The sequence below is a fragment of the Curtobacterium sp. WHRI 8282 genome (assembly GCF_040223925.2).
Classification (GTDB): domain Bacteria; phylum Actinomycetota; class Actinomycetes; order Actinomycetales; family Microbacteriaceae; genus Curtobacterium; species Curtobacterium flaccumfaciens.
In genome coordinates, this window is sequence record NZ_JBEHCD020000001.1 from 1 (window position 1) to 57,671 (window position 57,671).

Below are 57,671 nucleotides of genomic sequence, written 5' to 3' on the forward strand. Positions count from 1 at the left end.
GCGCGCGCTCGATCGACTCGCGGTCCAGCGGGTCGCCGAGCATCGGCGCGGTGTCGTCCGTGCCCGGCAGGACGCCCTGGATCAGGAGTTCCGCGTAGCGGCGCCAGGCGTCCGGGTCGTGTTCGCGGGTGGCGTCGGCGACCGCACCGACCATCGCGGTGAGCATCGGCAGGTCCCGGTAGTCGAAGCCGGGGCGGACGACGCCGGCGGTCTCGGCACGGCCGATGATCGCGGCGACCTGGCGTTCGAGCCGGTCGCGCTCCTGCACGATGGACGGACGGGCCTTGCCGGCACGGACGATGGCGTCGGCGAGGGCTCGGTCGCGGGCACGGAACGCGAAGACGCCCATCAGGTACACCCGGAGCGCCTCACGCGGGTCGGACACGTCCGCGGCGCGCGCTGCGGCGTCGTTCATGGCCTCGAACTTGGTGGCGAGCAGCGCCTCGATCAGGGAGTCCTTGTCGGCGAACCGTCGGTAGACGGTGCCGACCCCGACGCCGGCCTCGTGCGCGATGTCGTTCAACGTGACGGAGAGCCCGCGCTCCGCGAAGCACTTGCGCGCCGTCTGCAGGATCAGCTCACGGTTGCGCGCAGCGTCGGCGCGCAGCGGTCGCTCGAGGTCGGACACGGAGTCGGTGGTGCTCACGATCCGACCGTAGTTGCACTTTCTGGGAACAAGTGGATGCCCTCCTTCCGTTTCGGTCTACACTGACCACAAACGGATGCCTCGCATCCGGTTTCGTCACCACCACATCTCGGGAGTGCCCGACGGCGCGCACCTCCACCCCACCCTCCAACCTTCTCGAAGGAGGCTGCCGTGACGGCAGAACACACCGTGCCGACCCCCACCGGGACCGCACCCACGACTCCGGGCACCACCCCCGCCAAGAGCAACCACCGCTGGATCGCCCTGGCGGTCATCGCCCTCGCACAGCTGATGGTCGTGCTCGACGCGACCATCGTGAACATCGCCCTGCCCTCGGCCCAGGCCGACCTGGACTTCGGCACCGACCAGCGACAGTGGATCGTCACCGCGTACTCGCTGGCGTTCGGCTCGCTGCTGCTGCTCGGCGGTCGTCTCGGCGACCTGTTCGGCCGCAAGAACACCTTCATCATCGGGCTGGTCGGCTTCGCCGTCGCCTCGGTCCTCGGTGGCCTGGCCGACTCGTTCGGCCTGCTCGTCGCGGCCCGCGCGCTGCAGGGTGTCTTCGGCGCACTGCTCGCCCCGTCCGCACTCGGCATGCTGACCACCACGTTCCGCGACCCCAAGGAACGCGGTCGCGCGTTCGGCATCTTCGGGTCCATCGCCGGCTCGGGTGCGGCCATCGGCCTGCTGCTCGGCGGCGTGCTGACCGAGTACGCCTCGTGGCGCTGGTGCCTCTACGTCAACGTCGTCTTCGCCGTGCTCGGCGTGATCGGCGCCCTCGTCTTCATGGAGAAGCCGCCGAAGGTCGAGCGTCCGCGCATCGACGTCCTCGGGGTCATCACCATCACGCTCGGGCTGGTCGGCGTCGTCTACGGATTCTCGAACGCCGAGACGAACGGCTGGGACTCCCCCGTCACGATCGCCATGCTCGCCGGCGGTGTCGTGCTGATCGCCGCGTTCGTGTTCATCGAGACCCGCGTCGCCCACCCGCTGCTGCCCCTGCGCGTCGTGCTCGACCGTGACCGCGGCGGCTCGTTCATCGCGATCGGCCTGGTCGCGATCGGCATGTTCGGCATCTTCCTGTTCCTCACCTACTACCTGGAGCAGACCCTCGGCTTCAGCTCGCTGCAGACCGGTCTCGCGTTCCTGCCGATGCCGCTGTCGATCATGATCTCGGCGACGCAGATCGGTGGCCGCCTGCTGCCGCGCGTCGGGCCGAAGGTGCTCATCTTCGCCGGCGGCCTGGTCGCCGCGACCGGGCTCCTCCTGCTGCTCCGCACCGACCTGGACAGCTCCTACGCGGGCACCGTCCTGCCGGCGCTGATCGTGATCGGCCTCGGCATGGGCACGATCTTCTCGTCCGCGATGAACACCGCCACGACCGGGGTCGCTCGGGCCGATGCCGGTGTGGCCTCGGCGACGGTGAACACCATGCAGCAGATCGGTGGCTCGATCGGCACGGCGCTGCTGTCGACGATCTTCGCCGACGTGGTGTCGAACAGCCTGTCCGGGCTGTCCGCCGCCCCGACGAAGCTGCAGCAGGCCCAGGCCACGCTCGACGGCTACCACGTGGCGTTCGGCATCTCGGCCGGCGTGCTCGTGCTCGTCGCCCTGGCCGGCGGACTGCTCATCAACCGGCAGTCGGTGCGGGTCGAGCGGCTCGCACGTGCCGGGTCCGCCACGACGGGGAGCATCCCCGCCGCGGCACACTGACGCTGGCGGTTCGCTCCGCACCTTCGGCCCGTTCCGGTTCTGCCGGGGCGGGCCGTCGTGCGTGCCGGGGGGCGTCGGCGGGGCGGAGCGTCGGCGGGGGCGAGCGTCGGCGGGGGTGCCGACGCCGAACGACATCGTCGACGTCGTACGACGACGACATCGTCGCTCCGTGCACGCGCCGACAGTTGCACACGCGCGGGTGCGACAGAGTCGATGTCGTACGACGACGACACCGTCGTTCCGCGTCAGCAGCGCCACCCCGCCCGCACCCCGCCCCCACCCCCGGTTGCGCCGTGTGTCCACGACTCTGGCCCACGTCAGGGGTGCGGTTTATGGTGTGCGGCATGGCCCCCGTCCTGACCTCACCACTCGTGTCGACGCAGTGGCTCGCAGACCACCTCGGTGCTGACGAGCTCGTCGTGCTCGACGCCTCGGTGCACACGGTCGGGGCCGGGTTCGACACCACCTGGCTCCCCGGGCGGGACGCCCACGAGCAGCGCGGCCACGTGCCCGGTGCCCGCTTCGCCGACCTGATCGACGACTTCTCCGCCGCCGACGCCGACGTCCCGTTCACCCGCCCCGGCGCCGAGCGCTTCGAGGTCGCCGCGGCGCAGCTCGGCGTGACGAACACCTCGACCGTCGTGGTCTACGACGACAGCGTCGGTGAGTGGTCGGCACGCCTGTGGTGGATCTTCCGATCGTTCGGCTTCGACTCGGTCGCGGTGCTCGACGGTGGCTTCACGAAGTGGCGCGACGAGGGCCGCCCGGTCCGCGTGGGCGCACTCCGCACCCCCGCGGCACCGTCCGACCCCGATGCCGGCGCGTTCCTGGCCGGCGAGCAACGTGCGCTCTGGGCCGACCACGACCGTGTCACCCGAGCGGTCTCCGGCGAAGAGCCGGCGTCCCTGGTGTTCGCCGCGCCCTGGGCCGCCCTCGGCGACGACCACCCGCCGATCGTGCCGGGCAGCACCCCGATCACGGCGGACAACCTGGTGGACCCCGAGACGAACGCGTACCTGCGCGGTGCCGAACTCGAGCGGGCCTTCGCCGCGGTGATCGGTGCCGACGAGATCGTCACGTACTGCGGGGTGGGCAGCGCCGCGTGCGTCGACGCCCTCGCCCTGACGGTGCTCGGGCACGACCGGGTGAAGGTCTACGACGGTTCGCTCGCCGACTGGTGGCGGCACGAGCAGCTCGCCTCCTGACGGAACCGATCGCGGAACGACGGCCGCGCCTGCCGCACTACCGTTGCACCATGAGCACCAGACGCGCGGTCATCCTCGGCGGCACCGGCGGGATCGGCTCGGCCGTCGCACGTGCGCTCCTCGACGCCTCCGGCCGCGGCGGTGACGACTGGCAGGTGGACGTCCTCGCACGCCGAGGCGGCCCCGCAGCGGATGCGCTGACCGCTTCCGGCGCCACGTTCACGTCCGGTGACCGCCGCGACCGGTCCGTCCTGCGCGACCTGCTCCGCCCCGGAGCCGACCTGCTCGTCGACACCGTCGGCGCGACGCGCGACGACGCCCAGCAGCTCCTGCCGTTCCTCGACGACGTCGGCTCGACGGTCTTCGTCTCGTCGAAGGCCGTCTACGCCGACGAGCAGGGCCGGCACGCGAACTCGCTCGACAAGCCGGTGTTCGGCGGCGCGGTCACCGAGATCCAGCCCACGGTCGCCGCCGGGGACGGCGACCCGACGAGTCGTGACGGGTACGGCGCCGCGAAGGTGGCAGCCGAACAGGTCCTGCTCGACCACGGCGCCCCGGTCACCGTGCTCCGCCCGTCGAAGGTGTACGGCGTCGGCATCGGCCGCCCGCGGGAGTGGTTCGTCGTCCGCCGTGTGCTCGACGGCCGGGAGCGCATCCTGCTCGCCGACCACGGCCGCGGCGTCGACCACACGACGGCGGCGAGCGGCATCGGTTCGCTCGTCCGACTCGTGGCGGACGCACCGGACCGCCGGATCCTCAACGTCGCGGACGCCGCTGCCCCGACCGTGCTCGAGATCGTCCGCACGATCGCCGGACACCTGGACCACCGGTTCGACGAGGTCCTGCTCGACGAGGACGCGCCCGCCTTCGTGGGCGGCACGCCCTGGTCGTCGCCGTCGCCGTTCGTCCTCGACACCACGGCAGCACGAGCCCTGGGTTGGGAACCTCCGGAATTCCGGACCGCCGTCGCCCCGGAGCTGGCATGGCTCGTCGAGACCGCCCACGCCACCCCTGCCGACGGCGACGTCCCGTGGGCCGACGACCCGTTCTGGGAGCACCTGTTCGACTACGGCCCCGAGGATGCCGCACTCGCGCTCCTCTCCCTCAACCTGGGCTGACCCGGTGCTCCGGTCCGAGGTCCTGTTCATCGGCGGACGTTCCGGCGTGGGCAAGTCCACGGCGGCCGAGGCACTGCACGACCTGCTCGTCGCGGCGGACGTCCGCCACGCGGTGATCGAGGGCGACGTGCTCGACCTCGCCCACCCGGCACCGCACGTCGAACACCCCGAGGCGCACCTGGCCGAGCGGAACCTGGCCATGATCTGGGCCGGCTACCGGGCGATCGGTCACCACCGGCTCGTCTACACGAACACCGTGTCCGTGCTCGAGCACGAGCGCCTCGCTGCGGCGATGGGCGACGATCCGCTGGTGCGCGTCGTCCTGCTCCGCGCATCCGACGGCGCGACCGCTGACCGGCTCGCACGACGAGCGGGTGGTGCGGTCCCGCAGTCGCAGCTCGCGCACAGCACGCGGACGGCCGGGAGGCTCGACTCGGCCACCGCGGAGACGGTCACCCGGGTGGACACCGACGGCCAGGGCCCCGCCCAGGTGGCCGCACGGCTCGCGTCGATCACGGGGTGGCTCGAGCGCTGATCTCCCCGCTCGGCCTGTGCAGAGCGGGCGTCCCGTCCACAGATGTCCCGGGGCGGTGGTCCCCCCAGTCGCAGGCGGGCACGCTGGAGCCATGAACGACAACCGCCTCGGCACCTCGGTCAGCCCGTACCTGCGTCTGCACGCCGACAACCCCGTCGACTGGCGCGAGTGGGGTCCCGAGGCGTTCGCCGAAGCGCGCGAGCGCGGGGTCCCGGTGCTGGTGTCCGTCGGGTACGCCACGTGCCACTGGTGCCACGTCATGGCACGCGAGAGCTTCGCCGACCCGGAGATCGGCGAGCTGCTCCGGCGGGACTTCGTGTCGGTGAAGGTCGACCGCGAAGAACGGCCGGACGTCGACGCGAGCCTGATGGCCTCGGCCAGTGCGTTCACGCAACAGCTCGGCTGGCCGCTGACGACGTTCCTGACGCCCGACGGCCACGTCTTCTTCGCGGGGACGTACTTCCCACCCACTCCGGTCGGGCAGGTCCCGGCGTTCCGGCAGATCCTGGCCGCGGTGCTCGACGCCTGGACCGAGCGTCGGCACGAGGTCGACGCGAACGCCTCGGCCATCGCGACGGCGATCCGGCAGGGCGCCGCGGCGGACGCAGCCACCCGCTCGGGCGAGGGCGGTGCCGGAGCCGACCCGGGCCTCCCGTCCGACGACGCCATCCGGGCCGTCACGGACCAGCTGTCCCAGGCAGAGGACACCACCTACGGCGGTTTCGGCGGCGCGCCGAAGTTCCCGAGCACACCGCTGCTCGAGTTCCTCGCCGACGCGGCGGCCGACGGCGACGCCGACGCCGACGGGCTGCTCGACCGGTCGTTGCACGCGATCCGCGCGTCCGAGCTGACCGACGCCGACGGCGGCGTCTTCCGGTACGCCACCAAACGCGACTGGAGCGTGCCGCACTACGAACGGATGCTCTACGACAACGCGGGGCTGCTCGCCGTCGCGGGGGCCGAGCAGGCCCGCGGCATCGCCGACTTCCTCCGGGACACCCTGCGCCGTGCCGACGGGGCTTTCGTCGCCGCGCAGGACAGCGAGTCGACCATCGACGGCCGTCGGGTCGAGGGCGAGTGGTACCGCCGACCGGTCGCCGAGCGCGCCCAGCTCGACCCGCCACCGCTGGACGACCAGGTCCTCACGGGCTGGAACGGCCTGGCGATCCGGGGGCTGGCGATCGCCGGCGCACGGCACGGTGACCCGGAACTCGTCGCGCTCGCGCGGGGAGCGGCGGACGCGGTCCTCGCCGCCCACGTGCAGGACGGCCACGTGGCGGTGCGGTCGAGCACACCGCGCGGGGCGTCCTCTGCTCCGGCAACCGTCGAGGACGTCGGACTGCTCGCCGAAGGGCTGCTCGAACTGGCCCTGGTGACGGGCGAGGTCTCCTACGCGGCCGTCGCACGCTCGCTGGTCGACGACGGCCTGGCCGAACGCTTCGACGTCGACCCGGTGCTCGCCGCCGCGGGGACGGCCACGGGCGAACAGCCGCAGACCGCGATGCGGTCCGGCACCGTGGCGCTGGCGTCGGCCGCCGCGACGCTCGGGGCGCTGACGGGCGACGGGGCGCTGCGGGTCGCCGCGGCACGACTCGTCGCCGACCGCGCCCGCACCGGGACGGAGCGACCCCTCGGTCACGCGGACGCCCTCGGTGTCGCCCTCGCCCTGCAACGGCCGTCGCGCGAGATCGTCGTCGTCACGAGCGGCACCGACGACCCGATGCGGGCCGTGGCACACCGTGCTCGGCGCCCCGGTACGGTCGTCGCCACCACCACGCCGGAGCAGGCACGCGACTGGGCCGAGGCCGGGTTCTCGTTGTTCGAGGGTCGCGACGTGCTCGACCCTGCCGCGTACGTCTGCCACGACCGGGTGTGCGAACTGCCGTCCCGGTCGGCGGACGCCCTGGCCCAGCAGATCGCCTGACGAACCAGCCGCTCGGCGCGCCTGTATCCTGAAATGCTCATGTCTTCTCCGCTGCCCGTCATCACGTACCCGCCCGAACTGCCGGTCTCGCAGCGGCGGGACGACATCGCGGCTGCCATCCGTGACAACCAGGTGGTCATCGTCGCCGGGGCCACCGGTTCGGGCAAGACCACGCAGCTGCCGAAGATCTGCCTCGAGCTCGGTCGTGAGCACATCGGGCACACCCAGCCCCGCCGGATCGCGGCGCGGACCATCGCCGAGCGCGTGGCGGAAGAACTGGGCGGCGGGGAGCTCGGCGGGCTCGTCGGCTACCAGGTCCGGTTCACCGACAAGGTCAGCTCCGAGACCCGCGTGAAGCTGATGACCGACGGCATCCTGCTGAACGAGATCCACTTCGACCGCGACCTGAAGCGGTACGACACGATCATCATCGACGAGGCACACGAGCGGTCCCTGACGATCGACTTCCTGCTGGGCTACCTGAAGCGACTGCTCCCCCGTCGCCCCGACCTGAAGCTCATCATCACGAGTGCGACGATCGACCCGGAGTCGTTCTCGAAGCACTTCGACGACGCCCCCATCATCGAGGTGTCCGGCCGCACCTACCCGGTCGAGATCCGGTACCGCCCCCTCGTCGCCGAAGACCAGGACGACGACGCCGACGACGAGTCGGACTCCCGCACCGGTGACAGCGGCAACGCAGCCGACGACCGCGACACCCTGCAGGGCATCACCGACGCCCTCGACGAGCTGGCGCAGGAGGACCCGGGCGACGTGCTCGTGTTCCTGTCCGGCGAGAACGAGATCCGCGACGCGCAGGACGCGATCGAGGGCAAGCGCTACCCGGGCACCGAGGTCCTGCCGCTGTACGGCCGCCTGTCCGCGGCCGACCAGCACCGGGTCTTCGAGCGCCGGCACACCCCGGGCATCCGCCGTCGTGTCGTCCTCGCCACGAACGTCGCCGAGACCTCACTGACCGTGCCCGGCATCAAGTACGTGATCGACACCGGGACGGCGCGCATCTCGCGGTACTCCCCGCGGGCCAAGGTGCAGCGCCTGCCGATCGAGGCGATCTCGCAGGCCAGCGCCAGCCAGCGTTCCGGTCGAGCGGGCCGCACCAGTGCCGGCATCGCGATCCGGCTCTACTCCGAGGACGACTTCGGCCGACGCCCCGAGTACACCGACCCCGAGATCCTCCGCACGAACCTCGCCGCGGTGATCCTGCAGATGATCTCGCTCGGCTTCGGGGACATCGAGTCGTTCCCGTTCCTGCAGCCGCCGGACAGCCGGGGCGTGAAGGACGGCCTCGACCTGCTCCGCGAGCTCCGTGCCGTCGACAAGGACGGCCGCATCACGAAGTCCGGGCGACAGCTGACCCGGCTGCCGATCGACCCCCGGCTCGGTCGGATGGTGCTCGAGGCCGGACGGCAGGGCGTCGGACGCGAGGTCATCGCGATCGTCAGCGCCCTGAGCATCCAGGACCCCCGCGAGCGCCCGCTCGAGAAGCGCGCGCACGCCGACCAGCTGCACGCCCGCTTCGCCGACCCGACGAGCGACTTCCTGACCCTGCTGAACCTCTGGAACCACATCGAGGACCAGCAGGAGGAACTCTCGTCGAGCGCGTTCCGCCGACTGTGCAAGGCCGAGTTCCTGAACTACCTGCGCATCCGCGAGTGGCAGGACCTGTACCGGCAGCTCTCCCGTGCCGCGAAGCAGGTCGACGTCCGAGTCGGGCAGTCCCGCTCCGACGACGGCGACGCCGTGCACCGCGCGCTGCTCGCCGGACTCCTCAGCCAGATCGGGCTGCGGGACCGCGAGAAGCGCGACTACCTCGGCTCCCGGAACACCCGGTTCGTGGTGTTCCCGGGCAGCGTGCTCGCGAAGAAGCAGCCGGACGCTGTCATGGCCGCCGAGCTCGTCGAGACCAGCCGGCTGTTCGCCCGGACCGTCGGCCGGATCGACCCCGCCTGGGTGGAGCCACTCGCCGGTGACCTGCTCAAGCGCACCTACGGCGAGCCGCACTGGGAGAAGAAGCAGGGCGCGGTCGTCGCCTACGAGCGGGTGACCCTGTTCGGTGTCCCGATCGTGCAGCGCCGACGCGTGCAGTACTCGCGGATCGACCCGGAACACTCCCGCGAGCTCTTCATCCGGCACGCCCTGGTCGAGGGCGAGTGGGAATCGCAGCAGGCCTTCGACCGCGCCAACCGGAAGCTCCGCAAGGAACTCGAGCAGCTCGAGGAACGCACCCGCCGCCGGGACATCCTGCTCGACGACGAGAACGTCTACGAGTTCTACGACGCCCGCATCCCGGCCGACGTCGCCACGACCCGCGACTTCGAGGGGTGGTGGCGGACCACCCGCCGTGAGCAGCCGGACCTGCTCACGATGCGCCGGTCCGACCTGCTGGACGAATCAGCGGCCGAGGCCGCCGAGGACGACGTCGAGTACCCCACCCAGTGGCGGAGCGGCGACCAGCGTCTCGCCATCCAGTACCGCTTCGAGCCCGGTGCACAGGACGACGGCGTCAGCGTGCAGGTCCCCCTCGCGCTCCTGCCACGGATGCGTGAAGAGGGCTTCGACTGGCAGGTGCGCGGCCTCCGCAAGGAACTCGTCACCGCGCTCATCAAGTCGCTGCCGAAGCAGATCCGCAAGAACGTCGTGCCCGCTGCCGACTGGGCCGAGAAGATCGTCGCCGAGCTGCCCGACGACGCCCCGACCGAGCCGACGGAGTCGTTCCGCGCCACCCTCGCCAAGGCGATCCAGCGCATGACCTACGTGCCGGTCTCCGAGTCCGACTTCGACCTGTCCCGTGTCCCCGCGCACCTGCTGCCGACGTGGGCCGTGGTCGACGAGCGTGGTCGCCGGGTCGAGACCGGCAAGGACCTGTCGGCCCTGCAGACCAAGCTCAAGGACCGGACCCAGCAGAGCGTCGCCTCCGCCACGGCGAAGGGCGCGGGACGGACCGGAGGCGCGGCTCGCGTCGCCTCCGCCGGCGCCGGTCGCCCGCTGGAACAGTCCGGACTCACCGCCTGGCCCGACCAGGACCTGCCGCAGACCCTCGACACCAAGCAAGCCGGCGGCGTCATCCGCGCGTACCCGTCCCTGGTCGAGGAAGGCGCCGGTCCGAAGGCGACCGTCGGCGTGCAGCTGCTCGCCACCCCGTCCGACCGCGTCGTCCGGATGCCCGCCGGGGTCCGCCGCCTGGTGATGCACGCGGTGCCGTCGCCCGTGTCGTACATCCAGTCGCACCTGACCGCGCAGGAGAAGCTCGCGCTCGCCGCCAGCCCCTACCCGTCGACCGCCGCGCTGTTCGACGACGTGCTGGCCGCCGTGGTCGACGCCGGCATCCGTCGGGCCCACCCGGACGGCCTCGTCTTCACGAAGGCCGAGTTCGAGGCCGTCCGCGATGCCGTGTCGGGCTCCGTCGTCGACACGATGTTCACCGCGGTGTCCGAGGTCGCGGCCGTCCTGGCCGCACAGCGCTCCGCCGAACGAGCACTCAAGCAGGCGAACTCGATGTCGCTGCTCGCCGCCCTCAGCGACATGCGGCAGCAGATGGAGCGCCTGGTGTTCCCGGGGTTCGTCGCCGTCGCGGGGCTCGGCCGACTGCGCCGCATCCGCGTGTACCTGCAGGGCATCGAGGCGCGCGTGCAGAAGCTGCTGCAGAACCCCGGACGCGACGCGACCTGGATGCGCGAGGTGACCGTGGCGACCGACCGCTACACCGATGCCGGCGGCACCTTCCCGCCCGCGGTCGGGGCGCACCCGGAACTCGTGCACGCTCGGTGGATGCTCGAGGAGTTCCGGCTCAGCCTGTTCGCGCAGGAACTCGGGACCGCCGAGACCGTCTCGTTGCAGCGGATCACGAAGGCGCTGACCGCCGCACGCTGATGGGTCTACCGTGTCGGCCATGATCGGCACACTCGACGTCGTCGTCCTGGACTGCCCGGACACCCGCGCCCTCGCCCGCTTCTACGCCGAGCTGCTCGGCGGGGAGATCGTCGGCTTCGACGAGGACTGGGCGGAGCTCGCCCTCCCGTTCACCGACCACCGTCCGATCCTGGCGTTCCAGCAGGTCCACGACTACCGGGCGCCGGAGTGGCCCGGGCAGGCGGTGCCGCAGCAGAGCCACCTCGACGTGAAGGTCGACGACCTGGACGACGGCGAGGCCGCGGTGCTCGCGATCGGTGCGACGGCGACGGGGTCGGGTACGGAGACGTTCCGCGTCTACCTCGACCCCGCGGGGCACCCGTTCTGCCTCATCCGGCCGTCGGACTGACCGGTTCGGTCGCCAGACCCTCGACCACGGTCACGTTCGGCAGCGCGGTGAGTGCGGCGCCGGGCAGGAACAGCTTGGCGGCGCGACGACCGGCACCGATGACGACCTCGGGGGCGTCGAGGACGCGCGCGTCGATGTAGAGCGGCCACGAGGACGGCAGCCCGATCGGGGTGATGCCGCCGTACTCCATGCCGGTCAGCTCGACCGCTTCGTCCATCGGGGCGAAGCTCGCCTTGCGGACGTCGAGCAGCTGCTTCACGACGCGGTTGACGTCGAGCTTGGTCGATGCGAGGACGACGCAGGCGGCGTAGCGGACCTCGTCGCCGCGCTTCCCCGCGACGACGATGCAGTTGGCGCCGCCGGCCAGCGGGTAGCCGTACGCCTCCGAGAACGCGGCGGTGTCGGCCAGGTCGGCGTCGATCGGGGCCCCCTCGATCTTCATGACGACCTCGGTCGGCAACGCGACCAGGGCTTCGGCGACGGGGATCGCGAGGAATCCGGTGGCGACCAGGGCGGGAACACGTTCGAGCGTCGGCATGGCTCCACCGTAGGGAAGCGATCCCGCACGAGGGTGGAGCCATGACCGAACTCCGGGCGATCGACGTCGACCAGTGGCCCCGCCGGGAGCACTTCGAGCACTACCGGCACCGCGTGCCCTGCGCGTACGAGGTGACCGTCGAACTCGACGTCACCGCCTTCGTCGAGCGCATCCGAGCAACCGGCCGTCGGACCTACGCGTCGCAGCTCTGGGCGATCGCGACCGTGGTGAACCGGCACGACGAGTTCCGGATGCAGCTGCTCGACGACGGCTCCCCCGCCGTGTGGGACCGTGTCCACCCGATGTTCACCGTGTTCCACCCGGACACCGAGACGTTCTCCGCTCTCGTCGTGCCGTACGACGACGACTTCGGCACCTTCCACGACGCTGTGGTGTCGACGATGGCGCAGTACCGGGACGACACCCGGATGTTCCCGCAGGACGACCGGCCCGGCAACGTCTTCGACGTCTCGACGCTGCCGGGAGCATCGTTCACCGGCTTCTCGTTGCAGGTGCGCGACGGCTGGGACCACCTGCTGCCGATCATCACGCTCGGCGGGTACCGGACCACTGGTGACCGGACGCTGCTGCCGCTGGCGTTGCACGTCGACCACGCCGCTGCCGACGGCTTCCACACGACCCGACTGCTGCGTGAGCTCGAGGAGCTCTTCGCCGCCCCTGGCTGGCTCGGCTGACCGTGCCCGTCCTCCCACCGCATCTCCTACGCTGACCCCATGACGTCGCAGTCGGAGACCCCCGCCCGCAAACGCATCGGGCTCGTCGGCGCGGGCGGCATCTCGGTCGCCCACCTGCCCGGGCTGCTCCGCCTGGGCGACGTGGTGGTGCACGCTCGCGAGGGCGCCCACGAACTCGTCGCCGCGTTCACCGACACCGCCCGGGCCGAGGGCAGCACGATCACCGTCGCCGACAGCCTCGACGAACTCCTCGCCGCGGTCGACGTCGTCGACGTGGTGGTCCCGACGCACGCCCACGCCGAGGTCGTCCGTGCGGCGATCGCGGCCGGCAAGGACGTCGTCTCCGAGAAGCCGCTGGCCCGGACCGACGCGGACGCGGCGGACCTGGCGGCGCGCGCTGCGGACGCAGGCGTGCAGCTCTACCCGGCCCAGGTGGTGCGCTGGTTCCCCGCGTACGCGCGCCTGCACGAAGCCGCGACCACGGGCCTCCTGGGCGACCTGGCGGTGTTGCGGTTCTCGCGGTCCGGTGCCTTCCCCACCCACGTTCCCTGGTTCGGCGACCGCGCGCTGTCGGGCGGGATCGTGATGGACCAGATGATCCACGACCTCGACATCGCACGCTGGGTGGCGGGCGAGGTGACCCGGGTGTCGGCGGTGAGCGTCCGCGCGGGTTCCGAGGCCGAGCCGGTCGAGGCGGCGCACGTCCTGCTCACGCACGAGTCGGGCGCGATCAGCCACGTCGCCGGGCTGTGGGGGCCGCAGCACCTCGCCTTCACGACCGAGTACTCGGTGACGGGGACGCTCGGCAGCCTGTCGCACTCGTCCCGGGCCGAGGAGGACACCCGCAGTGACCTCGCGGCACCGGCCTCCGTGGACGGTTTCCTGCCGACGGTCGACCCGGCGGAGGACCCGTACGCGCTGGAGCTCGCCGACTTCCTCGCCGCGTTCGACGGTGGTGCACCGCCCCGGGTGACCGTGGACGACGGCGTCGCTGCGGTGCGGATCGCGAACGCGGCGATCGCCTCGATCGAGTCCGGCCAGCCGGTGGAGGTGTCGCGGTGACGCTCCGGGTCGGGGTGCTCTCCTTCGCCCACACGCACGCCATCAGCTACCTCGGTGCCCTGGCGGCGATGCCCGACGTCGAGGTGCGCGGCACGGATCCGGACGGCACCTCGACGGGGACGGAGCTCGGCGACCTGCGCGGAGCCGAACTGGCACGCGCGCTCGGCGTCGGGTACGCGGACTCCGTCGACGAGCTGCTCGCCTGGGGTCCGGACGCGGTGATCGTCACGAGCGAGAACGCCCGGCACCGCGAGCACGTCGAGCTCGCGGCGGCAGCGGGGGCACACGTGCTCTGCGAGAAGCCGCTCGCGACCTCGTGGCAGGACGGCCTCGCCATCCGCGATGCGGTGGACCGCGCCGGGGTGCTGCTCATGATGGCGTTCCCGGTGCGCTTCGCCTCGGCGTTCGACCGGCTGCGCGCGACGCGGGACTCGGGCGCACTCGGCAGGGTGTTCTCGGTGCGGGGCGCGAACAACGGCATGCTGCCCCCCGCCCGGGACTGGTTCACCGATGTCCGGTCGAGCGGAGGCGGCGCCCTCGTCGACCACGTCGTGCACGTCGCCGACCTGATCGACGGGCTGACCGGCGCGGCGCCGGTGTCCGTCACCGCCGTCGCCAACCGGGTGCTGCACGCGGACCGAGCGAACGCCGAGACCGCGGGCCTGGTGACCATCACGTACGACGACGGCACGATCGCGGCGATCGACTGCTCGTGGAGCCGACCGGACACGTCGCCGGTGTGGGGCGGACTGACGCTCGACGTCGCCGGGACCGGTGGCACGGTGTCGGTGGACTTCTTCGGGGCGGCTGCTCGCGGACTCGACGCGGTCGGGGGCCGGCCGATCGAACTCCGGTACGGACCCGACCACGACCTGCCGATGCTCCGGACGTTCCTGGCGGCCGTGGCATCGGGCGAGCAGCCGCAGCCGGACGTCGCGGTCGGGCTGCGGACGCTGTCGATCGTGCTCGCGGCGCAGGAGTCGGTGCGGACGGGCAGGACGGTGGCGGTCACCCCGGCGTGATGCGGGAGCGCCGCAGCGCGAGTCCGATGTGACCGTCCAGGTCGACGTCGCGCAGCCGCGGCCTCGTCCGCGTGCTCGTCCGCGTCTTCGTCGTCGTCGTCGTCGTCTTCGTCTTCGTCGTCGTCTTCGTCGTCGTCTTCGGAGGCGAGGCGGATTCGCGTCGTGCCGTCCCCGGCGGTATGTTCGGGGCGCGCGGTAGGGACCGCGCATCGTGAGGCAAGGGGTAGCTCGTGACGGTCGCGCCGGCGCGCGCAGCGCGACACGCTCCTGTCGCGCGCCACCGTGCTCGTCACAACGCTCGCCGTCCGGGTGGTGCGGCCGACACCAGGAAGCTGCGACTCGAGATCCAGGCCGTCCGTGCCATCGCCATCGGGGCGGTGGTGCTCTACCACCTGTTCCCCGAGGTGCTGCCCGGTGGCTACGTCGGCGTCGACGTCTTCTTCGTGATCTCGGGCTTCCTCATCACCGCGCACATCGCGAAACCGCTGGCCACCGGCCGGTTCAGCTTCCGGGCCTTCTACGCTCGACGTGCCTGGCGACTCCTGCCGGCGTCGATGGCGACGCTCTTCGTGACCGTGATCCTGACCGCGGTGTTCGTCCCCCGGACGCTCTGGAAGGACTTCACCGAGCAGATCATCGCCAGCGCGCTCTACGTCGAGAACTGGGCGCTCGCGGGCAACGCCGTCGACTACTCCGCCCTGGCGTCCGACGCGAGCATCGTGCAGCACTTCTGGTCGCTGTCGACCGAGGAGCAGTTCTACGCCGTCTGGCCGCTCGTCCTCTGGTTCTGCGCCTTCGTGCGGTACCGGCGCCGACGCCGGAACGGTGTGTCCCTCGCTCCGGCGATCGCCGTCGCGCTGGGCATCGTGTTCGTGCTGTCGTTGGCGTACTCGATCTGGGCGACGGCGCACACCCCGGCGTCCTACTTCCTCACCACGACCAGGGCGTGGGAGTTCGCCGCGGGCGGCCTGCTCTGGCTCGGCCTGCAGCGCGTCCGGATCCCCGCGGCGCTGGCGGCAGCGATGAGCTGGACCGGCCTCATCCTGGTCGCGACGACCGCGCTCCGGTTCGACGCGTCGACGCCGTTCCCGAGCTGGACGGCGCTCATCCCCATCATCGGGGTCTCGCTCGTCATCGCGGGCGGGATGCCCGAGCCCGCGTGGAGCCCGGCGTTCCTGTACCGGCTGCGCCCCGTGCAGTGGCTCGGGGACGTGTCGTACTCGCTCTACCTCTGGCACTGGCCGCTGCTGATCGTGATGCCCTTCGTGATCGGGACCCCCACGGGCGAAGCGACCCCGCTCTGGGCGAAGGGCATCGTGCTCGGCGTCGCGCTCGTCCTCGCCCACTTCTCGCGCCGGTTGATCGAGCAGCCCGTGATCGCGTTCTCCAGCGAGCGCATGCGCGCGCGGCACCCGCGGCACCGCGGCGTCCTGGTGCTCGCGATCGCCGGCATGCTCGTCGTCGCCGTGCCCGCCGCCAGCATGTACTGGTCGGTGGTGCGGGAGGAGACCGCGGGCGCCGCAACCGGGGTCACCGTCACCGCGGACGGCACGCTGACCAGCCGAGCCTGTCACGGTGCCGCAGCGATGCAGCCCGGGGCGGACTGCCCGCAGGTGGACGCGGCCGACATCACGCCCAGCCCGGTGCAGGCGGGGTCCGACGCGTTCGCCGACCAGTCCGGCGCCGGGTGCCAGGTCGCGGGCGACGACACCACGGTCCGGGGCTGCGAGGTCGGCGACCCCGACGGCACCGTGCGGCTGGCGATCGTCGGCGACTCCCACGCCGCCAACTACGTGCCGTCCCTCGAGCTCATCGCGAAGGCGAAGCACTGGAGCCTCACCACCTACCTGCACTCCGGCTGCCCGATGACCCGGGCACTCGTGACCCCGTCGTGCAACACCTGGAAGGCCGACACCCTCGAGCGGCTGCAGCAGGAGCGGTACGACGTCGTGTTCGTCGCCGCGATGTCCCGCACGCCGTGGCCGCACGGCATCATCCGGCACGCCGACGAGATGACGCCCCAGGTCCGCGACGACGCGGCTGGCCAGTACGCGAAGACCTGGGTGCGCCTGCAGCAGGCCGGGTCGAGCATCGTGGCCCTGCGCGACAACCCCGACCCGGGCATCGGCGGCGTGTCCGACGTGCCGAGCTGCGTCGAACAGCACGGTGACGGCGCCGCCTGCGACGTCTCCGAGGCCGACGCGCTGATCGACGACCCGGTTGCGCAGGCCGCGCGGACCACGCCGGGCGTCACGCTGATCGACTCCACAGCGATGTTCTGCGCCGACGGCACCTGCCCCTCGGTCATCGGCGGCGTCGTCGTCTACCGACAGGTGCAACACGTCACGCAGACCTACGCACGATCCATGGCGCCGTTCCTCGAGCCGAAGGTGACCGCTGCGGTCGAGGCCGCCGTCGCCGGCTGAGGTAGCTGCAACGGCCGCGACGGCCGCGACGGCCTCTGCGGCCAGCCGGGTACCGCCAGGTACCGCCAGGTACCGCCAGGTACCGCCAGGTACCGCCCGCGCTACGCTCGTCCCGATGCGCGCAACCGTGCGGGACGTGGCCGCCCTCGCCGGGGTGTCCCCGAAGACCGTCTCCAACGTCGTCAACGGCGGCGTGGTCGTGCGCCCGGAAACCCGGGAACGCGTCGAGCGTGCGGTCGCCGAGCTCGACTACGTACCGAACCTGTCCGCGCGTGGCCTGCGGAACGGCCGCTCCGGAGCCATCGCGCTGACACTGCCGGAGATGGGCAGCGCCTACTCCGCCGAACTCGCGCAGTCCTTCGTGGAACTCGCCCGCGAACGCGGCTGGGTCGTGCAGCTCGAGCAGACGGGCAACGACCCGGCCCGCGAACGCGAACTGGTCTCCCGTGCCCGCGCACACCTGGTGGACGGGCTGATCCTCAACCCGGTGTCGCTCAGCGCGAGCGTCCTGGCCTCGACCGAGGGACTGCCGCCGACCGTCGTCATCGGCGAGGTCGAGCCCGAGCACGTCGACCAGGTGCACGTCGACAGCCGTGCGGCGGCCGAGCAGGTCACCGAACACCTCATCGCCCACGGGCACCGGCGCATCGCGATCGTCGGGGCGTCGCCCGAGGGTGCGGCGACGGCGACCAGCGAGCTCCGCGAACGCGGGTACGCCGCCGCGATCGCCGCCGCCGGCATCACGCCCGACCCGTCGCTCCGTGTCCCGCTGCCGGCGTGGACCACGAGTTCCGCGGCGACGACCTTCGCGGCCTGGCTCGACGAGCACCCCCTGCCCGACGCCGTCTTCGCGTTCACCGACTCGATCGCGTTCGGGGTGCTGCACGTGCTCGCCGCCCGCGGTGTCCGGGTGCCGGACCAGGTCAGCGTCATCGGGTTCGACGACGTCGACGGCGCCGCGTACGCGATCCCGTCGCTCAGCACGGTGTCGTTCGACCGTCGGGCGTTCGCAACGGCTGCGCTCGACCTGCTGACCCGTCGGATCGCGGACCGCGGGGCAGCGCCGGAGACCGTCGTCGTGCCGCACCGGATCGTCGAGCGCGCGAGCGTCGCCGACCGCCCGCGCTGACGCCGCCGCGGACGCCGCCGTCGCCGCCGCCGTTTCGCGCTGACCGACACCTCACGCCGTCGTGCGCCCGTGACGTGTCGCTCAGCGCGAAAGACCGCCGGACCCGGAGCCGGCGCCGGACCCGGAGCCGGAGCCGCCGCCGCCCCCACCCGGGTCCGCCGCCGCCAGCACCGCCGACCGCGTCCGCGCATCGCCGAGGATCCGGAAGTGCCCACCCACCGGCAGCCGCACGTTCGTCGCGCCCTGGAGCTCGCTGCCCTCGGGGATGAGCGTGTCGAACACCCCGTACACCGAGGTGATCCGCGCGTTCGCGTCGAGTTCCCGTGCCAGCCCCGCCAGCACCGGGTCGGCCGCCCGGAACGCCCGCAGGTGCGGCACCGGCGCGAGCCGCGCGTAGACCGAGCCCGCGAAGGGCGTCGACACCGCGACCATCCGGTCGATCCGCTCGTGCTGGTCGAGCTGCGTCATCGCGTACTTGCCGATCAGCCCGCCCTTGCTGTGTGCGAGCACGAGCACGTTCCGCAGGTCCTGTTCCTCCAGGGTCGCGATCACCTCGCGCGCCGAGTCGGGCACGGGCCGCAGGTTGTGCCGCAGGACGGGCAGCACGTGCACCGGGTGCCCCCGGTCGTGGAGCGCGTCCATCAGCGGCCGCATGAAGTGCCAGGTCTCGTAGACGCCGGGCACCACGACGACGGGCTGCCCGGCGCCGGTCCGGTAGTCGTCCGCGGTGGTCGGGCCGAGGCTCCGGACCTGCCACCTGGCGGCGTACCCCCAGTCGAGTGCGGCCCACCACGCGCGTCGCACCAGCGGGACACGGCCTGGAGGCCCGGATCGCGCCGTCCGCGCCGCCTCCGTCCCCGACGTGACCGGCCGGGTCATCGCAGTCCCTCCAGGCGCTCGGCGTTGCGGAACGTCTCGAGGAGGCGCGCGAAGGCGTCCGGCTGCCGTTCCTGCACGTGGTGCGGGCCGGCCAGTTCCACGAAGGTGCCGTTCGGCGCAGCGGCCGCGACCCGCGCCGACCAATCGTGGCGCGCGATCGGGTCCTGGGTGCCGCGGACGACGAGGACGGGCTGCGTCACCTCGGTGATCGTCTGCTCGGTCGGGTAGCGGAGCATCGGTCCGAGCTCTCGCGTGTACTGCCGCATGCTCCGCAGGTAGTCGGTGACCAGGACGCCGTTCATCCGGACCCCCTCGACGAACCCGTCGCGGCCCAGGTCGAGCGCCTGCAGCGGGAGCGATCGCCGCTCGGAGTCGATCACCGGACCGACGAGCACGATCGCCGCGACGGTCTCCGGGTGGTGCCGGGCGGACTCGACCACGACCTGGGCACCCATCGACTGCCCGACGAGCACCAGGTCGCCGTCGACCAGGTGGCGGACCGCCCGAACGACGACGTCGCCGAGCTCCTCGATCGACAGCCGCCGACCGGCCGCGGGCAGCCAGCCGAACCCCGGCAGGTCGACGCTGACCGTGCGGTGCTCGACGGCGACGGCGCGCTGCGACCGAGCGAAGGACCGGTGCGACATCCCGATGCCGTGGACGAACACGACGGTGGGGTCGGTGTCGTCGCGGACCGGTTGCCGCGACGCCATCGCGTGCAGGCGCACGGGCAACCCGTCGATCCGGACGGTCTCCACAGCAGCGCGCACGAGCCGAGGCTACGCGGCGGTTCGCAGCACCGGGTCAGCCTCGTCATCGGCTGCACACAGCCGCGCCGTGTGCACTCCTGACATGAGCGACACCACTCCCACCAACGGCCACGAACCGGACGGCTCCGACCCGGCGAACCGGGCGACGACGCCGACCGGCTGGGGCGCCGCCCCGACCCCGGCGTCGACCTCCACGCTCGACGCCCCCGCGCCGCAACAGCAGCAGCAGCAGCAGCAGCCGTACCGCGCGGACGCCGGCGCCACGACCCCGGGCGCCTGGGACTCCACCGCCCCGAACGGCACCACCCCCTGGTACGGAGCCGCAGCCGGCGCCGCGAGCCCGACCGACCGCCGCAGCGCAGGCCCGAAGCCCCCGTGGTTCTGGCCGCTCCTCGCCGCGATCGTCGGGCTCGCCGCGCTGCTCGTCGGCGGAGGCGTCGGGTTCGCCATCGGCCACGCGATCGGCGCGGACCGGACGCAGTCGACGACGCAGGTGCCCGGCACGAACCGGTTCCCGGGCAACGGCACCGGCCAGGCCCCCGGGTACGGCACCGGGAGCTGAACGGCGGGTACGATCCGTCCCATGCGGAAGACCACTGCCGGTCTGTTCACGTCGGTCGACGGCGTCGTGCAGGACCCCTACGAGTTCCAGTACGACAGCTTCGACGACGAGCTCGGTGCAGCAATGGGTGCCTTCATGGCCCGGACCGACACCGTGCTGCTCGGCCGGAACAGCTACCTGGAGTGGTCCGAGTGGTGGCCAGCCCACCCGGAGGACCCCTTCGGCCAGTGGATCAACCCGATCGAGAAGCACGTGGCCTCCACCACGCTCGGCGACGACCTGACCTGGCAGAACAGCACGAGGATCCCGGGCGACGTCCCCGCGTTCGTGCGCGATCTGCAGCAGCGCGAGGGGGCGGACATCGCCGTGTGCGGCAGTGTCACGCTCGTCCGCAGCCTGCTGTTCGCCGGGGTCCTCGACGAACTGCAGCTCATGATCCACCCGGCGATCGCCGGCCGTGGCCGGCGACTGTTCGAACCGACCGATCCGCCCACGCGCCTGCGTCTGGTCGACAGCACCGTGACGAGCAAGGGGAACGTGCTGAACACCTACGGTCGGTTCGACGCCTGACGGACGCACCACGGGCCTCCCGGCCCCACCCGTCATGCGCCCCGGCAAACCGCGCGTACCCTCGATGGTGACCATCCGCACCCGAGGAACACCGGAGCAAGCATGACCCAGGACACCCGCCCGCACGTCGTCATCGTCGGCGGTGGATTCGCCGGTGTGGCCGCCATGCGCGAGCTCGCCGATGCGCCGGTCCGGGTGACCCTGGTCGACCGCCACGTCTACAACATGTTCCAGCCCCTGATGTACCAGGTGGCGACGGGCGGCCTGAACGCCGGCGACGTGACGTACTTCCTGCGCTCGCTCCGGGCCCGCCAGTCGAACGCCGAGTTCCGTCACGGCCTGCTCACCGGCATCCGCACCGACGAGCGCATCGCCGAGATGTCCGACGGCGAGCACCTGCACTACGACTACCTGATCCTCGCCAACGGCGTGAACACGAGCTACTTCGGCACCCCCGGTGCGTACGAGTACGCGTACTCGATGTACTCCCGCTCGCAGGCACTCCGCATCCGCGACGAGCTGTTCACCCGGCTGGAAGAAGCGGCGGCCAACCAGGGCCCCGACGAGATCCGCATCGTGATCGTCGGTGGCGGTGCGACCGGCGTCGAGATGGCCGGCGCGCTCGCCGAGCTCCGCGACCAGGCGCTCGTCGGCGCGTACCCGGAGATCGAACGCGGCAACATCTCGATCACCCTCGTGCACCGCAGCGGCGAGCTGCTCAAGCCGTTCGCCCCGCGCCTGCGCCGGTACGCCGCGAAGGTGCTGCGCAAGCGCGGTGTCGTGCTGCGGCTGAACACCGGCGTCTCCGAGGTCAAGCGCGACGGCGTGATGACCGCGGACGGCGAGTTCATCCCCGCGTCGCAGGTGATCTGGGCGACCGGCGTGGCCGCCCACAAGGAGGTCTCCGGCTGGGGCCTGCCGCAGACCCACGGTGGCCGCATCCAGGTGAACGACGACCTGAGCGTGAAGGGCGCCGAGCGGATCTTCTCCGCCGGCGACATCGCGGCGCAGGACGACGCCCTCGCCCAGCTCGCCCAGCCCGCGCTGCAGGGCGGACGGCACTCGGCGCGGCAGATCGTGCGCCTGCTCGAGGGCAAGGCCACCGAGCGCTTCAAGTACTTCGACAAGGGCACCATGGCGACGATCGGCACGAACGCCGCGGTCGCCCAGCTGCGCGGCGGGATCACGATGGTCGGCCCGATCGCCTGGCTGGCCTGGGTGTTCGTGCACATCACGAGCCTGCTCGGCGCCGGCAACCGGATGTCGACCCTGACGCACTTCTTCGTCCGCTACGTGTGGTTCATGCGGAAGCGCTCGATCCCGATCGTCGGCGACGTGCGTCCGGTGCGCCCGAACGGCGACCGCGAGCCGGACCCCTGGCAGCTGCAGAAGGCCGAGTAGCCGCGCGCGTTTCCACTTGGTGAGCAGGAACGGTCGGGTCCGCACGTCGGACCCGACCGTTCCTGCTCACGGTGTGCGTGCGGTGGACGCGGGGCGCGACGGCCTGGAGGCGCGGTGCGGGCCGGTCACGGGCCTCCCGGCCGGCGCGTGGTGCGCGGGGCTGGCGCCGACGCGTGGCCGGGACAGTGGGGCCGGCCGACGCGGAACGACGATGTCGCTGTCGTGCGACAGCGACATGGTCGCTGCGCGCGCTTCGCAACATTGCGCGCGTGCAACGAACGACGATGTCGCTGTCGTGCGACGTCGACACTGTCGTTCGACGTCAGCCCTGACGAGCCTGGTGCACCCCGCTCGTTGAGACTCCTCTTACCCGCGAGGAGGACCCTGGTCGGCGAAACGCAACCGAGCAGCGCGGGGAGGGACCATGGCGACGACCACGCTGACCCACGCGCCGACGCAGGCGCAGCCACAGCACCGCACGGCCACCCCGGCGCACTCCGAGGCCGGGTCGGCGAAGGCTCCACCACCTCCGCTGACGCACCGCGCACCCGCGCTCGACGGACTCCGGACCCTCGCCATCCTGGTCGTCGTCCTGTACCACCTGCACGTGCCGCAGTTCGAGGGCGGCTTCATCGGCGTGACCGTGTTCTTCGTGCTGTCGGGCTTCCTCATCACGACGCTGCTGCTCGGCGAACGGCGTCGCACCGGGCGGGTGCGCCTCGGCTCGTTCTGGGTGAAGCGGCTGCTCCGCCTCTACCCGGCACTGCTCGCGCTCGTCGTCGTCGGGCTGCTGCTCTGGAACTGGGTCGGTGACTACAAGGGCGCCTCGCTGTCGTCCGGCGAAGCGGCGTTCATCGCGCTGACCTACACGGGCAACCTGTTCCGCGCCTTCTGGGACACCTCGCAGGGCGTCTTCGCGCACACGTGGAGCCTGTCGATGGAGGAGCAGTTCTACCTGGTCTGGCCGCCGGTGCTGGTCCTGCTCGCCGCGCTCCGGGTCCGCCGTCGCTGGCTCCTGGCGGGGCTCGGGATCCTGGTCGTCGGAGCGTCGGCGGCGTCGTGGGCGAGCTACCGCAGCCCGAGCGGCGGTGCCACGCCCGACGTCTACTTCTCGCCCGTGCTCGGGGTCGTGCCGCTCGCGATCGGCTGCGCGCTGGCCCTGGTGCTCGACGACGAACGGGTGCGCGTGCGGGCCGCCGGCGTCCTCGGGCACGTGGCGACCTGGCTCGGTCTCGTGCTGCTGGTCGGGGTGCTGCTCCGGATCGACGACGACTGGACGCAGCACGCGTCGACGTTCGGCATCGTGCTGCCGCTGACCGGGCTGATCGCGGCGGTGACGATCGGCGGGCTGGTCTCGGTCCGCTCCCCCGTGTCCGCCGCCCTGGCCTGGACGCCGGTGTCGTGGTTCGGCCGCCGCGTCTCGTACTCGGCGTACCTCTGGCACCCGCTGGTGATCGCGCTGCTCGGCACCTTCGCGATCGGCCCCTGGGGCACGGTCGGCCTGGTCGGCGCGGTGGTGATCGTGTCGATCGGCGCCGCCTACGCCGTCGAGGTCCCCGTCGAGCGCTTCCGCGCACGGGTCCGAGCGGGTCGCAGTGCGGCAGCCCACGCCGCGCCGGCGACCACGCCCGCGCCCGCGCAGCGCATCGAGTGAGCAGAAGACGTCGAGTACGGCCCCCTGACCCGACGCCTTCTGCTCACTGAACGCGGCGGCGAACGGTCACCGTAGGCTCGCGGACGTGCCCATCGAACGCGTCGACGTCCTCGTCGTCGGCGGCGGCCCCGTCGGACTGTTCCTGGCGGCACTCCTCGCGGTGCGGGGCGTCGACGTCCGGGTGTGGGAACGCCGGGCCGAGCCGCCGACCGGTTCGCGCGCCATCGGCATCCACCCACCGTCCCTCGACGCGTTCGCCGCGATCGGCCTGGACACCGCGGTGCTCGCCGAGGCGTCGCTGGTGCACGCCGGCGTGGCCCGCAGCCGAGGCCGGACCCTCGGCACCCTGCGCTTCGACCGCGCGTCGCCGACCCACCCGTACGTGGCCACCCTCGACCAGCACCGCACCGAGTCCCTGCTCCGGGACCGGCTCCGGGCCAGCGCACCGAACGCCCTGCGGACCGGCACCACCCTGACCGCCCTGTCCCGGCACACCGACCACGTCGACGCCACCGGGACCGGACCGGACGGCGGCACCGTGACGGTCCGTGCCGCCTTCGTCGTCGGGGCCGACGGTGCCCGGAGCGCCGTCCGTGACCTGCTCGGCATCGGCACGACCGGGCGCGAGTACCCGGAACGCTACGTGATGGGTGACTTCGCCGATCCCGAGGCCCCGTCGGCTCGGTCCTCCGCGCTGGTCGACGTCGGCCCGGACGGCGTCGTCGAGTCCTTCCCGCTGCCGGGTGCGCGGCGCCGGTACGTCGCCCTGGTGCCGGACGACGACGCGTTCGCCTCGGCCGAGGGCAGCTGGACGGGCACGCCGGACCCCGCGGTCGTCACACGCCTGGCCGCACTCGTCGCGGCGCGCACCGGCGTCGTGCCGGACCCCGCGAGCTGCTCGATGACCAGCGGCTTCCGGGTGCGCCGCCGCACCGCCGACCGCGTGGGCGTCGGCCGAGCTGTGCTCGTCGGGGATGCCGCCCACGAGATCAGCCCGATCGGCGGGCAGGGCATGAACCTCGGGTGGCTCGACGCCGCCGAGCTGGCGCCCCTGCTGGTGGGTGCGGTCCGCACCGGCATCGCCGGTCCGTGGCCGGGCTACGCCGCCCGCCGCCAGGCGGCCGCCCGACGCGCGGCCCGGCAGGCCGAGGTGAACATGGCACTGGGCCGTCCGCTCGGCCCCGTCACGGCGACCGGCCGGGAGGCGCTGCTCCGGACCGCCCTGTCCCTGCCGACCGCGCACGGCCTGGCCCGGCTCTACGCGATGCGCTGGGCCTGACGGCTCGCGTCCGGCCCGCAGCGCGCAGTCGTGCAGACGCGCGCCTGCGCAGAGGCGCAGCGTGCTCCGCGTCGTCAGGCGACGAGTCGCGCGCCCGCGAAGCCGAGCTCGATCACGAGCACGAGGGAGGACGCGATGACCAGCCGGAACAGGGTGCGTGATGCGCGCCCCGCGAGCACCAACCGGACGCCGACGACGGCGAGCACGGCCACCACGACGGCACCGAGGACCGCGAGCACGACGCCGAGACCCCGGACGGGGTCGTCGCCGAGCACCTGTCCGCCGAGCACCAGCGCGGCCGCGACGACGAGCGAGGCGAACGCGACGATCCCCGCACCGCGGAGCCCGAACCGGTGCGGGAAGCCCCGGACCCCGGTCGCGGCGTCGTCGACCAGGTCGGGCAGCACGTTGGTGCAGTGGATCGCGATGCCGAAGACGGCCCCCGTGGCGATCGCCCACCACGCCGGCCACTGCCCCTCGGGCCCGGCCGCGACGGCCACCACGGGCAGCAGTCCGAAGGCGACGACGAACGGCGCCACCGACCACACCGAACGCTTCAGGCCGGCGTCGTAGGCCCACCCCGCGGCGACCAGCACGAGGTGCGCGAGGGCGGCGACCGGCCCCAGGAACAGCGAGAGCACCACGGCGATCCCGGCGGTGACGTACGCGGCGGCACGGACGGTGCCGACGGCGATGAGTCCGCGGGCCACGGGCTTGTCGCTCCGTCCGACGGCTCGGTCGCGGTCCGCGTCGATCCAGTCGTTCGCGAGCCCGATGGACAGCTGCCCGGCGACGACCGTCAGCGCCACCAGCACCACGAGCCACACGGGGTGTCCCACGGCTGCGGCGATCACCGCGGCGAGGACGGTCACGGTGACCGTGGGGCCGGGGTGCGACGACGCGAACAGCAGGCGCGCGGTCGACGGGGTACGGCTGGCGGTCACCCGGTCAGCGTACGGATCGCGCCTGCACGGTCGTGGCAGGGGTCACGGGACGACCGTCACCTCGACGCCGAACCGGTCGACGAGCTCGCGCTTGAGCACCTTGCCGCTCGGACCGAGCGGCAGCGCCTCGAGGACGTGCACCACCCGCGGGTACTTGTACGCGGCGATCTCAGCGGCGACGAAGTCGACCAGGACCTGCGGCTCGACGGACGCGCCGGCGTGCAGGACCACCGCGGCCTCGACCTCCTGCCCGTGCACGGCGTGCGGCACGCCGAAGACCGCGGCCATCGCGACGTCGGGGTGGGTGGCGAGCACTTCCTCGACCTGCCGCGGGTACACGTTGTAGCCGTTGCGGATGATCATGTCCTTGGTGCGGTCGACGATCGTCAGGTACCCGTCGTCGTCCTTCGTGCCGAGGTCACCGGTGCGGAACCACCCGTCGACGATGGCCTCGGCGGTGTCCTCGGGCCGGTCGAGGTACCCGTTCATCAGGTTGTGGCCGCGGATCACGAGCTCGCCGATCTCGCCGTGCGGCAGCATGACGATCGCGTCGCGGACCTCGGGGTCGGCGATCTCGACGTCGATGCCCCACACCGCTGTGCCGATGGTGCCGGGGCGCGGCGGTTGCCCGACGTGGTTGAAGGTGGCGACCGGCGAGGTCTCGGTCAGCCCGTACCCCTCGTGGATCGGCGCGTCGAAGACCTGCTGGAACCGCTCGAGCACCGCGAGCGGCAGCGAGGCCCCGCCGGAGATCGCGTACCGGAGCGTCGGACGGGCCTCGGACCGGGTCGCGGCGTCGAGCAGCGCCATGTACATCGTCGGGACGCCCATGAAGATGCCGCAGCCGTGCTCGACCATCGCGGCGAGCGCCGTGTCACCGTCGAACTTCGGCAGCATGACGAGCGTCGCGCCGGTCCGGAACCCGGTGTTCATCGTGCAGGTCTGCCCGAACGTGTGGAACAGCGGCAGGGCGCCGAGCAGGACGTCCCCGCGGTGCATGTCGAACGTCGTCATCAGGTTGGTGTTGACCTGTTCGAGCAGCGAGAAGTGCGACCCTTCGGCACCCTTGGGCTGGCCGGTGGTGCCGCTCGTGTACAGGATCGTGGCGGTGTCGAACGGGTGCCGCGGCACGTAGGTGTCGAGCGGTTCGCTCTGCGCGGCCAGGGCCTCGAGCCGGTCCGGGCCGGCCGCGGACCCGTCGTCGGTCGTCGCCGGTGCGAGCACGGTCACGACGTCGACCCCGGCGAGCTCGGCTCCGGCGGCGCCCTCGCCGAGCAGCGGGGCGGCACAGACGAGCAGCGTCGCGCCGCTGTCGCGCAGGACGTACTCGATCTCGCGGCGCTTCAGCAGCGCGTGCACGGGCACGGCCACCGCGCCGAGGGCGAGCGTGGCGTAATAGACGCGGGGGAAGTCCGCGACGTTCGGCACGAGCATCGCCACCTTCGACCCCTCGGTCACGCCCCGCGCGCGGAGCGCCCCGGCGTAGGCCAGGGTCTGTGCCCACAGCTCGGCGTAGGTCGTGCGGACGTCGCCCACGATGACGGCGACGTCGTCCGGGTAGCGTGCCGCCGACTCGGCGAGGATGGCTGCGACCGACGCGGTCGCGCGGGTGGTGTGGGTGTCGTGCATGCCGGTCTCCGTCTTCGTCGACGACCTCGTCGTCGTCACCGCCGATCCTACGGCTCGACCCGGCGGACCGGTCAGGCAGGCTCGACCCGGCGGACCGGTCAGGCAGGCTCGACCCGGCGGACCGGTCAGGCGGCGGACGCCGCAGGTTCCCGCCGACGGAGGAGCACCCCGGACGCCAGGGCGATCCCGAGCAGGACGACGAGTCCGCCGACGGGCTCGTTCCACCGCACCCGCTCCCCCAGCACGAGCACACCGAGCGCCACCCCGACCACCGGCGTCAGGTACGTGACGGTGGAGGCGCGGCCGGCGCCCCACGCCTGCACGAGCCGGGTGTTCCAGGCGTAGGCCAGCCCCGTGCCGACGCAACCGAGCGCGATCATCGCGGCCACGATCCTCCCGTCCAGCTGTACCGGACCGGTCGCGATGACGGGCGCGACCAGCAGGAGCATCCCGGAGGCCAGCGTCAGCTGGACCGTCGCCAGCGTGACGGGGTCGTACGCGCTCGCCACGGCCACCCGGCGCAGGTAGGCGAGCCCGATGCCGTAGGACGCCGTCATGCCGAGCAGCGCGACCTGCCCCGGCACGCTCGCCAGGACCTCCGGGTCGGTCAGGACGTCCCACGGGCCGACCAGCACGAGCACCCCGACGATGCCGAGCACGATCCCGAGCACCTGCCGTCCGCACAGCCGTTCGGACGGCACGAGCACCGCGAGCGCGGCCAGCGTCATGATCGGCGTCGTCGCGTTGTAGATGCTCGCGAGCCCGGAGGGCACCGTCTGCTCGGCCCACGCCATCAGTGACGACGGCACCGCGTTGAGGAACACCGCGACGACCGCCAGGTGCGCCCAGGTCCGTGGTTCCCGGGGCCACCGGCGACGGGTCGCGAGGAGCACCACGACGAGCGTCACCCCACCGAGCACGGTCCGCACGGTGGCGACCTGCTGCGGGGCGAGTCCGTCGAGTCCGATCTTCGCGAAGAGGAAGCTCGAGCCCCAGGTCAGTGCGACGAGGGCGTAGAGGAGGGCGTTCACGTGGCCTAGTGTCGGACCAGCGAGTGACATGCGGCAAACGCATGGGGCTCATGCCGACATGAGGAGGACGCATGACCGTCTCGGTCCAGCAACTGCGCGCGTTCGTCGCCACGCTCGACGCCGGGTCCTTCACCGCGGCGGCCGCCGCGCTGGGCGTCGGGCAGTCCGCGGTGTCCCACGCCGTCGCCGGGCTCGAACGCGAGGTCGGTGGCCCCGTGGTGCGCCGCGGCACGGTCGCCGCCGCCACACCGCTGGGCGACCGCCTGCTGGCCCACGCCCGCAGCGTGCTCGCCTCGGTCGAAGCCCTGGAGGCGGTGGTCCGGCCCGCCACGGCGCGCGGCACCGTGCGCCTCGCCGCCGTCCCCACCGTCTGCCAGGGCCTGCTGCCGCGGCTCCGGGAGCTGTGGGCGGTGACCCTGCCGGACGTCGACGTGCAGGTCTACGAGGGCGACGACGACGAGATGCCGGAGTGGCTCGAGGCGGGCACCGTCGACGCCGCCGTGCTCGTCGACCCGTCGCCGGCACCAGCGGGTGGCGTGGTCGTGGCGCGGGACGAGATGGCCGCCGTGATCCGCCGCGACCACCCCCTCGCCGAACTGCCCGCACTCACCCTCGACGATCTGCACGAGGACGGCCTGGTGGCGGGCGGCGGCGGCTGCGAGTACCAGATCCAGAAGCTGCACGAGCTCGACGGCCGCCCGTTCCGGTACGCCCACCGGGTGCGGGAGATGAGCACGATGTTCGGGATGATCCAGCGGGGCGAGGGCGTGTCGATCGTGCCGACCCTGGGCCGCGGGATGCTGCCGCCCGACCTCGTGATGATCCCGATGGCCCGGCGGCTCGAACGGACCCTGGTGCTGAGCGGGCCGTCGTCCCGAGCGTGGCACCCGTTGGCGCGGGCCCTGGTCGACGCGGTCTGAGACGGACGGTCCCCTGGTCAGGCAGCTCCGGCAGCTCCGACCTTCGGCGGATCCGCTCGTCCCGACGGCTCCCTAGGCTCGGGGCATGACCTCGACCGCGCTCCCCGCCGTGCCGCTCGGGCAGCGTGTGTGGTCCCAGACCTGGCGGGTCGCCGTCGCGGCCCTGACCGGGCTGCTCACCGCGGGGCTCGTGTGGCCGTCGACGGACACCCGCGGGTGGAGCGACCTGCACGTCGGCGCACTGATCCTCGGCGATGTGGGAGCCGGCCTGATCGCCCTCGTCCTCCTGCCGTTCCGGCACCGGGCACCGCTGGTGATCACCGTCGTCATCGGTGCCCTCAGCTCGGTGTCGACACTGGCCGTCGGCGCAGCCGGACTCTCCCTCGTGTCACTCGCCACCCGGCGTCGAGCCGTGGAACTCGCCGTCGCCGGCGCGGTGCTGCTCGGCGCCACACTGCTCTACGACGTCGTCCTGGCACCCCCCGTGGATGACATGCCGCTCTGGCAGATCATGCTCGTGGGCCTCGTCGGCATCGCCCTGCTCGTCGCGATCGGCATCGGGATCGGACAGCGCCGGGCGCTCCTGCTGTCCCTGCGCGAGCGCGCGGCCCTGCTCGAACGCGACCAACAGCTGCGCGAGGACCGTGCCCGCGAGCAGGAGCGCGCCCACATCGCCCGCGAGATGCACGACGTCCTCGGCCACCGGCTGTCCCTGGTCGCGCTGCACGCCGGTGCGCTCGAGTACCGCGGTCCGGGGCTCACCCCCGACGAGACCGCCGCGGCGGCCGGGGTCGTGCGGGCCGAGGCGCACTCCGCGCTCACCGACCTGCGCGACGTCCTCGGGGTGTTGCGCGACCCCGCGGCGAACGGCGGCGACGAGGTGACCGGCACCGCGCCTCCGCAGCCGACGCTCGTCGACCTGCCCGGCCTGCTCGACCAGGCGCGTTCCGGCGGTGCGACCGTCCGCGCGCGCGTCGACACCGACAGCGCGGCGGTACCGACGGCCGTGGGGCGACACGCCTACCGGATCGTGCAGGAGTCGCTGACGAACGCCCGCAGGCACGCCCCCGGAGAGCTCGTCGACGTCGTCGTCGAGACCGTCCCCGGCCCGGCGATCCGAGTGGTGGTCTCGAACACGCTGGCCGCCGGACCTGCGCCCGCGGACGCCTCCGGGCACACCGCCGGGCACGGCCTGCGCGGGCTCGCCGAACGCGCCCGTCTCGTCGGTGGGAGCTTCCGCGCCGGCAGCGACGACGGGCGCGTGCACGTGGTCGAGGCGGTGCTGCCGTGGACCCCGTGACCGCTCCCGTCCGCGTCGTCCTGGTCGACGACGACCAGCTCGTGCGCGTCGGGCTCCGCATGCTGCTCAGCGGCGACGACGGGCTGGTGGTGGTGGGCGAAGCGGGCGACGGGCTCGAGGCCGAGGGCGTCATCGCGTCGACCGCGCCCGACGTCGTGCTCATGGACATCCGGATGCCCCGGTGCGACGGACTCGTCGCCACCGGACGCGAACTGCGCCGACGACCCGACCTGGCCGTCCTGGTGCTGACGACCTTCGAGGGCGACGACCTCGTGCTCGGAGCGCTGCAGGCCGGCGCCCGTGGGTTCCTGCTGAAGGACACCCCGCCGCACGAACTCGTGCAGGCCGTGCGGACCGTCGCGGCCGGGCGCTCGATCCTGTCCCCGTCCGTGCTCGACCGGGTCATCGCGTTCGCGGCCGGGCCCCGCTCGGGCCAGACGGCCGCTGGCCGGGGCGGCGGACCGGCCGGGCCTGGGGTCGGCACCGCTCCGGACGGAGCCGAGGAGCGCCGGCTGCTCGCCCTGCTGACCGAGCGGGAGCGGGAGGTCGCGCTCGCCGTGGCGAACGGGGCGTCCAACGCGCAGATCGCCGCCGACCTGTACGTGGGCCTGGCCACCGTGAAGACGCACGTCGGGCACGTGTACGAGAAGTTCGGCGTCGAGAACCGGGTGCAGCTCGCACTCGTCGTGCACGCGGCCCGGCGGGGAGAGCCGAGCGCGTGACCGGGTCGCCGGGTGACCGGGCGATCGGGTCGCCGGGTGACCGGGCGATCGGGTGATCGGGTGACCGTCGGCTGAACGGTCGACGGTTCCCCCTCGGCAGGATGGACCGATGGCCGAGACGCACGTGAAGACCTTCACCACCGCGGACGAAGCGGCAGCCGAAGCCGCCGGACTCGCCTGGCTCGCCGAGGCCGAGGACACCGGAGGCACCCGCATCGCCCGCGTGCTCGGGCGTCCGGGCCCGACCGTGCTCGACCTCGAGCTGATCTCCGACGGCGCCCCCACCGCCGCCCAGGCGGAGCGGTTCGGCCGCTCCCTCGCGCACACGCACGCCGCCGGTGCCGACCACTGGGGTGCGCCGCCCTCCGGATGGACCCGCGGTGCTGCGCTGCGGATGGGCCGCTCCCGCACGCCGTTCGTCGCGGCCGGGCAGGCACCGGCGACCTGGGGCGAGTTCTTCGCCGAGTACCGCATCCGCGACTTCGTCCGGCGCATCGTCGACGCCGGCGGGTTCGACCACGCCGAGGCCGCGGTCTTCGAACGGGTCGCCTCGCGCGTGCAGGACGGCACGCTCGGGTCGCCGCAGCCCGCGCTCGTCGGGGACCGACCCGCTCGCCTGCACGGTGACCTGTGGGCCGGCAACGTCCTCTGGCCGACGGACTCGTCCGAACCGACCGGCGCCGTGCTCATCGACCCGATCGCCCACGGCGGGCACGCGGAGACCGACCTGGCACTGCTCGGGCTGTTCGGGCTCCCCCGGCTCGAGACGGTGCTCGCCGCCTACGACCGGGCGTCACGGCTGGCCGACGGCTGGCAGGAGCGCGTCGAGCTCCACCAGCTCGCGCCGCTGCTGCTGCACGTGTTCCTGTTCGGCGGCTCGTACACCGGCGCCGCACTCCGAGCAGCCCAGCGGTACGCCTGACCCCTCTCACCGTGCGAGGGGCGCCGCACGAACGGTGCGAGGTTCCACACTCCGTGCGACCCCGCGTGCCTCGCACCGAGTGCGGAACCTCGCACCACGGCAGACCGCACCCTCGCACCGTGTGAGGGGGCGCACCGAGCGTCCTTAGCCCGCACATAGCCGGCGCAGTGCAGCAGTCGGGGAACGCCCCGGATGCTCATCGACATGACCACGTACCCGATACCCGTGACCGACCGACGCGACCCCGCGCGCAGTGCCGCCCGGGATCGGCGCCGCCCGCCCCTCGCCCGGCTGTTCCTCGGCGAGCGCGAGGACGCCCGCTGGCTCCGACCGGCGTTCTGGGCGCTCCTGGCCGTGACCGCCGTGGTGTACCTGTGGGACCTCAGCGTCTCCGGGTACGCCAACAGCTTCTACGCGGCCGCCGTGCAGGCCGGCACGAAGTCGTGGGAGGCGTTCTTCTTCGGCTCCCTCGACTCGTCGAACTTCATCACGGTCGACAAACCGCCCGCCTCGCTATGGGTGATGGTGCTGTCGGCCCGACTGTTCGGCTTCTCGAGCTTCAGCCTGCTGCTCCCCCAGGCACTGATGGCCGTTGTTTCCGTCGCCCTGGTCTGGGGCACGGTCCGCCGCACCCTGGCCCGACTCGGCGCCACCACCGCGAACGTCGGTGCCCTGCTCGCGGGCTTCGTCGTCGCAGCGACCCCGGCAGCGGCGCTGATGTTCCGCTTCGACAACCCGGACGCCCTGCTCGTCCTGCTCATGACCGCCGGGGCGTACTGCACGGTGCGGGCGCTGCCGAGGGGCAGCTGGAAGTGGATCGCGCTCGCCGGGGTCGCCCTCGGCTTCGCGTTCCTGACGAAGATGCTGCAGGGCCTGCTCGTCCTGCCCGCCTTCGGCCTCGTCTACCTGTTCGCCGCCCGCACCGGATGGGGCCGGCGTGTGGTCGGTCTGCTCGTCGCCGCCGGCTCCCTCGTGGTGGCCGCCGGCTGGTGGGTCGTCGCCGTGTGGCTCTGGCCCGCCGAGTCCCGTCCGTACATCGGCGGCTCGACGAACAACACCGTCCTCGACCTGGTGTTCGGCTACAACGGCCTCGGCCGGATCTTCGGGGGCTCGGGCAACGGCGGCGGAGGCGGCGGCATGACCGGCGGCACCGCTGGAGGCTCGTTCGGCGGCTCGACGGGCCTGAACCGCCTGTTCTCGTCCGAGATGGGGCTCGAGATCTCGTGGCTCCTGCCTGCGGCGCTCATCGCCCTGGTCGTCGGGCTGGTCGTCGTCGGCCGTCGGCACCTGGCCGATCCCGCACGCGCCGGGCTGGTCCTGTGGGGCGGCTGGCTCCTGGTCACCGGCCTCGTGTTCTCGTACATGTCCGGCACGATCCACCCGTACTACACGGTCGCCCTCGCCCCGGCCATCGCCGGACTCGTCGGCACCGGTGGCGCCCTGCTCTGGCACGGACGAGCCCGGTTCGTCGGCCGCCTCGGCCTCGCTGCGATGATCGGCGTGACGGCGTTCTGGGGCTGGTGCCTCCTCAACGAGAACCCGACCTGGCTGCCGTGGCTGCGCTGGGTGATGCTCGCCGGGGGGCTGCTGTCCGCGGCTCTGATCGTCATCGGCAGCGTGCCGTCGCTGCGCAGGCTCGTCACGGTCGGTGTCCTCGCCGGCACCCTGTTCGGGCTGTCCGGCACCACCGCCTACGCCCTCGCCACGACGACCGTCGCGCACTCCGGTTCGATCCCGAGCGTCGGTCCGGCGGGCAGCAGCTCCGGCGGGACGGGCGGCGGCGGCACCGGTGGCTTCCCGGGAGGCACGGGCGGACCGGGTGGGTCGGCCTCCGGCTCCGACGACGGCGGCTCCGACAGCACGTCGGACACCCAGCAGGGTCCCGGCGGGACCCCGCCGGAGGGCGCGTCCGGCGAGGCGCCGGAGATGCCCGGCACGGCACCGGGCAGTGGCCAGGACGGCACGGACGACGCGACCTCCGAGGACGGGTCGGGGACGGGCCTCCAGGCCGGGGGTGGTGGTGAGGGCGCGTCGACCTCGTCCGCCCTGCAGGAGCTGCTCGAGGCATCCGACGCGAAGTGGGCGGCCGCGGTGAACGGATCGCAGTCGGCCGCCCAGCTCGAACTCGACACCGACACCGCCGTGATGGCGATCGGCGGCTGGTCGAGCGACCCGGCACCGACGCTCGCGCAGTTCAAGGCGTACGTCGCCGACGGCGACATCGGGTACTACGTGTCGTCCGGCTCCGGCGGTGGCATGGGCGGCGGCTCGTCGACCGCGTCGGCGATCCAGGAGTGGGTCGCGGCGAACTACGAGTCGACGACCGTCGGCGGCCAGACCGTCTACGACCTGAGCAGCACGGAGTGACCGGCGACGAGGGCGCGGTGGATAGGCTCCGGGACATGCCCGGCACCCCGCTGCAGCGCACCGACGGCTCCCCCGTCCGCGCCCTCGTCGTCGACGACGAGCACGCCCTGGCCGAGGCCGTCGCCCTGGCGTTCGAGGTCGACGGCTGGGCCGTGCGGTCCGTGCACCGCGGGCGCGACGTGCTGTTCGCGGCCCGGGAGTTCCAGCCCGACGTGATCGTGCTCGACGTGATGCTGCCGGACATCGACGGGTTCGAGGTGCTCGAACGGCTCCGCGACGCCCGCGACGGCGTGCGGGTGCTGTTCCTCACCGCACGCGACGCCCCCGAGGACCGGCTCGCCGGGCTGACCGGCGGCGGCGACGACTACCTGACCAAGCCCTTCGGCATCGAGGAGTTGCTCGTCCGTGCCCGGATCCTGGCGCGCACCTCGACCCGGGTCGCCGCGGCCGGGGCGAGCGCCGAGGTCGTGGTCGGGGACCTCCGGCTCGACGAGGACGCCCGCTCGGTCAGCCGTGCCGGGGACCCGATCGAGCTCACGCCGACCGAGTACGAGCTGCTGCGGCACCTGGCCCGGAACGCCAACCGGGTGCTGTCCCGCGAGCAGCTGCTGGCGAGCGTCTGGGGCATGGACTTCGGCACGTCGTCGAACCTGGTGGACATGTACGTGTCGTACCTGCGGAAGAAGCTCGACGTCGGACGTGAGCCGATGCTGCAGACCGTCCGTGGGGCGGGGTACGTGCTCCGGCCGGCCACGTGAGCCGCCCCGGGCGCACCGGGCGTGTGCCGTCGTTGCGCTGGCGGATCGTGGCGGCCGTGGCCCTGCTGCTCGTGGCGACGAACGTCGTCGTGGGGGCGGTGACCGTCGTCGCGTTCCGGGGGTACCTGGTCGACCGGCTCGACGCGGAGCTGTCGACGGCGGCGATGCGGACCGTCGGCGGACGGGACGGGGCGGAACCGCCGCCGGGGGCTTCCGGGCCGCCGCCGGGGTCATCCTCGTCCTCGTCTTCGTCTTCGTCTTCGTCTTCGTCTTCGTCTTCGTCTTCGTCGGACGATCTACCGGATCCCGACAACGCCTTCATCGGTGCGCCGGGGCAGTCTGCGGGCACGGTCATCGTCATCGTCCGTGACGGCGACGTGGTGCTCGGTGGCTACACCGACGGGGACGGTGACCAGCGCCGCCTGACCGCGGCGCAGCAGCGGACGCTCGCAGCGGTCCAGACCGGCCGTGACCCCGTGACGGTCGAACTCGGCGCACTCGGCGACTACCGGGTGCAGGCGGTCGGCGACGACGGCGACGTGTTCGTCACCGCGCTCCCCCTCGGTGACCTCGACGCCGCGATCGCCCGACTGCTGCTCGTCATCGGGGTCGTCACGGTGCTCGGGCTCGCCGCCGCCGCGTGGGCCCTCACGGTGCTCGTCCGCCGATCGCTCCGGCCGCTCGAACGGGTCGCCGCGGTGGCGTCCGGTGTGACCGCACTCGACCTGGAACGCGGCGACCCGGACATCCCCGTCCGCGTCTCCGACTCCGACCTGCGCGCGAACCGCGAGGTCGCGCAGGTCGGCAACGCGCTGAACCGGCTGCTCGGTCACGTCGCCCGGGCGCTCACTGTCCGTCGCGACGCCGAGGCCGGCATGCGGACGTTCGTCGCCGACGCCTCGCACGAGCTGCGGACGCCGATCGCGACCGTCCGGGCGTACGCCGAGCTGTCGGAGCGGACCTCCGACCTGGACACCGTGCACCGCAACGTCGACCGGATCGGACGCGAGGCCGTCCGGATGGGCGACCTCGTCGACGAGCTGCTGCTGCTCGCACGGCTCGACGCCTCGGCCCTGGCGTCGGGGGCGCCGGCCGCGCAGGTCGTCCGCGAGCCGGTCGACCTGACGTCGCTCGTGGTCGAGGCCACCATGGACGCCCGCGCGACGGCGCCGGACCACCGGTGGACGCTGCAGATCGTGGACGACCAGCCGGTGCTCGTGGCCGGTGACGAGGTGCAGCTCCGACGGGTGGTCACGAACCTGTTGACCAACGCCCGGACGCACACGCCGCCCGGGACTGCCGTCGTGGTGTCGTTGCAGTCGGTGCCCGGGTCGGGGTCGGCGTCCGCGTCCGCGCCTGCGTCGGGGTCTGCGTCTGCGTCTGCGTCTGCGTCTGCGTCTGCGTCTGCGTCTGATGGTGCCGTCGTCCGCTTCGTCGTGGCGAACGACGGGCCGCCGATCCCCGCCGAGTCCCTGCCGACGCTGTTCGACCGGTTCACCCGGGGCGAGGCCTCGCGCTCACGGGAGCACGGCACGAGCGGACTCGGGCTGGCGATCGTGCGGGCCGTGGTCGTGGCGCACGGCGGCGCGGTGCGGGTCGCGTCCGAGCCCGGGCGGACCGCGTTCACCGTGGACCTGCCGGCATCGGCCGACGGCGGGTCGACGGGGGTCACTGCGGGCGCTGGGGAAGCTTCGTGAGCAGAAGACGTCGGGTGCCGCGACCGCGCTCGACATCTCCTGCTCACCGAGCGCCGCCCGGGCCGCATACTGGTCGGAGAACGCCGGACGAGGAGGCCCCGTGACGAACGCGTACGACAAGCTCCCGGGCCGCCCGGACCCCACCGACCTGGTGGTCGAGGTCCCGGCGTTCGAGGACGACCGCCCCCAGCCCGAACCCGCTCCGCCCGCCGCGGCGCCGGAGCTCGTGGCCGCGACCGAGTTCGCGCGGTCCTCGCACGCACCGCCCACGATCCGCCGGACGCAGATGCGGGCGGGCGCCTGGATCGCGGGCGTCCCGATCGCGGCGCTCGTGGTCGTCGCGATCGTGCAGATCCTGCTGCCCCGCTGACCGAGAGCGTCACTGGGCGGGGCGGAGCGGGGCGCTCGGACGCGTTCTCACGGGCTGTGCGACACCTCACGCACAGCCGACCGCGTGAGGTGTCGCTGAGCACGAAATCCGGGCGTCGTCCGGATCGTCAGACGATCGACCAACGTCGAGCCACATCGCGTGCATCCGCATCGCAGCGCACGCAGGCTGGGTCCTGTCCGAGCAAGACGACCCGAACGGGTCACCACTGCAGAGATGGGAAACACGATCATGAACTCGTTCAAGCGCAAGTCCGTGAAGCTCCTCGCCGGCACCGCCCTCGGTGGCGCCGTCATCGCCGGGGCGTTCGTCGCAGCCCCCGCGCAGGCCGCCGAGCCCGCGCCGCCCAGCACCTCGTCGTCCGTCGGCGGCAACGTCAACGTCAACCTCGACCCGGTGGCGATCGTCAACGCGATCAAGGACGCCGTCAACGACCAGAGCGATCGTGGCGGTGCCGTGCAGGCGGCGCTCGACGTCGGCTACTGGAACGCCGGCAACCCCGACCGCCTCACCGTCGCGGTGGTCAACAAGAACCAGGACATCACCGTCGAGGGCGACGTCGCGGACGCCCAGTCGATCGACATCAAGGGTGGCAACTACGTCATCTACTGGTTCAAGGGCCCCGGCAAGGTCACCAACAACGGTGACGGCGGCTGGCTGAACTGGGGTGTGTTCGGCAACATCGAGCGCATCGACAACGTCATCCACGTCAACGGCGGCTGACTCCCCCGTTCATCGGCGACGCCCCCTGGGACCTCGGTCTCCGGGGGCGTTGCCGTGTGCTGTCGGACTCAGGGAGCGTCGTCGCCCGCCCGCGCCGCTTCGATCGCCGACGGCCGGTTGCGTGCAGCCAGCCTGAAGTCCCTCCGAGACCGGATCCAGCCCCGGACGAAGGCGACCGACACCAGCGCCGTCCGGTTCGGCGCGTTCCACGACTTCATCAGCCGGCCGAGGTGCCAGGCGACGGCCTGTCGGCTGTAGGCGGTCTCCTTGGCGATGGCGTCGTTCGAGAGCCCGCGGGCGGCGAGCGCCAGCATCCGTTCCTCGGTCTCGTCCAGGCCGGGCGCCGATGCCACCAGGTCGATGTCGTCGGTGCCGAGTGCGGTCGTCGGGTCCGCCGACGCCCCTCCGCGGTGCTGTGCCCAGGCTTCCGCCCAGCACGAGCCGAGTTCGTGCGCCACGAGTGATGCCCGGCTCATCGCGAGCATCGTCCGGCCGGCGTGGTCCATCGTCGTCGCGTGCTCGCGGGTGGCCGTGTGCATGACGAGGGCGAAGACACGGATCGCGGGCAGGGCGCCGCGGAGCACGACCGAGACGTCGACCTGCGGGTCGTCGGCGCTGGCGGCTGCGACCTCGCGGAGCCGGACCAGGCACTCCGGGTCGAGTGGTTCCCCACGTTCGACCGCGCGCAGTGCCGCGGGGAGCACGAGCGGGACGATCTGCTCGTACCGACGCCGGAGCCAGTCGTGCCCGTCGGGTCGGATGCCGTGCAACGGTGGCGCGAGCAGCAGCTCCGTGAACTCCGGACACCGCTCGTCGAGCGCCAGCCCCAGCCGCTCCCCGGGGAGCAGCACGGCCGTCCGTCGTGCGTCGTCGCGCTCGGTCGTCATCGTGCGTCGAACGTATCCGGACAACAGGTGTCGTGTCCGCTGCGTTCACGTGGTGTTCGTTCTTACCCGGGCCACAGCGCCCTGCCTCGGCCCCCGTAGCCCCGCTGCCGAGCATGAGCGGCATGACGGAGACGAACCAGCCCCTCGACATCGACATCGTCGTCCCCTGCTACAACGAGCAGGACACACTCGCCGCCCACGTCCGACGGCTCCACACCTTCTGCCGGACGTCGTTGCACCACTCGTGGCGGATCACGATCGCGGACAACGCCTCGACCGACGACACCGCCCGGATCGCCGACGACCTCGCCGCGATGCTCCCCGGCGTGCACGCGGTGCACCTGCCCGAGAAGGGCCGGGGCCGGGCACTCAAGGAGGTCTGGGCGGCATCGCCGGCGACCGTGCTCGTCTACGTGGACGAGGACCTGTCCACCGACCTCGCCGCGCTCGAACCCCTCGTGGCGCCCCTGCTGTCGGGGCACTCCGACCTGGCGATCGGCACCCGGCTGGCAGGTTCGTCCCGCGTGGTGCGCGGCAGCAAGCGGGAGTTCATCTCGCGCTCGTACAACCTGCTGCTCCGGACGACGATGGGGGTGTCGTTCTCGGATGCGCAGTGCGGGTTCAAGGCGGTCACGAAGGCCGCCGCCGACCACCTGCTGGCGTTGTGCGAGGACGACGCCTGGTTCTTCGACACCGAGCTGCTCGTGCTGGCCGAGCACGCGGGACTCCGCATCCACGAGGTCCCCGTCGACTGGGTCGACGACGTCAACTCCTCGGTGCACATCGCGTCGACCGCGACCGAGGACCTGAAGGGCATGTGGCGGGTGTCGAGGAACATCGCCACCGGGCGGGTGCCGATCAGCACGGTTTACGCGGCGATCGGTCGGCAGCCGTTCACCCCACCGAGCGTGGGGTTCCTGGGGCAGGTCCTGCGGTTCGGGGCGATCGGGGTGCTCTCGACCCTGGCGTTCGCTGCCCTGTACGCCCTGTTCCGGCCGGCGATCGGCGCCCAGACCGCGGACTTCCTCGCGCTGCTGGTCACGGCGATCGGCAACACCGCACTGAACCGGCGGTTCACGTTCGGGGTGCGGGGCCGTGCGGGAGCGGGTCGGCACCACGTGCAGGGCCTGGTCGTGTTCGGCATCGCCTGGGCGATCACGTCGGGGTCGCTGGTGGTGCTGCACGCGTCGGTACCGGGCGCTTCGCACGGTGCGGAGATCGCGGTGCTCACGGCGGCCAACCTGGTGGCGACGGGCGTGCGGTTCGTGTTGTTCAAGGCGTGGGTGTTCCGTGGTCGCCGACGCCCGGAGCTCATCCGCCCCGGCACCACCCCGGCCGCCGACGCCAGCACGGCGGTCACCGAACCGATCGCGACCCCCGAGCGCACCGGCGACCGCGCTGCCTGACACCGCGAGCAGCACGGCAGCTGCCCGCCGCGTCGCCCATCCGGTGCGAGGTCGTCCGCTCCGTGCGGCGCTGCGACCTCGCACCGAGTGATCGACCTCGCACCAGCCGGAGACCCCCGCGCCGCGCCCCACACCACCCGTGTTGCACGGTCGGTATACCAAGCCGTAGCATCGCCCTACCGCACCACCACCCCACAGGGCCCGACTGCCACCATCGGTCTGCCCGCGGCGAGCGCTCCATCGATGCAGCCCGCGCCGTCCGCTGCCGGCAACGCCCCACTGGACCCGCACGTGAACCCCACCTCTTTCGGTCTCTACGACCCTGCCCGCGAATCGAGCGATTGCGGCGTCGGTTTCATCACCCGTCTCGACGGGACGCCGAGCCACGACGTCATCCGCAAGGGCGACGAAGCGCTGTGCTCCATCCCGCACCGCGGCGGCAAGTCCGCCGAGGGTGTCGGTGACGGCGCCGGCGTCAGCATCGACCTGTCGGTGGAGTTCTTCAGCGCCATCACCGGCGAGCAGCTGCGCGCCGGGCACTTCGGCGTCGCGAACTGCTTCGTGCCGAGCAGCGACGGAGCCGACGGCACCGACGAGCGCGCCCGCGCCGAGCAGACCGTCACGGACGCCATCACGGCCGAGGGCTTCGAGCTGCTGCTGGTCCGTGACGTCCCGGTGGACCACTCCGTCGCGCGCCCCGAGGCCGAGCAGTACCAGCTGCCGATCGTGCAGTGGGTCTTCCGTGCGCCGTCGGACTGGGACCGCGCCGAGGTCGACGCCGCCGCGAACCGCGCCCTGCTCGCCATCGAGGCGGTCTCCTACGCCCAGGCCGCCGCCGAGCGCGCCGAGCACGCCGCCCTGTACCCGCTGTCGCTCAGTGCCCGGACCCAGATCCTGAAGGGCCGGCTGAACTCCGGCGAGGTGATCGGGTACTTCACCGACCTGCGCGACCCCCGGCACTCGGTGCGGACGCTGTACTTCCACACCCGGTTCTCGACGAACACCGAGCCGCACCCGACGATGGCGCAGCCGTTCCGCCTGATGGCGCACAACGGCGAGCTGAACACCGACCGCAAGAACCGGCTGTCGGACGAGGCGCTCGCGCGGGCCCGCACCCGGAGCATCGTGCGTCCGCCCGGGCAGTCGGACTCGAGCCGACTCGACCAGACCCTGCAGAGCCGCGTGTTCGACGACGGGCTCGAGATCATCGAGGCCGTGGTCTCGCTCATGCCGCCGGCGTGGGAGAACGACCGCACCCTGACCCCGGACGTCCGGGACATGCTCGAGTACTTCTCGCTGTACGAGGAGAAGAACGACGGTCCCGCCGCGGTGATCTTCAGCGACGGCGACGTCGTCGGCGCCCGCCTGGACCGCCTGGGCCTGCGCCCGCTGCGCACCGTCGAGACGGCCGAGTACCTGATGGTGTCGTCCGAGGCCGGCCAGGTCGAGTTCGACGCCGACGAGGTCGTGCACCGCGGCCGCATCGAGGCCGGCGGCATGCTCGTCGTCGACCACCGCACCGGCACCCGCATGCGCACGGGCGAGGTGCTGCACATGCTCGCGGCCCGCCGTGACTACGGCACCCTGCTCGACGCCGCCCGCGTGAACCTGGACGACGTGCCCGCTCCGGACTACGAGCGCACGACGTCCACCCTGGGCTACGACGGCGACCTGTCGCTCGCGGGCCGGTACGTGGCGTACTCGCTGAACCAGGAGAGCTTCCGGTTCATGCTCGACCCGATGCTGCAGAACGGGTCGGAGCGCATCTCGGCGATGGGTTACGGCAACGCCATCAACGCCCTGAGCGACACCGAGGGCGGCATGGCGAAGTACTTCTCGCAGCGCTTCGCCCAGGTGACGAACCCGCCGCTCGACTCGATCCGCGAAGCCGACGGGATGTCGATGCGCGTGGCACTCGGCGCGAAGCCGGACGGCACGGGCACCACGGGGCGTCAGCTGGTCGTGCAGTCGCCGATCCTCGGGCACCTCGACATGGTGCGGCTGCGCGAGCAGGACATCGTGCCGCTCGAGCGCTTCGACATGCTCTACGTGCCGGTGCCCGCCGACGAGCAGGCCAACGCCGACGCGATGCGCGGCGCGCTGGACGCGCTGTGCGACGCGATCGAGGCGTTCGCGGCGCGCGGTGGCGGGATCGCGGTCGTGACCGACCGCGAGGTGTCGTCGACCCATGCGCCCCTCCCCGTGATCCTGGCCGTGGCCGCCGTCAACCAGCGGCTCATCGAGACCGGTCTGCGCCTGCGGGTGTCCGTCGTCGCGGAGAGCGGTCAGCTGCCATCGTCACACCACGTCGCGACCGCGCTGGGCTTCGGTGCCGCCGCTGTGTACAGCTTGAGCGCTCGGCTGCGCGCGGAGGAGAAGTACCCCGCCGCCCCCGCACCCGCCGGCGAGCTGACCGCGACCGACCTGGCGCTCAAGCAGTTCCGCAAGGCCGCCGAGAAGGCCCTGGCGAAGACCATGGGCCGCGTCGGCCTGTGCACCGCCGAGAGCTACATCGGTGGCGAGTTCTTCGAGCCGAACTACCTCGACACCGGCGACGACGTGCTCGCGCGGATCTTCCCGCACATGCAGGCACCGGTCGGCGGCGTCGGCTTCGCGCGCATCGCCCAGGCGGCGACGGACTGGCACGAGCGTGCCCGCTCGGTGGCGTCCGAGGGCCAGGTCCCGCTGCTCGGGCTGTTCAAGGAACGCTCCGACGGCGCCGGCCACTCGTTCGGCGTCGCGAGCGTCCGCGGGTTCGGCGGCATGACCGAGGAGCGCCCGGCCTTCGAACGCTCCGGCGACTCCGACGCGCTGCGCCTGCTCACGCTCGGCCAGCTCGACGACTCGTTCGGCATCACCGACGCCGCGTACCGGAACACCGGGTACGACCGGCTGAGCGACGCCGAGATCGACGCGCACCGCATCACGCCGGGCTACGTCACGTTCCTGCAGACGACCCACGACGAGCGGTCCCGCCGCCCCGCCGCGCTCCGCGACGTGCTCGCGCTGCCCGCGGACGTCACCGGGATCGACACGGCCGAGGACTTCGCGCGCGAGCTCGGCCGCTTCTCGACGAGCGGCAACGCCAGCGTCACCGTGCGCGGGCTCTCCGGCTCGCGTCCGTCGGACGACCAGGACCTGCCGGGAGGCACGGAGCGGTTCCGCCTGGAGCTCACGTCGACGGGGACCACGGGTGCACTGCGCCACGCGGCCCTGGCGGACGGCCTCGCGCTGCTCCACCCCGGACAGATCGACGTCGACGCCGTCGACGACACCGGGGTGACGCTCCGCGCCACCGGTGCGGCCGTCGCCCTGCTCGCACTGCTGCAGAGCGCCCCGGCGAGCGTCGAGCTCGACGAGGTGCAGCCAGCCCACGAGATCACCCGGACCCTGGCGTCCGGCGCGATGAGCCACGGCGCGCTCGTCGCCACCGCCCACGAGGCCGTCGCGCACGGCACGAACATGGTCGGCGGCATGTCGAACAGCGGTGAGGGCGGCGAGCACCACTCCCGCTACGGCACCATCCGCGGCTCGCGCATCAAGCAGTTCGCCTCGGGCCGGTTCGGCATCTGGGCCGGCTACCTCGCCGACCCCATGCTCGAGGAGCTCGAGATCAAGATCGGCCAGGGCGCGAAGCCCGGCGAGGGTGGCCAGCTGCCCGCACCCAAGGTCACGGTGGACATCGCTGCGGCCCGGGGTGGCACGCCCGGCGTCGAGCTGATCTCGCCGCCGCCGCACCACGACACGTACTCGATCGAGGACCTCGCGCAGCTCATCCACGACTGCAAGGCCGCCCGTGTCCGGGTGATCGTGAAGCTCGTCTCGTCCGAGGGCATCGGCACCATCGCGGTCGGCGTCGCGAAGGCCGGCGCCGACGTGATCAACGTCGCGGGCAACACCGGCGGCACCGGCGCAGCGGCCGTCACCAGCCTGAAGTACGCCGGCCGCTCCGCGGAGATCGGCGTCGCCGAGGTGCACCAGGCCCTGGTCGCGAACGGCCTGCGCCAGAAGGTCACGCTCCGCTGCTCGGGTGCGCACCAGACCGGCAGCGACGTCGTCACGAGCGCCCTGCTCGGCGGCGACAGCTTCGAGTTCGGCACGACCGCGCTCATGATGCTCGGCTGCGTGATGGCGAAGAACTGCAACGTGAAGTGCCCGGCGGGCCTGACCACGAACGCCGAGGCCTTCGAGGGCGACCCCCGCGCGCTCGCCCAGTACCTGCTCAACATCGCCCACGACGTGCGGCAGATCCTGGCCCGTCTCGGCCTGCGCTCCCTGCGCGAGGCCCGCGGCCGGACCGACCTGCTGCAGCTCCTGGACCACCCGGCGAGCGTCGGCCGGCTCGACGCCCGTGCCCTGCTCGCCCAGGTGCCCGAGAAGATCGTCGTGGACCCGGAGTACCTGGAGAAGGACTTCCACACCGACGACGCCCTGCTCGAGCGCGTCCGCACCGCCCTCGTCGACCACGCGCAGGAGCACGTGCTCGTGCACGGCGTGCTGCTCGGCAACGCCGACAAGTCGGTCGGTGGCCAGCTCGGCATCGACCTCGAGCGTCTGCTCAACCACGAGCTCGGCGCAGAGGACGTGCAGGGCCTGCCCGCCGTGACGACGGACGACCGCGGACGCCGCCGACTGGTGGACGGCGCGGTCACGATCCGCACGCAGGGATCGGCCGGGCAGTCCTACGGCGTCTTCAACAACGACGGCGTCGTGCTCGAGCACACCGGCACCGCGAACGACGGTGTCGGCAAGAGCCAGAGCGGCGGACGGATCATCGTTCGCGCCCCCGGTGGCGGCAGCGCCGCAGAGGGCGGCAACGTGCTGGTCGGCAACTTCGCGCTGTTCGGGGCCACCGGCGGCCGCACCTTCGTCGAGGGCGAGGCCGGCGACCGGTTCGCCGTCCGCAACTCCGGCGCGACCGCCGTGGTCGAGGGCCTCGGCGACTTCGGCTGCGAGTACATGACCGGCGGCGCCGTGTTCAACCTCGGCGCGTTCGGCAAGGGCCTCGGCAACGGCATGTCCGGCGGGTTCCTGTACCAGTACGACCCCTCCGGCCAGGTCGCCGAGCGTGCCAGCACGGACTCGCTCCTGGTGTTCCCGGTCACCGACACCGAGCGCGGTGCGTTCCACGAGGCCGCCGCCCGCCTGCTGCTCGAGTGGCACCTCGAGGCGACGGGTTCGGCCCTGGCCGAGCGGCTGCTCGCCGAGTGGGACACCGCCCGTGCGCACGTGTACGTCGGCATGCCGCGTGCCCTGCTGCTCACGCAGGACGCCGGCGAGATCCTCGCGGCGGCGACCCGGCCCGAGCTCCTCGACGAGCTCGCGACCTCGATCGCCACCGACAAGCTCCGCGCGTTCAAGCTCGACTACCGCGACCAGCGCACGGTGCTCGACGGCCGTGCCCCGGCGCTCGGCGACCAGGGCGAGGACATGTTCTCGTTGCTGTCGTCGTACACGGTGCTCGGGGTCGCCCAGGACGTCGCCCTCGAGCGCGTCCCGGGTGCGTTCGGCGCCGCCGACCCGCGGGTCGCCGAGGCCGTCAAGAACCTCGTGCTCACCGAGGACTTCTCCGTCAAGCAGCGCGTCGTGAAGTACCTGCGTGGCACCCTCGACCGGTTCGCCGACGACCAGCTCGCGACCCTCATCGCGATCAAGCGGCTCGACGACTACAAGCGCGCGCTCACGCAGCGGAACAACCGCAGCATGGACGCGCCGGGCACCACGGGGTGGATCATGCACCAGAACGCCAAGAACGACGGCCGCGTCCGCGAGGCCCGCTTCGACGAGCTGCTCGCCACCGCGGCGCTCGAGGACATCGCACGCCGTGCACCGCAGGCGCCGACCGAGGCGGTGACCGCGTGAGCCTGCTCCCCCCGACCGGGTCGCTGATCCCCGTCGACGCACCGTTCTCGGCCGCCCAGGAGTCCTGGCTCGCCGGGTTCATCGCGGGCATCGCCGCCGCCGGCAAGAAGGTCGCAGCCAGCGCGCCCACGACGACGATCGACGTGCTCTTCGGCACCCAGACCGGCAACGCCGAGTTCCTGGCCGACGAGCTCGTCGCCGGCGCGAAGGCCCGCGGACTCGGCGGTCGTGCCAGTGCGCTCGACGCCGTCACCCCCGAGCAGCTCGCCGAGATGTCGCACGTGCTCGTCGTCACCTCGACCTACGGCGAGGGCGAGATGCCCGACAACGCCGGGCTGTTCTGGGACGCGATCCAGGCGAGCACCGTGCCGCGGCTCGAGGGGCTGCAGTACGCCGTCCTGGGCCTCGGCGACACGAGCTACGACGAGTTCTGCCAGGCCGGCAAGCTCCTCGACACCCGGTTCGAGCAGCTCGGCGCGACCAGGATCCACGACCGCGTCGACTGCGACGTCGACTTCGAGGACCCGGCCGCGCTGTGGACCGCGGCGGTCCTCGACCGCCTCGCCGCCGAGGCCGGCGCGACGGCCGCACCCGGCGCGACCACGGGCGGTGGCGCCGGCGACGGTGCCGGCGCGACCGGCGGGGCGGGCGCGAGCCGTGCCTCCCGGCCGGGGTCGCAGTGGAACAAGCGCAACCCGTACCCGTCGCGCCTGGTCGAGAACCGGCTGCTCTCCTCGCCGCGCAGCGCGAAGGAGATCCGGCACTACGAGTTCGACCTCGGCGACTCGGGCATCGAGTACGCGGCCGGCGACGCCCTGGCGGTCGTGCCGGTCAACGACGAGGTCTTCGTGGCGGACCTGCTCGAGCAGGTCGGCGCCAACGGCGGCGAGGCGTTCGACGGCCGGCCGATCACCGAGGTCCTGCGGACCGACCGTGAGATCCGGACGCCCTCGAAGGACCTCATCGCCGACCTGGTGCAGCGCGCGCCGTCGAGCGAGCTCGCGGCCGTCGTGGCGCACGGCGACAAGCACGAGCTGGACCGTTGGCTCTGGGGACGCGACGTCCTCGACCTGCTCCGCGACGCCGGCCCGGCCGCCCCGGGACTCGACGAGCTGCTGCCGAACCTGCGGCCGCTGCAGGCGCGGCAGTACTCGATCTCCTCGAGCCCGCTGGCCCACCCGGACCGCATCCACCTGACCATCGCGTCGGTGCGCTACGGCGACCCGCACCGGATGTACGCGGGTGTCGCGTCGACGTTCCTGGCCGACCGGGTCGACCCGGACGGCACCGTCGACGTCTACCTGCAGCCGAACGCGTCGTTCGGGGTGCCGGCGGACGAGTCGGCCCCGATGATCATGATCGGCCCGGGCACGGGTGTCGCGCCGTTCCGCGGGTTCCTGCACGAGCGCGCGGTGTCCGGAGCGACGGGGCGCAACTGGCTGTTCTTCGGCGACCAGCACCGAGACACCGACTTCGTGTACCGGGACGAGCTCACCGAGCTGCAGGAACAGGGCGTGCTCGACCGCCTCGACCTGGCGTTCTCGCGCGACCAGGCCGAGAAGGTCTACGTGCAGACGCGGATGCTCGAGCGCTCGGCGGAGCTCTTCGACTGGCTCGAGGACGGCGGCCACGTGTACGTCTGCGGCGACGCCTCACGCATGGCGAAGGACGTCGAAGCAGCGCTGCTCCAGGTCATCCGGACCGGACGCGGGCGCGGCGAGGACGACGCGCAGGCGTACCTGGCCGACATGCGTCGCGCGAAGCGGTACGTGCGCGACGTCTACTGAGCCGCACACGGACCTGACGGCGGATCCGCGTGCAGACGTGATGAGTCCGCCCCGGCCACGGAACCCGAATCCGATGGCCGGGGCGGTCCCGGAGGAGCGCCGGTCGATGGGACCGACCGGTGAGCCCTGCAGCGTGACGCGCGGCTCCCGACGCACGGCGTCGGTCGTCCGAGCATCGAGTCCCCTGATCCCGGATTCGACTCGACCGCTCGTCTCGGCCACCGGTGGTTCGCCGGTGCCGGGCTCGCAGTCCGTCACGGTGCTGTTCGGGTCCCCCTCCTGCCGCGGACTCTGTCAGCACCGGAGCCCTAGCAGACCGGTGCGGGGGACGACAGCCGACCGCGCTACGCAAACCGTACGACATCGGACATTACGAGCGGAACCCGTTGACCGGGATCAGCGCACTGTGCTATTGCCCCCCGGGATCAGCGCGCGGTGCTCCCGCTCGGCGTGCCCGAGGCGTCGTCCGCGTCGCCGGGTGCCACCGCCCGCGACCACGCGGAGTCGGCCGCCGTGCTGGTGTCCGCCGGTTCCGGCGTCAGCACGAGCCCCGAACCCGAGGTGGCCGAGGCGTAGAGGTCCTCGAGCCAGCTGCGGTTGATCGACGGCACCCGGCTGCCGGTGAACTTGAAGTGCAGGCTCACGTTGGGGTGCAGCCAGATCGTGCTGCGACCGTTGCCGTGGACGACGTCGTCCTTCCACGAGAACGCGAAGCGGTGGTCACGCCGGAGCATGTTGACGATGACGATCTGCAGGTGCGTGAGCGCGCGGTCGTCGATCCGCAGGTCGAGCGGTCTTCCGTCGTAGATGAGCTGCCCCATGGCTCCTTCTACTCCTGCGCTCCGGTGTGCGCGAGGCCGGACGCCCAGGTGGTGATGGTGCGGTCGAACCAGACGGCGTCGACGTTGCGCTCCCAGGCGTGCTCGGCCGGCTCGCTGACCGCCAGGGTCACCGTGCCGGGGTGGGCGTCGGCGAACTCCTGACTGGCCGAGAACGGCACCGTGGTGTCGCCGGTGGAGTGGATGAGCAGGGTCGGTGGCAGCTGTCGGGGTGCGCGCAACCAGGACAGCGCGCGCACGTCGACCGGCGAGCGCAGCCCCACCGTCCGGCAGAGGACCGGGGTCGCCATCGCCCCGAGGGCAGCGCCCACCACAGGGCCGGGCAGCCCCGCGCGACGGGCCTGGGACCGGACGGTGACGGCCCAGTCCAGTGCCGGGGCGACGAGCACGATCCCGGCCAGGCGGTCACGGTGCGCCGAGCGGGCGAGGAGTTCGTGTGTGATCGTCGCGCCCATCGACCACCCCACGATGACGAGCCGTTCGGCGCCGTTCGCGACGGCGTGGTCGAGCGCCGCTTCGACGTCGGCCCACTCGCGCGCACCGAGGTGCGAGGCCCGGCCTTCCCACGGTGCTTCGCCGTCCCCGCGGAACGACGGGACGATCGAGGTCCAGCCGAGCTCGAGCGCGGCGGGGACGGTCCGGAGCGCGGTGACCCGGGTCGTCCGGATCCCGTGCACGTGGACTGCCCAAGTCCGGGCGGCCGCGGGATCGGCACCCCGGGCAGCCACGGAGTCGGCACCCTGGGCAGCACCGCGGTCCGGGCGTGCAGCACCGTCCGGCCCGGGCCGCACCACCCACGCGGGTGCCGGCCCCACCGGCGTCGGCAGCGACACCTCGGACCAGTCGACGTCCATCGCCGCCGGGTCCGGGTGCACGTGTCCGCTCCACCGCACCCGCGACGACACCGCGCCGGTCGTCCGCACCACGGCACGGCGGACGAACCCGGCGGCTTCGTCGACCTCGAGCACCGGCCCGACGGTGGTGTGCCCCGGGCCGTCGTGCCACAGCCCGTACTCCCCCGGCCGCACGGTGTCGTCGGTGATCGGCAGCCGGACGGAGTCCGCGTCGGACTCGAGCACGGGCGTCCACCGATCGCCTCCGGGCAGCACGATCCTGCCGACGACCTTCCGTAGGACGACCAGGACCGCCAGGGACACCGCCGCCAGCACCACGAGCGCTCCGAGCACCCACCACACGATCGTCACGCCGTCATCCTCCGAGGCTCCGGGTCAGGGTCCGTTCCGCCGACCGCACCTGCGCGAGTTCGGCGTCGTCGAGGGTCCGTCCCTGCACCTCGGCGTCGCGGATCGCGATGACCAGGTCGTAGGTCCGGGCCTGCGGGTCCCCCGGCCGCTCGACCGCCCGCACCGCGTGCCGCCGGGCGATGCGGCGCAGGCGTCGGTGGTGCCCGCGGTGGCGCAGGTCACGGCCCCACCGCCGGAACGTCAGCGAGGCCATCGCCACGACGATGAGCACGATGCCGAGGTAGAACGGCGGGTCGAAGGCCAGGCGCAGGCCGTCCCGCACCCCGGCCGGGAAGAGCCCGAAGTGGTCGGCGGTGAGCGAGGCCACCTCGTCGACGCTCGCCACGACGACCAGCGCGAGCCCGACGCGGAACACCACGAGCGCCACCGGGTTCTGCAGCACGCCGCGGCGCAGTGTCGTCGCGGCGATCAGTCCCACGCCCACCATGTAGACGGTCGCGTAGAGCCACATCGGGGTCTGCTCGATCTCGCGCACGATGAAGTGGAAGTCGGTCCCGCCGCGCTCCTCGACCAGCAGGAACGGCACCGTGAAGGCCACGACCACGACGAGCAGCGCCACCGGCCTGGCGAGCACCGGGCGCTCCGGCAGGTCGTCCGTGCTCGCGCGGAGCATCAGCCAGAAGGCGACGGTCGCGCAGACGTTCTGCACCAGGTTGATGAGGTTCGAGCCGCCCAGGGCACCGTCGAGCACCGGCTGCGGCACGACGCTGCCGAGGGTCAGGAGCCCGAGCGCCCCGACGCCGGTGGCACCCCAGGCCGCCCGACCACGGGGGTTCCGCAGCACGTACGGCGTGCGGGCGAGGAAGATCAGCGCCGCGAACCAGAAGGCCGCGGCGTGCAGGACGGCCATCAGCCGTAGGCCCGCTCGTCCGCGCCCGTGGCCCCGGCGAGCAGGACCGTCGCGAGCTCGTAGGCGAACCGTTCGGCGAAGTGCTCGTCGTCGTCGGAGATGCTCACGAGCCCGGAGTCGGCGTCGAGCGCCCGACGGCAGACGTGGCCCCCGGCGGCGAACTCGGCCACGGACGACGGGGTGGGGGTGCCGACGTCGCCGTGCACCAGGTGCCCGAGCTCGTGCAGCACGCAGTGCATGCGGTAGAGCGGCGGTGCGTCGGCCGGCACGAGCACCAGGTTCTCGTGCTCGAACTGCGACACGAGCGCGGTGAGCGGACCCCAGCTCGGGCCGTCGACGTCGACGACGCGCGTGGGTTTGCCGACCATCCGACCGACGCCGGTCACCACGTCGGACAGCTGCGGCGCACGGGGCAGGGTGGCGACGAGGGCACGGACGGCACCGGACGCACCCAGCTGCTCCGCCATCGCCCCTCCGATCTCCGCGGCAAGACTACCGGCAGGTCCCCCTTGTGGACGAGACCGGCCGGACGTAACCTACAACCAAATGGTTGTACGAATCGAACTGTCCGACGCCGAGGTCGACCGGGTGTTCCACGCGCTGGCCGACGCGACCCGTCGTGACATCGTCCGGCGCACGCTCGTCGGGTCGTCGTCCGTGAGCGAGCTCGCGGACGCCTACTCGATGTCGTTCGCCGCCGTCCAGAAGCACGTCGCCGTCCTCGAAGGAGCCGGACTCGTGAGCAAGGAGGCCCGCGGCCGCACCCGCATCGTGCGCGCCGAGCCGGAGCAGCTCGACCGGGTCCGTGATCTCCTCGACGCCTACGGCCGCCTCTGGCACAGCCGGATGGACCGCCTGGGCGACCTGCTCGACGGCGACGCGTCCGGACACCCAGCACCAGACGACACCCGACGACACCAGGAGCGATGATGCCCACCACGTCCGTCCACACCGATCCCGACACCCTCTCGATGACCCTCGTCGCCGAGTTCCCCGTCCCCGTCGAACGCCTCTGGGCCGCCTTCACCGACCCACGCCAGCTCGAGCGGTTCTGGGGACCGCCCGGGTTCCCCGCGACCTTCACGACGTTCGACCTGCGCCCCGGCGGCCGTGCCGACTACCGGATGACGTCCCCGCAGGGCGAGCGGTTCCACGCCGTCTGGCAGGTCACCGAGGTCGACGAGCCCCGCCGCATCGTCTTCCGTGACCTGTTCACCGACCCCCAGGGCACCGTCGACGAGTCACTCCCCGCGGGCGAGACCGTGTTGTCGTTCGGCCCGGCCGACGACGGCTCGCGGGTCACCGTGGTGTCCTCGTTCGCCTCGGCCGCCGACCTCGACGCGATGCTCCAGATGGGCATGCTCGAGGGCTACCAGCAGGCGTTCGGCCAGCTCGACCGGGTGCTCGCCGACCTGCGCGAGTGGGCGCTGGGTGCGGGCACCGAGACCGAGGTCCTCGACGACACCCACGTCCGGATCACCCGGGCGTTCGCGGCGCCGCGGCACCTGCTCTGGCGGGCGCACACCGAGCCCGACCTGGTGCGCCGGTGGCTGCTCGGCCCCGACGGGTGGGAGATGACGGTGTACGAGAACGACCTGACCCCGGGCGGCACGTTCCGGCAGGCCTGGGCGCCGATGGGTGACACCGAGGGCGAGCCCTTCGGGTTCGAGGGCGAGAACCTCGTCGTCGAACCCGAACGCCGGATGGTGTCGACCGAGCGCATGACCGGGGCGCCCTTCCCGCCGAACACGAACGACCTGCAGTTCGACGAGGACGACGGCGTCACGCTCATGACGCTGCTCGTCACCTACCCGGACCGGGAACAGCGGGACATGATCCTCGCGACCGGCATGACGGAGGGCATGGAGGCCAGCTACCGGCGGCTGGAGCGCGAGGTCCTGTCCGCAGCGTGACCAGCAGACGGACGGGAGGCCCGTGGCGGCGCCGCCACGGGCCTCCCGTCCGTCCGGTGTCCGGTCTAGGACTCCTCGTAGTGCCGCGCGCCACCGCGCACGCCCGCGAAGCGGAACGGCGCGGTCGTGACGCGCGGACGCTCGACGTCCTCGCTGGTGGCGGCACCCGCTGCGTGCAGCGCGCGGTACGCGTCGACCGTCAGCGGGACCCGTGCCTCGAGCAGCGACCGCACACGACCCGCACGACGGTGCTCGCGGTAGTCGGGCCGGACGATGCCGGTGATGAGCTCACCGACGCTGCCCGAGCCGTAGCTGAACAGGCCGAGCCGCTCCCCCGCCAGGTCGTCGTCCAGGTCGAGCAGCGCTGCGAGCCCGATCCAGAGCGACGCCGTGTAGGTGTTGCCGGTCTGCCGGTTGTAGGTGAACCCGATCGCCAGGTCGGCCTCGTCGAACGGTGCGCCGACGTGCTGCGTGAGCTTGCGGTGCGCCTTGATCGCCATCTTGGTGAAGGGCTGGTGGTGCACGAACCGGGCGATGTCGTCGTACGCCGGGCCGCCCTGTTCCGCCAGGTCGTCCCAGGCACCGACGAACGCGTTGACGTACGCGCTCACCGAGAGCCGCCCGTCGACCAGCGCGGTGGAGCGGTCGTTCGGCCGCCAGAAGTCGTCGACGTCCGCGGTGTAGACGCCCGCCGCCGGCTCGATCTCGATCAGGTCGGGGTCGGCGGACACCAGGATCGCGGCGGCACCGGCACCCTGGGTCGGCTCGGCCGGGGTGTCGACGTCGTACCGGGCGACGTCGGCGGCGATGACGAGCACCCGCTCGTGCGGGGCGCGCGCGACGATGCCGAGTGCGAGCTGCACCGCGGCCATCCCGCCGTAGCAGGCCTGCTTCAGCTCGACCACGCGGACGGCCTTCGGCAGCCCGAGCAGGCCGTGCACGTACACGCCGGCGGCCTTCGACTGGTCGACGCCGGACTCGGTGGCGAACAGCACCGTGCGGATGCCCTCGACGCCGTGCCGGTCGATGAGCTCCTTCGCCGCCGCGGCGCCCATCGTGACGATGTCCTCGTCGGGCGCGGGCACGCTGAAGGCGTCCTGCCCGATGCCGACGTGGTACTTCGCCGGGTCGACGCCGAGCCGCTCGGCCAGGTCGTCGAGCTCGAGCACGTGGTGCCCGGTCGCGATCGCGATGTCGTGGATGCCGACGCCGGTCACGCCGCACCCCCTGCGGGCTTCGCGCCGCGGCGTTCCATGGCGACGTGGGCGGCCATCAGCTCACCCGGGTTGGTCTGTGCGGCGAGGAGCGAGAGCTCCCCGCACAGGACGGTCGCGGCGCACAGCGCGGCGAGGCGGCGGGCGTTCCCGCCCGGCTCCCGGTCCTCGCGGCAGCCGAGGCGCACCAGGGCGTCCTCGACGACGGGCAGGTCCCCGCCCTTGCCGTTGCCGACCGTGCCGACGATCAGGTGCGGCAGCGAGGTCGCGAAGTACAGGTCGCCGTCGCGGTCCTCGGCGCTCGTGATGCCCTGCGAGCCCTCGACGATGTTGGCGGCGTCCTGCCCGGTGGCCAGGTAGAAGCCGAGCAGCATGTTCGCGTAGTGCGCGTTCGCCGAGCGGATGGCCCCGGCGATCGTCGACCCGATCAGGTTCTTCGCGATGTTCAGCTCGACGATGCGCGCGGTGCTCGACCGCAGGCGCTTCTCGACGACCTCGCCCGGGATCACGATCTCGGCGATGGTGTTGCGGCCGCGGCCACGGATGCCGTTCACCGCGGTGGCCTTCTTGTCGGTGCAGAAGTTGCCCGACACCGAGACGTACCGCAGGCCCGGCTGCCAGTCCAGGATCGCCGGCAGCAGCTTGTCCGCCGCCTGCGTGACCATGTTGTGGCCGGAGGCGTCGCCGGTGGTGAACGCGAAGCGCAGGAACAGCAGGTCCCCGACGATCTCCGGGTGCACCTCGATGAGCTTGGCGAACCGGCTCTGTCCGGACACGATCGCGGCGAGCTCGTCCTGGCGCGCGAGGATCTGGCCCGCGGCGACGTGGGCTGCGGCGGCGCTGTCGGCACGGACCACGACGGAGCGGGTCATGCGCTCGTCGACGACGGTCGCGACGATGCCGTCCTCGACCATGCGCGAGATGCGGGCGCCGCGGCCGACGGACGGCCAGAGCGGCGACTCGTAGGTGGCGAGGGGGACCTCGTGCTCCCCCTGCACGGCGTTGCCGCTGACGCGGATCGGGCCGACCCACTTGGTGGGGATCGGTGTGAGCAGGTCACTCATCGAGGGCTCCTTCTGGTGCTCGCACCGCGACGCTGAGGTGTCTGATGTCGTGCGCCTCCCAGGCGCGGTGGATGCCGGCGGGGTCGGTGTCCGCCGGGACGAGCGCGATGCCGCAGTCGCCGCCGCCGGCCCCGGACGGCTTCGCCGCCCCGCCCGCGGCCTCGACGACGTCGCACAGGGTCGCGAGACGCTCGGTCTCGATCTGCGACCCGACGGACGCACCGAGGCGCTGCAGCAGCCCGCGGGCGCGTCGGAGGGCACCGAGCGTGCGCTCGGCGTCGCCGGTCTGGAGGCCCGTGGTCAGGTCGTCGACGGCGCTGCGGCTCTCGTCGAGGAACGCCTGGTACCCGCCGTTGCGGTGCCGACGCACCACGTCGACGAGCTTCGTGGTGGACGCGGGCGAGCCGGTCCAGCCGACGAGCAGCTGCAGGTTCTCGGGAGCGGGCAGCCGCTGGACGTCGAAGCCGTCCCAGGCGTCGGCGTCCGTCAGGATCGCGGACACGGCGTGGTCGCCGAGCATCGCGGCGAGGCGCTCGCGGTCGGGGGCGCTGTAGCGCAGCCAGCCGCCGAACGTGCTCGCGGCGAGGTCGCCACCGGAGGCCCGGGGGTTCACCCGGATGGTGGCGAGCAGGGCGACCTGGAAACGCTGACGCTGCGTCAGGCCGATGCCGTAGAAGCGGTCGAGGGCGCCGACCGTGGCGACGGTGACCGCGGCCGAGGACCCGAGCCCGAACTTCCGGCCGCTGGCGTCGTCCAGTTGGCTCTCGATGCGCAGGTCGTGGAACCGCGGGGCGATGCCGTGCTCGGCGCGGAGCTTCTCGACCAGGTCGATCGTGGCCATCACGTAGTCGTACGGGTGGTGCTCACGGTCGAGCGCCAGGCCGTCCTCGGCACGGGTCCACGTGAGCGGCAGGTGCCCGTACTCCTCGGAGTGCACGCTGCCCGCGCCGTGGCCCTCGCGCACCTTCGCCGTGATGGCGCGGTCGAGGGCGATCAGGACGGACGGCTGGCCCGGCTCGACGACGGCGTACTCGCCGGCGACGAACAGCTTGCCGTGTGCACGGAACTCGATCACTGCGCGGACTCCTTCTGGTCGGGATTGCTCCCGGTCTCTTCGGAGCGGAGCACCCGCGCGGCAGGTCCGGTGCCGGACTCGATGACGTCCCCCAGCGACGCGAGCGCCCCGGCGACCGCCGCCCGGTCCTGCGGCTTCGTGAGCACGACGACGTTCGGGCCCGCGTCGGCCGTGGCGTAGGCCTCGGTGCCGCCGGCGCGCAGCTCGGCGACGGCGTCGAACACGGCGACGCTGCGGGCGTTGAGGTAGCGGATCGGCGGGAACGCGCCCTCGATCGTCGCGTGCATGCGGAGCGCGTTGCTCTCGGTGATCTCGCCGATGCGGGTGAAGTCGCCAGCCGCGCAGGCCGTGAGCATGTCGCCGACGGTCTCGGTCGTCGAGGTCACCCAGGCCGGGTAGAACGGCGACGTCGCGATGGTGCGGCGCATGGCCTCGCGCGACCCGATCGGCTTCGGGCCGGCGTCGATCGTGACCACGACCATCGCCATCGGCGGGGCCGGGATCGGCTCGGCGAAGGAGCCCTGGTCGTCACCCGCGTGCCAGACGGCGACACCGCCGGGGATCGAACGCGTGGCCGAGCCGGAACCGCGACGTGCCAGACGCGACAGGTCGCGCGGCGACAGGTCGAGGCCGTAGGCCGCGGCGGCCGCGGTCGCCAGTGCGGCGAAGCCGGACGCGCTCGAGGCCAACCCGGCACCGGT

General features: G+C 72.6%; 48 protein-coding genes (1 of these 48 running past the window's edge). 32 read left to right on the forward strand and 16 right to left on the reverse strand.

The window, feature by feature from the left end; all coding sequences use genetic code 11:
* On the reverse strand, positions 1-646 hold a 646-nt coding region (locus ABRP24_RS00005), incomplete at its 3' end, for a TetR/AcrR family transcriptional regulator (protein ID WP_371836695.1).
* A 171-nt stretch (positions 647-817) separates the two neighbouring features.
* On the opposite strand from ABRP24_RS00005, the gene ABRP24_RS00010 reads away from it, so the two are divergent.
* The 7 genes from ABRP24_RS00010 to ABRP24_RS00040 all read left to right on the forward strand — a co-directional run bounded on the left by ABRP24_RS00010 (position 818) and on the right by ABRP24_RS00040 (position 11,420).
* Positions 818-2,359: an MFS transporter gene (locus ABRP24_RS00010; protein WP_138801794.1), complete on the forward strand. Its 1,542-nt coding sequence runs from the start codon at positions 818-820 to the stop codon at positions 2,357-2,359.
* A gap of 344 nt (positions 2,360-2,703) precedes the next feature.
* Positions 2,704-3,564, forward strand: coding sequence for a rhodanese-like domain-containing protein (locus ABRP24_RS00015; RefSeq protein WP_301599915.1), 861 nt, complete (start codon positions 2,704-2,706; stop codon positions 3,562-3,564).
* Positions 3,565-3,614: 50 nt separating this feature from the next.
* Positions 3,615-4,682: an NAD-dependent epimerase/dehydratase family protein gene (locus tag ABRP24_RS00020; RefSeq protein ID WP_301599916.1), complete on the forward strand. Its 1,068-nt coding sequence runs from the start codon at positions 3,615-3,617 to the stop codon at positions 4,680-4,682.
* 4 nt (positions 4,683-4,686) lie between these two features.
* The gene (locus ABRP24_RS00025; RefSeq protein WP_139179100.1) at positions 4,687-5,217 is read left to right on the forward strand and encodes an ATPase; all 531 of its coding nucleotides are present in this window, start codon (positions 4,687-4,689) and stop codon (positions 5,215-5,217) included.
* A gap of 91 nt (positions 5,218-5,308) precedes the next feature.
* Positions 5,309-7,141: a DUF255 domain-containing protein gene (locus ABRP24_RS00030; protein ID WP_301599917.1), complete on the forward strand. Its 1,833-nt coding sequence runs from the start codon at positions 5,309-5,311 to the stop codon at positions 7,139-7,141.
* Positions 7,142-7,180: 39 nt separating this feature from the next.
* Positions 7,181-11,032, forward strand: a complete 3,852-nt coding sequence (gene hrpA / locus ABRP24_RS00035) for an ATP-dependent RNA helicase HrpA (protein WP_349849703.1) — start codon at positions 7,181-7,183, stop codon at positions 11,030-11,032.
* Between the two features lie 19 nt (positions 11,033-11,051).
* A complete protein-coding gene (locus ABRP24_RS00040) occupies positions 11,052-11,420 on the forward strand; it encodes a VOC family protein (RefSeq protein ID WP_214527418.1) in 369 nt (122 codons plus the stop codon).
* Here the strand turns inward: ABRP24_RS00040 and ABRP24_RS00045 are convergent.
* Complete coding sequence (locus tag ABRP24_RS00045) at positions 11,401-11,958, reverse strand: YbaK/EbsC family protein (protein WP_071246993.1); 558 nt, start codon at positions 11,956-11,958, stop codon at positions 11,401-11,403. The two genes, ABRP24_RS00040 and ABRP24_RS00045, sit on opposite strands and share 20 nt — an antisense overlap.
* Positions 11,959-11,999: 41 nt before the next feature.
* Here ABRP24_RS00045 and ABRP24_RS00050 point away from each other — a divergent pair, with 41 nt between their 5' ends.
* The 6 genes from ABRP24_RS00050 (at position 12,000) to ABRP24_RS00075 (ending at position 18,292) form a co-directional block, all read left to right on the forward strand.
* Positions 12,000-12,653 carry a CatA-like O-acetyltransferase gene (locus ABRP24_RS00050; protein ID WP_349849700.1) on the forward strand — a complete coding sequence of 218 codons (654 nt, stop codon included), beginning with the start codon at positions 12,000-12,002 and terminating at the stop codon, positions 12,651-12,653.
* A 39-nt stretch (positions 12,654-12,692) separates the two neighbouring features.
* Entirely contained in the window at positions 12,693-13,715 is a 1,023-nt protein-coding gene (locus tag ABRP24_RS00055; RefSeq protein ID WP_349849698.1) for a Gfo/Idh/MocA family oxidoreductase, read from the forward strand.
* On the forward strand, positions 13,712-14,737 hold the full coding sequence (locus ABRP24_RS00060) for a Gfo/Idh/MocA family oxidoreductase (protein ID WP_349849696.1): 1,026 nt from the start codon (positions 13,712-13,714) through the stop codon (positions 14,735-14,737). The genes ABRP24_RS00055 and ABRP24_RS00060 overlap by 4 nt, the downstream gene beginning before the upstream one ends.
* A gap of 71 nt (positions 14,738-14,808) precedes the next feature.
* Entirely contained in the window at positions 14,809-14,952 is a 144-nt protein-coding gene (locus ABRP24_RS00065; RefSeq protein ID WP_349849694.1) for a hypothetical protein, read from the forward strand.
* A gap of 15 nt (positions 14,953-14,967) precedes the next feature.
* Entirely contained in the window at positions 14,968-17,163 is a 2,196-nt protein-coding gene (locus ABRP24_RS00070; protein WP_301599924.1) for an acyltransferase family protein, read from the forward strand.
* 115 nt (positions 17,164-17,278) lie between these two features.
* Positions 17,279-18,292, forward strand: a complete 1,014-nt coding sequence (locus tag ABRP24_RS00075) for a LacI family DNA-binding transcriptional regulator (protein WP_111058031.1) — start codon at positions 17,279-17,281, stop codon at positions 18,290-18,292.
* 81 nt (positions 18,293-18,373) lie between these two features.
* Here the strand turns inward: ABRP24_RS00075 and ABRP24_RS00080 are convergent, their stop codons facing one another.
* Together ABRP24_RS00080 and ABRP24_RS00085 are read right to left on the reverse strand one after the other, a co-directional pair.
* The gene (locus ABRP24_RS00080; protein WP_301599925.1) at positions 18,374-19,096 is read right to left on the reverse strand and encodes an alpha/beta hydrolase; all 723 of its coding nucleotides are present in this window, start codon (positions 19,094-19,096) and stop codon (positions 18,374-18,376) included.
* Between the two features lie 71 nt (positions 19,097-19,167).
* Complete coding sequence (locus tag ABRP24_RS00085; protein ID WP_176709312.1) at positions 19,168-19,941, reverse strand: alpha/beta fold hydrolase; 774 nt, start codon at positions 19,939-19,941, stop codon at positions 19,168-19,170.
* Between the two features lie 82 nt (positions 19,942-20,023).
* Here ABRP24_RS00085 and ABRP24_RS00090 point away from each other — a divergent pair, with 82 nt between their 5' ends.
* From ABRP24_RS00090 to ABRP24_RS00110, 5 genes are all read left to right on the forward strand, one after another.
* Positions 20,024-20,503: a hypothetical protein gene (locus ABRP24_RS00090; protein WP_301599926.1), complete on the forward strand. Its 480-nt coding sequence runs from the start codon at positions 20,024-20,026 to the stop codon at positions 20,501-20,503.
* A gap of 21 nt (positions 20,504-20,524) precedes the next feature.
* Positions 20,525-21,073, forward strand: a complete 549-nt coding sequence (locus ABRP24_RS00095; protein ID WP_111038318.1) for a dihydrofolate reductase family protein — start codon at positions 20,525-20,527, stop codon at positions 21,071-21,073.
* A gap of 102 nt (positions 21,074-21,175) precedes the next feature.
* The gene (locus ABRP24_RS00100; protein WP_111032782.1) at positions 21,176-22,474 is read left to right on the forward strand and encodes an NAD(P)/FAD-dependent oxidoreductase; all 1,299 of its coding nucleotides are present in this window, start codon (positions 21,176-21,178) and stop codon (positions 22,472-22,474) included.
* A 424-nt stretch (positions 22,475-22,898) separates the two neighbouring features.
* Complete coding sequence (locus ABRP24_RS00105; RefSeq protein ID WP_301599927.1) at positions 22,899-24,128, forward strand: acyltransferase; 1,230 nt, start codon at positions 22,899-22,901, stop codon at positions 24,126-24,128.
* 85 nt (positions 24,129-24,213) lie between these two features.
* Complete coding sequence (locus ABRP24_RS00110) at positions 24,214-25,407, forward strand: NAD(P)/FAD-dependent oxidoreductase (RefSeq protein ID WP_349849689.1); 1,194 nt, start codon at positions 24,214-24,216, stop codon at positions 25,405-25,407.
* Positions 25,408-25,481: 74 nt separating this feature from the next.
* Here ABRP24_RS00110 and ABRP24_RS00115 read toward each other — a convergent pair whose 3' ends face one another.
* The 3 genes from ABRP24_RS00115 to ABRP24_RS00125 form a co-directional block, all read right to left on the reverse strand.
* Positions 25,482-26,351, reverse strand: coding sequence for a UbiA family prenyltransferase (locus ABRP24_RS00115; protein ID WP_349849687.1), 870 nt, complete (start codon positions 26,349-26,351; stop codon positions 25,482-25,484).
* A 42-nt stretch (positions 26,352-26,393) separates the two neighbouring features.
* On the reverse strand, positions 26,394-27,980 hold the full coding sequence (locus tag ABRP24_RS00120; protein ID WP_301599949.1) for a long-chain fatty acid--CoA ligase: 1,587 nt from the start codon (positions 27,978-27,980) through the stop codon (positions 26,394-26,396).
* A 125-nt stretch (positions 27,981-28,105) separates the two neighbouring features.
* Positions 28,106-29,011 carry a DMT family transporter gene (locus ABRP24_RS00125; RefSeq protein WP_301599930.1) on the reverse strand — a complete coding sequence of 302 codons (906 nt, stop codon included), beginning with the start codon at positions 29,009-29,011 and terminating at the stop codon, positions 28,106-28,108.
* Positions 29,012-29,082: 71 nt separating this feature from the next.
* Between ABRP24_RS00125 and ABRP24_RS00130 the strand changes: the two genes are divergently transcribed.
* The 9 genes from ABRP24_RS00130 to ABRP24_RS00170 all read left to right on the forward strand — a co-directional run bounded on the left by ABRP24_RS00130 (position 29,083) and on the right by ABRP24_RS00170 (position 38,808).
* Entirely contained in the window at positions 29,083-29,931 is an 849-nt protein-coding gene (locus ABRP24_RS00130; protein WP_111047283.1) for a LysR family transcriptional regulator, read from the forward strand.
* 85 nt (positions 29,932-30,016) lie between these two features.
* Positions 30,017-31,231: a histidine kinase gene (locus ABRP24_RS00135; RefSeq protein WP_301599931.1), complete on the forward strand. Its 1,215-nt coding sequence runs from the start codon at positions 30,017-30,019 to the stop codon at positions 31,229-31,231.
* On the forward strand, positions 31,219-31,953 hold the full coding sequence (locus tag ABRP24_RS00140; RefSeq protein ID WP_301599932.1) for a response regulator transcription factor: 735 nt from the start codon (positions 31,219-31,221) through the stop codon (positions 31,951-31,953). Before ABRP24_RS00135 ends, ABRP24_RS00140 begins: the two co-directional genes overlap by 13 nt.
* A 109-nt stretch (positions 31,954-32,062) precedes the next feature.
* Complete coding sequence (locus ABRP24_RS00145) at positions 32,063-32,875, forward strand: fructosamine kinase family protein (protein WP_301599933.1); 813 nt, start codon at positions 32,063-32,065, stop codon at positions 32,873-32,875.
* 204 nt (positions 32,876-33,079) lie between these two features.
* Positions 33,080-35,242: a glycosyltransferase family 39 protein gene (locus ABRP24_RS00150; RefSeq protein ID WP_302475579.1), complete on the forward strand. Its 2,163-nt coding sequence runs from the start codon at positions 33,080-33,082 to the stop codon at positions 35,240-35,242.
* A 35-nt stretch (positions 35,243-35,277) separates the two neighbouring features.
* A complete protein-coding gene (locus ABRP24_RS00155) occupies positions 35,278-36,000 on the forward strand; it encodes a response regulator transcription factor (RefSeq protein ID WP_302475580.1) in 723 nt (240 codons plus the stop codon).
* Positions 35,997-37,697, forward strand: coding sequence for a HAMP domain-containing sensor histidine kinase (locus tag ABRP24_RS00160; protein WP_349849682.1), 1,701 nt, complete (start codon positions 35,997-35,999; stop codon positions 37,695-37,697). Before ABRP24_RS00155 ends, ABRP24_RS00160 begins: the two co-directional genes overlap by 4 nt.
* A gap of 100 nt (positions 37,698-37,797) precedes the next feature.
* Positions 37,798-38,067, forward strand: coding sequence for a hypothetical protein (locus ABRP24_RS00165; protein ID WP_027466025.1), 270 nt, complete (start codon positions 37,798-37,800; stop codon positions 38,065-38,067).
* Between the two features lie 234 nt (positions 38,068-38,301).
* Complete coding sequence (locus tag ABRP24_RS00170; RefSeq protein ID WP_231495687.1) at positions 38,302-38,808, forward strand: hypothetical protein; 507 nt, start codon at positions 38,302-38,304, stop codon at positions 38,806-38,808.
* Positions 38,809-38,876: 68 nt separating this feature from the next.
* Here ABRP24_RS00170 and ABRP24_RS00175 read toward each other — a convergent pair whose 3' ends face one another.
* Positions 38,877-39,695: a helix-turn-helix transcriptional regulator gene (locus tag ABRP24_RS00175; RefSeq protein ID WP_349849679.1), complete on the reverse strand. Its 819-nt coding sequence runs from the start codon at positions 39,693-39,695 to the stop codon at positions 38,877-38,879.
* A gap of 113 nt (positions 39,696-39,808) precedes the next feature.
* Here ABRP24_RS00175 and ABRP24_RS00180 point away from each other — a divergent pair, with 113 nt between their 5' ends.
* From ABRP24_RS00180 to ABRP24_RS00190, 3 genes are all read left to right on the forward strand, one after another.
* Positions 39,809-41,101 carry a bifunctional glycosyltransferase family 2/GtrA family protein gene (locus tag ABRP24_RS00180; protein WP_301599936.1) on the forward strand — a complete coding sequence of 431 codons (1,293 nt, stop codon included), beginning with the start codon at positions 39,809-39,811 and terminating at the stop codon, positions 41,099-41,101.
* 291 nt (positions 41,102-41,392) lie between these two features.
* Positions 41,393-46,963: a glutamate synthase-related protein gene (locus ABRP24_RS00185; protein ID WP_301599937.1), complete on the forward strand. Its 5,571-nt coding sequence runs from the start codon at positions 41,393-41,395 to the stop codon at positions 46,961-46,963.
* Positions 46,960-48,750, forward strand: a complete 1,791-nt coding sequence (locus tag ABRP24_RS00190; RefSeq protein WP_349849676.1) for a sulfite reductase subunit alpha — start codon at positions 46,960-46,962, stop codon at positions 48,748-48,750. Before ABRP24_RS00185 ends, ABRP24_RS00190 begins: the two co-directional genes overlap by 4 nt.
* Positions 48,751-49,175: 425 nt before the next feature.
* On the opposite strand, the gene ABRP24_RS00195 is transcribed toward ABRP24_RS00190, so the two are convergent.
* Genes ABRP24_RS00195 through ABRP24_RS00210 form a run of 4 tightly spaced genes read right to left on the reverse strand, consistent with a single transcriptional unit; the run spans position 49,176 to position 52,171 of the window.
* Entirely contained in the window at positions 49,176-49,571 is a 396-nt protein-coding gene (locus ABRP24_RS00195) for an ATP-dependent DNA ligase (protein WP_071247046.1), read from the reverse strand.
* 8 nt (positions 49,572-49,579) lie between these two features.
* Complete coding sequence (locus ABRP24_RS00200) at positions 49,580-50,794, reverse strand: alpha/beta fold hydrolase (RefSeq protein ID WP_214521954.1); 1,215 nt, start codon at positions 50,792-50,794, stop codon at positions 49,580-49,582.
* A gap of 4 nt (positions 50,795-50,798) precedes the next feature.
* Positions 50,799-51,704, reverse strand: a complete 906-nt coding sequence (locus ABRP24_RS00205) for a hypothetical protein (protein ID WP_111058047.1) — start codon at positions 51,702-51,704, stop codon at positions 50,799-50,801.
* Positions 51,704-52,171 carry a hypothetical protein gene (locus tag ABRP24_RS00210; RefSeq protein ID WP_027466017.1) on the reverse strand — a complete coding sequence of 156 codons (468 nt, stop codon included), beginning with the start codon at positions 52,169-52,171 and terminating at the stop codon, positions 51,704-51,706. Before ABRP24_RS00210 ends, ABRP24_RS00205 begins: the two co-directional genes overlap by 1 nt.
* Positions 52,172-52,250: 79 nt before the next feature.
* On the opposite strand from ABRP24_RS00210, the gene ABRP24_RS00215 reads away from it, so the two are divergent.
* Both ABRP24_RS00215 and ABRP24_RS00220 read left to right on the forward strand, forming a co-directional pair.
* Positions 52,251-52,634: a helix-turn-helix transcriptional regulator gene (locus tag ABRP24_RS00215; RefSeq protein ID WP_071247053.1), complete on the forward strand. Its 384-nt coding sequence runs from the start codon at positions 52,251-52,253 to the stop codon at positions 52,632-52,634.
* Positions 52,634-53,617: an SRPBCC family protein gene (locus ABRP24_RS00220; RefSeq protein WP_349849671.1), complete on the forward strand. Its 984-nt coding sequence runs from the start codon at positions 52,634-52,636 to the stop codon at positions 53,615-53,617. The genes ABRP24_RS00215 and ABRP24_RS00220 overlap by 1 nt, the downstream gene beginning before the upstream one ends.
* 65 nt (positions 53,618-53,682) lie before the next feature.
* Here the strand turns inward: ABRP24_RS00220 and ABRP24_RS00225 are convergent, their stop codons facing one another.
* The 4 genes in view from ABRP24_RS00225 to mvaD are tightly spaced (each overlapping or abutting the next) and all read right to left on the reverse strand, a layout consistent with a single transcriptional unit that may run on beyond the window.
* Positions 53,683-54,834: a hydroxymethylglutaryl-CoA synthase gene (locus ABRP24_RS00225; RefSeq protein WP_027466014.1), complete on the reverse strand. Its 1,152-nt coding sequence runs from the start codon at positions 54,832-54,834 to the stop codon at positions 53,683-53,685.
* Positions 54,831-55,895 (reverse strand): hydroxymethylglutaryl-CoA reductase, encoded by a 1,065-nt coding sequence (locus ABRP24_RS00230; RefSeq protein WP_027466013.1) that lies wholly within the window; start codon positions 55,893-55,895, stop codon positions 54,831-54,833. Before ABRP24_RS00230 ends, ABRP24_RS00225 begins: the two co-directional genes overlap by 4 nt.
* Positions 55,888-56,970 carry a phosphomevalonate kinase gene (locus ABRP24_RS00235; RefSeq protein WP_071247060.1) on the reverse strand — a complete coding sequence of 361 codons (1,083 nt, stop codon included), beginning with the start codon at positions 56,968-56,970 and terminating at the stop codon, positions 55,888-55,890. The genes ABRP24_RS00230 and ABRP24_RS00235 overlap by 8 nt, the downstream gene beginning before the upstream one ends.
* On the reverse strand, positions 56,967-57,671 hold the 3' portion of the coding sequence (mvaD, locus tag ABRP24_RS00240) for a diphosphomevalonate decarboxylase (RefSeq protein WP_349849667.1). Its footprint extends 297 nt past the window's final position; the window shows 705 of its 1,002 coding nt (coding positions 298-1,002); the start codon falls outside the window, past its right edge; the stop codon is at positions 56,967-56,969. Before mvaD ends, ABRP24_RS00235 begins: the two co-directional genes overlap by 4 nt.

Bases quoted from the DNA above. Each gene is read 5' to 3' on its own strand.
- ABRP24_RS00170 (WP_231495687.1), top strand. From the start codon at position 38,302: ATGGGAAACACGATCATGAACTCGTTCAAGCGCAAGTCCGTGAAGCTC.
- ABRP24_RS00100 (WP_111032782.1), top strand. From the start codon at position 21,176: ATGACCCAGGACACCCGCCCGCACGTCGTCATCGTCGGCGGTGGATTC.
- ABRP24_RS00145 (WP_301599933.1), top strand. From the start codon at position 32,063: ATGGCCGAGACGCACGTGAAGACCTTCACCACCGCGGACGAAGCGGCA.
- ABRP24_RS00105 (WP_301599927.1), top strand. From the start codon at position 22,899: ATGGCGACGACCACGCTGACCCACGCGCCGACGCAGGCGCAGCCACAG.
- ABRP24_RS00210 (WP_027466017.1), bottom strand. From the start codon at position 52,171: ATGGCGGAGCAGCTGGGTGCGTCCGGTGCCGTCCGTGCCCTCGTCGCC.
- ABRP24_RS00155 (WP_302475580.1), top strand. From the start codon at position 35,278: ATGCCCGGCACCCCGCTGCAGCGCACCGACGGCTCCCCCGTCCGCGCC.
- ABRP24_RS00135 (WP_301599931.1), top strand. From the start codon at position 30,017: ATGACCTCGACCGCGCTCCCCGCCGTGCCGCTCGGGCAGCGTGTGTGG.
- ABRP24_RS00175 (WP_349849679.1), bottom strand. From the start codon at position 39,695: ATGACGACCGAGCGCGACGACGCACGACGGACGGCCGTGCTGCTCCCC.
- ABRP24_RS00195 (WP_071247046.1), bottom strand. From the start codon at position 49,571: ATGGGGCAGCTCATCTACGACGGAAGACCGCTCGACCTGCGGATCGAC.
- ABRP24_RS00040 (WP_214527418.1), top strand. From the start codon at position 11,052: ATGATCGGCACACTCGACGTCGTCGTCCTGGACTGCCCGGACACCCGC.
- ABRP24_RS00015 (WP_301599915.1), top strand. From the start codon at position 2,704: ATGGCCCCCGTCCTGACCTCACCACTCGTGTCGACGCAGTGGCTCGCA.
- ABRP24_RS00020 (WP_301599916.1), top strand. From the start codon at position 3,615: ATGAGCACCAGACGCGCGGTCATCCTCGGCGGCACCGGCGGGATCGGC.
- ABRP24_RS00050 (WP_349849700.1), top strand. From the start codon at position 12,000: ATGACCGAACTCCGGGCGATCGACGTCGACCAGTGGCCCCGCCGGGAG.
- ABRP24_RS00030 (WP_301599917.1), top strand. From the start codon at position 5,309: ATGAACGACAACCGCCTCGGCACCTCGGTCAGCCCGTACCTGCGTCTG.
- ABRP24_RS00150 (WP_302475579.1), top strand. From the start codon at position 33,080: ATGACCACGTACCCGATACCCGTGACCGACCGACGCGACCCCGCGCGC.
- ABRP24_RS00130 (WP_111047283.1), top strand. From the start codon at position 29,083: ATGACCGTCTCGGTCCAGCAACTGCGCGCGTTCGTCGCCACGCTCGAC.
- ABRP24_RS00090 (WP_301599926.1), top strand. From the start codon at position 20,024: ATGAGCGACACCACTCCCACCAACGGCCACGAACCGGACGGCTCCGAC.
- ABRP24_RS00180 (WP_301599936.1), top strand. From the start codon at position 39,809: ATGAGCGGCATGACGGAGACGAACCAGCCCCTCGACATCGACATCGTC.
- ABRP24_RS00120 (WP_301599949.1), bottom strand. From the start codon at position 27,980: ATGCACGACACCCACACCACCCGCGCGACCGCGTCGGTCGCAGCCATC.
- ABRP24_RS00075 (WP_111058031.1), top strand. From the start codon at position 17,279: ATGCGCGCAACCGTGCGGGACGTGGCCGCCCTCGCCGGGGTGTCCCCG.
- ABRP24_RS00095 (WP_111038318.1), top strand. From the start codon at position 20,525: ATGCGGAAGACCACTGCCGGTCTGTTCACGTCGGTCGACGGCGTCGTG.
- ABRP24_RS00205 (WP_111058047.1), bottom strand. From the start codon at position 51,704: ATGGCCGTCCTGCACGCCGCGGCCTTCTGGTTCGCGGCGCTGATCTTC.
- hrpA (WP_349849703.1), top strand. From the start codon at position 7,181: ATGTCTTCTCCGCTGCCCGTCATCACGTACCCGCCCGAACTGCCGGTC.
- ABRP24_RS00055 (WP_349849698.1), top strand. From the start codon at position 12,693: ATGACGTCGCAGTCGGAGACCCCCGCCCGCAAACGCATCGGGCTCGTC.
- ABRP24_RS00230 (WP_027466013.1), bottom strand. From the start codon at position 55,895: ATGAGTGACCTGCTCACACCGATCCCCACCAAGTGGGTCGGCCCGATC.
- ABRP24_RS00215 (WP_071247053.1), top strand. From the start codon at position 52,251: ATGGTTGTACGAATCGAACTGTCCGACGCCGAGGTCGACCGGGTGTTC.
- ABRP24_RS00220 (WP_349849671.1), top strand. From the start codon at position 52,634: ATGCCCACCACGTCCGTCCACACCGATCCCGACACCCTCTCGATGACC.
- ABRP24_RS00045 (WP_071246993.1), bottom strand. From the start codon at position 11,958: ATGCCGACGCTCGAACGTGTTCCCGCCCTGGTCGCCACCGGATTCCTC.